Below are 57,671 nucleotides of genomic sequence, written 5' to 3' on the forward strand. Positions count from 1 at the left end.
GGGGGGGGGTGTGGGGGCGGCGGGGGGGCCCCTACCAACCGGGCCCCCCCCCCCCCGGCGGCTTTCTGCAGGCCTCAGGGGTCTCACGGGTACACCGGGAGTACGGCGAATGCCGGAGGGCCCGCAGCAGTCGCGCTGCGGGCCCTCCGGCATTCGCCGTGTCTTGCGGTCTTCCGGCGCCTCTTACGCCTCGTCGCGGCGCAGCGAGGGCTTCAGCTCCTTCAGACGGCCGAGCAGGCCGTTGACGAACGAGGGCGACTCGTCCGTGGAGAACTCCTTCGCCAGCTGCACCATCTCGTCCAGCACCACGGCGTCCGGGATGTCGTCGGCCCAGATCAGCTCGTAGGCGCCGAGACGCAGGATGTTGCGGTCGACGACCGGCATCCGGTCGAGCGTCCAGCCGACCGAGTACTGGGCGATCAGCTCGTCGATGCGCCGCGCGTGTTCCGCGTAGCCCTCGACCAGCTGCATCGTGTACTCGCTCACCGGCGGCTGCCGGGTGTCGGCCCGCGAGAGCCGGATCCAGTCCGCGAGGACCGTCAGGACGTCGGCGCCGCGCTGGTCGCCCTCGAAGAGGATCTGGAAGGCGCGCTTGCGGGCCGTGTTGCGGGCAGCCACGGTTAGCTGTTCACCCGGCCGAGGTAGTCGCTCGTGCGGGTGTCGACCTTGATCTTCTCACCGGTGGTGATGAAGAGCGGGACCTGGATCTGGTGGCCGGTCTCCAGGGTGGCGGGCTTGGTGCCGCCGGTGGAGCGGTCGCCCTGCAGGCCCGGCTCGGTCTCCTGGACGACGAGCTCGACGGCGGCCGGCAGCTCGACGAAGAGCACCTCGCCCTCGTGCTGGGCGACGACGGCCGTGAAGCCCTCGATCAGGAAGTTGGCGGCGTCGCCGACCGTCTTGCGGTCGATCATCAGCTGGTCGTACGTGTCCATGTCCATGAAGACGAAGTACTCGCCATCCATGTACGAGAACTGCATGTCGCGCTTGTCGACAGTGGCCGTCTCGACCTTGACACCGGCGTTGAACGTCTTGTCGACGACCTTGCCGGAAAGCACGTTCTTCAGCTTGGTGCGCACGAAAGCCGGGCCCTTGCCGGGCTTGACGTGCTGGAACTCGACGACGGACCAGAGCTGGCCGCCTTCGAGCTTGAGCACCAGGCCGTTCTTGAGGTCGTTCGTGGAAGCCACGGTTGCGGAATCTCCTGGACTGACGTGGACGACCACGGGGCACGCACTCCTACAGCGCGAGCAGCTCCTTGGTCGTGATGGTGAGTAGCTCGGGTCCGCCGTCCGCCTCGGGGCGTACGACGAGCGTGTCATCGATCCGGACACCGCCCCGGCCCGGGAGGTGGACCCCCGGTTCGACGGTGACCGGCACGCAGGCATCCAGTTTACCCATGGCCGCGGGGGCCAGCTGCGGGTCCTCGTCGATTTCGAGTCCGACACCGTGTCCGGTGAGCGGTGACAGGCCCCCCGTGTACCCCGCGGAGTCCAGTACCTGACGTGCGGCGCGGTCCACGTCGCGGTACGCCGCGCCGGGCGCCAGCGACTCCCGTCCGGCGCGCTGGGCGGCGAAGACGAGGTCGTACAGGTCGATCTGCCAGTCCGCCGGGGACGTACCGATGACGAACGTGCGCCCGATCTCGCAGCGGTAGCCGCGGTACGTGGCGCCGAGGCAGACGGAGAGGAAATCACCCTCCTCGACCCGGCGGTCGGTCGGCGCGTGGGTGCGCCGGCCGGAGTTCGGGCCGGTGGCGACGGAGGTCGGGAAGGCGGGGCCGTCGGCGCCGTGGTCGACGAGGCGCCGCTCCAGTTCGAGGGCGAGGTGGCGCTCGGTACGCCCGACGAGGATGGACTCCAGCAGCTCACCGAGCGCCTGGTCGGCGATCTCGGCGCCGATCCGGAGGCAGGAGATCTCCTCCTCGTCCTTGACCACCCTGAGCTGCTCGACCGCGCCCCCGAGGTCGGCGAGCCGCAGCCGGGGCGCCACCGAGCGGATGGCGCGGTGCCGGGCCACGGTGAGGTGGTGTTCCTCGACGGCGAGGGAGTCGGCGCCCTGGGCCGCGCCGACGCCGGCGGCCGCGACGGCCGGATCACCGCCGGGTCCGGGCAGGACGTGCACGCGCAGCGCCTCGTCGGGCCGGCCCTCCGTCGGCCGTTCGTCCGGTGAGCCGCTGCAGACCAGCAGGTCCTCGCGCTTTCCCAGCAACAGGACAGCGCCCCGCGGGGCCGCGCCCGTGAGGTAGCGCACATTGGCGGAACGGGAGACCAGTGCCGCCGCGCTGCCGCCCGCGTTGCAGCGCTCCCGTAGCCGCGTCCGACGGGCCGCGTACACCTCTGACATGAGCCGAGCCTACGAGCGATGGCCGGATCTCGCCGGTTGGGAGGGCCGAGTGGGCGGGCGCCGTTCGGGGGACTCCCCTCCGGGGTTCCTCGGCCCTGTCCGGCGGATCATGCCGCAGCCGCGGGCTCTGGCACGCACTCACCCTGTCCCGGCCTCGCTCGAGCAGGGGCACCCCACGCCCCCGCTCACCGGCGCCTGTCAGCCACCGGCGCCTGTCAGCCACCGGCGCCTCTCTGCGACCTGCTCGGCCGGACCGGCCCCGAAGCGCTCCCTCTACCACTGCGGCGGACTGGCGATCGACCGCGCCAGGACGTCGTCCAGGACGCGCGCCGTCGCCGGTACGTCGAGCTGGGAGTTGTCGATGATCGGGAGACCCGAGCCGTACCAGCCCGCCATGCGGCCGTGGATGCGGGCGACCTCCTCGTCGGTGAGGCGCCGGTTGCCGGTACGTTCGGCGTTGCGCTCCAGGACGATGTCCAGGCCCGGCAGGAGGACGACCGGAAGCAGCCCGGGCCCCACGTGCCGCTTCCAGCCACCGAGGCCGACGACCGGGCGGTCGGGGAAGACGGCGTCGTCGAGGATGCAGGAAATGCCGTTGGCGAGGAAGTTGCGCGCGGCGAAGCCGCAGGTGCGGCGGGCCAGACGGTACTGCGCCTCGGAGTTGTCGTTCCACCCCGACTGCGGGTCGGCGAAGCCGGAACGGACCCATTCGCGTACGTCGTCGAGGCTGATGTGCGCGGTGGGGACGCGGCGGTGATCGGCCCAGAACTTGGCGACGCTGGTCTTGCCGGCACCCGCGGGGCCGATGAGCAGCACCGCGAGGGTCGTGCCGGCCGGGTCGGGCGCTGTCGTGGCGGGCGGTGCGCTGGGCATGCCGACGGGGCCGCCGGGCGGCAGCGGGACATGGCCGGTGGTGTCCGGGGCCGGCGGCACCGACGGGTGCTGCGGTACGGCGCGGGGCGGCGCGGGCGGGACGGGCGGAACAGGTCCCGGCATCGGAACGCCGGAGAATCCCGGTGCCGGAGGAGGGGGCGGCACCGGCGTGGGTCCCGGCTGCGCACCCGGGTGGTGCGGTCCCTGGTGTTGTGCGGCCGGCGACCAGCCGACGGCCGGACCGTGCCCCGGCTGGTGGGGCGGCGGCAGCGGAGAACCCACTGCGTGCTGCATCCGGTGCCACTCCGTCTCGTGTCTTCTGGCGCTTTCGCCTCCGGGGCGCCTGAGTCGCTTCGGGTCACTCGCGGCAGGCAAGGGGCGATGGCACGGGGTGCAAACCCCGTCGCTACCGAACGGTACCGCCCCCGGCTGTCGTTTGGTGAACGGCCGGGGGCGGTCCGAAGTGCCCTGTGTGCACAGCGAATCGGGCGGATGGGGCGCTGCGGGACCTATTCGCCCACTTCGCCGTACGCGGCGAGCAGCACCGCCGGGTCCGGTCCCTCCAGGACGGTCGGCTTGGCCAGTCCGTCGAGGACGATGAAGCGCAGCAGGTTGCCGCGGGACTTCTTGTCGACCTTCATGGTCTCCAGCAGCTTGGGCCACTGGTCGTAGCGGTAGTGCAGCGGCAGGCCCACCGACTCCAGGACCGTGCGGTGGCGGTCGGCCGTGGCGTCGTCGAGGCGGCCGGCCAGTCGGCCGAGTTCGGCGGCGAAGTGCATGCCCACCGAAACCGCCGCGCCGTGGCGCCACTTGTAGCGCTCGTTCTTCTCGATGGCGTGCGCGAGGGTGTGCCCGTAGTTGAGGATCTCCCGCAGCCCCGACTCCTTCAGGTCGGACGACACGACGTCGGCCTTGACCTTGATGGAGCGCTCGATGAGCTCGGCGGTGTGCGGGCCCGCGGGGGTGCGGGCGGCCTCGGGGTCGGACTCGATGAGGTCCAGGATCACCGGGTCGGCGATGAAGCCGGCCTTGATGATCTCGGCGAGCCCGGAGACGTAGTCGTTGACCGGGAGCGAGTCCAGCGCGGCCAGGTCGCACAGCACGCCGGCCGGCGGGTGGAAGGCGCCGACGAGGTTCTTGCCCTCCGCCGTGTTGATGCCGGTCTTGCCGCCGACGGCCGCGTCCACCATGGCGAGCACGGTGGTCGGGACGGCGATCCAGCGCACCCCGCGCAGCCAGGTCGCCGCCACGAACCCGGCGAGGTCCGTGGTCGCGCCGCCGCCGACACCGACGACGACGTCGGAGCGCGTGAAGTTGGACTGGCCGAGCGCCTTCCAGCAGTACGCGGCGACCTCGGCGGTCTTGGCCTCCTCCGCGTTGGGCACCTGGATGGCGACGGCCTCGAAGCCCTGCTCGGCCAGGTCGGCCCGGAGGGCGTCGCCGGTCTCGGCGAGCGCCTCGGGGTGGATGACGGCGACCCGCCTGGCCTTGTCGCCGACCAGTCCGCCGAGCTCGCCCAGCAACTGACGACCCACCAGGACCTCGTAGGGCGCGGAGCCCGCGCTGCCACCGACCTGGATCCGCGTCACAGACTCGCTCATGCTTCCTTCAACTCCAGTGCGTCCAGGGCGGCCTGGGTGACCTCTTCGGGGGTTCGGCCGTCCGTCGCCACGACGGCCGTGGCGATCTCCTCGTACAGGTGCCGGCGGGCCTCCATCAGCTCTCGCCACTGCTTGCGCGGGTTGACGGCGAGCAGCGGCCGGGCCGCGTTGAGGCCGGTGCGCTTGACGGCTTCCTCGACGTCCATCGAGAGATAGACCACACGCAGTCCGGCCAGCAGGCCGCGCGTGTCGGCGTCGAGCACCGCGCCGCCGCCCAGCGCCAGGACACCGTCGTGCCCGGCCAGCGCGCGCTGCACGGCCTGCTTCTCGGTCGCGCGGAAGGCGTCCTCGCCCTCGTCGACGAAGATCTCGGCGATGCTCCGCCCCTGCTCGGTGACGATGTCGTCGTCGGTGTCCCGGTAGGCGACGCCGAGCCGCTCGGCCAGCAGCTGCCCGACGGTGGACTTGCCCACGCCCATCGGCCCGACCAGGACGACCAGCGGCCCGCTCATCGGATGTGCAGGTTGTCGAGGTACGACCGCACGTTGCGGCGGGTCTCGGGGACGCTGTCGCCACCGAACTTCTCCGCCACCGCGTCGGCCAGCACCAGCGCGACCATCGCCTCGGCGACGATGCCGGCCGCGGGGACCGCGCACACGTCGGAGCGCTGGTGGTGGGCCTGTGCCGCCTCGCCGGTGGCGACGTCCACGGTCTGCAGGGCCCGCGGCACGGTCGCGATGGGCTTCATCGCCGCGCGGACGCGCAGCAGCTCACCGGTGGTCAGGCCGCCCTCGGTGCCGCCGGAGCGGCCGGTGGCCCGCTTGATGCCCTCGTCCGTGGTGAGGATCTCGTCGTGTGCCTTCGAGCCGGGCACCCGCGCCAGGTCGAAGCCGTCGCCGACCTCGACGCCCTTGATCGCCTGGATACCCATGAGGGCGGCGGCCAGGCGCGCGTCCAGGCGTCGGTCCCAGTGCACGTGCGAGCCCAGACCCACCGGCACGCCGTACGCGAGCACCTCGACCACGCCGCCGAGGGTGTCGCCGTCCTTGTGGGCCTGGTCGATCTCCGCGACCATCGCCTTCGACGCATCCGCGTCCAGGCAGCGCACCGGGTCGGCGTCCAGCTTCTCGACGTCGGCGGGGGTCGGGTAGACGCCGTAGGGCGCCTTCGCGGCGGCCAGCTCCACGACGTGCGAGACGATCTCGATGCCGGCCGTCTCCTTCAGGTACGACCGGGCCACCGCGCCGAGTGCGACACGGGCCGCGGTCTCCCGGGCGGAGGCCCGCTCCAGGATCGGCCGGGCCTCGTCGAAGCCGTACTTCTGCATGCCGGCCAGGTCGGCGTGGCCGGGGCGCGGCCGGGTCAGCGGGGCGTTGCGGGCGAGCTCGGCGAGCTCCGCCGGGTCCACGGGGTCGGCCGCCATGACCTTCTCCCACTTGGGCCACTCGGTATTGCCCACCATGATCGCGACCGGGGAGCCCATGGTGAGGCCGTGCCGGACACCACCGAGGAACGTGACCTCGTCACGCTCGAACTTCATCCGCGCACCGCGCCCATAGCCCAGCCGCCGCCTCGCCAGATGGTCGGCCACCAACTCCGTGGTGATCGGCACGCCGGCGGGAAGGCCCTCCAGCGTCGCGACGAGTGCGGGACCGTGGGACTCCCCCGCGGTCAGCCAACGCAGCCTGCTCAACGGTGCTCCTCAGTGCTCGCGCCCTCGTAACTGCCCTGCGTACGCGCGTCCTCGCGTACGGCGACGGCACGACCAGGTGCGCGGCCCCGGCCCGCCACCTCCGATCCTCCCACGTCCGCGGAACGAACCCGGCCGCAGGTCCATCAGGCGGACGCGGGGCAGGACGCTCTAGTGGGCGGCCAGGGCGTGCTCGCCCGCCTCGCGCATGGCCTCCATGGGGGCCGGAGCACGGCCGGTCATCTGCTCGACCTGCAGCACCGCCTGGTGGACCAGCAGGTCGAGCCCGCTGACGACAGCCCCGCCGTACATCGACCAGCGGGCCGCCAAAGTGGTGGGCCAGGGGTCGTAGAGGACGTCGAAGAGGGTGGTGGGCCGCTCGGGTACGGCGCCGGCGAGGGCGTCCGTCGTACCGGCGGGGGTGGTGGCGACGACCAGCGGAAAGCGCAGCGCCTCGGCCGCGTCCGCCCAGTCCGCCGTACGGACGTCCACCTCGAGGCGCTCGCCCCACTGCCGCATCTCGGCGGCCCGGGACTCGCTGCGGACGTAGGCGACGACCTCGCCGGTGCAGATCCGGGACAGCGCGGCCAGCGCGGAGGAGGCGGTGGCACCGGCGCCGAGGACCGCCGCGGTGTCGACCTGTTCGACGCCTCGCTCGCGCAGGGCGGCGACCATGCCCGGGATGTCGGTGTTGTCGCCGACACGACGGCCGTCCTCGGTGAACACGACCGTGTTGACGGCCTCGACCGAGGCCGCCGTCTCGCTGATCTCGTCGAGCAGCGGGATGACGGCCCGCTTGAGCGGCATGGTCAGCGACAGCCCCGCCCACTCCGGTCCGAGGTCCGCGAAGAACCCGGGCAGTCCGGCCTCGTCGACGTCGAACCGGTCGTACGTCCAGTCGGCGAGCCCCAGCTCCGCGTACGCGGCGCGGTGCAGCACCGGGGAGAGGGAGTGGGCGATGGGCGAACCGAGTACGGCGGCCCGGCGGGCGTCAGTTGCCCGTGCTGGCATCGAACTTGTCCTTGAGTTTCTGGAAGTCGTCGTAGGTCTTGGCGAATTCGGTGTTGTTCTGACCGTCGGTCGCCACGAAGTAGATCCAGCCATCGTCGGTCGGATTCAGCGCCGCCTTCAGTGCGTCCTCGCCGGGGTTGCCGATGGGACCGGGCGGCAGGCCCTTGTTGGTGTAGGTGTTGTACGGGTCCTTGTTGCTGTTGATCTCGGACTCGCTGATGTGGATGTTGCTCTCGTTCTTCAGGTAATTGAAGGTCGAGTCGAACTGCAGCAGCCGGTTGGTCTCGGTGTTCGTCGGCTTGAGGCGGTTGTAGATCACCTCCGCCATCTTGCGGAAGTCGTCGTGCGTCTTGCCCTCGGCCTGGACGAGGCTGGCGACCGTGATCACCTGCAGCGGGTTGTCCAGGTCGAACGCCTTGGCCTTGGCCGTGAGGTCGTACTTCCCGTACACCTCGTTGGCCTGCGCGACCATCTGCTTCAGGACCGTCTCGGGCTTCATGCCCTTGGCCGCGGGATAGGTGCCCGGGAAGAGGAAGCCTTCCAGCGGGTCCTTGATGTCAGTGTCGGTGTTCGCCCACTTCGGCAGTCCGAGGCTCTTGTATTCCTTCTCGGCGACCTTCCTGGTGGTGCCCGAGGAAAGGCCGAGTTTGGTGTCGATAGCCTTATAGGCGAGCACATTCCGCTCGCCCGGAGTGACCACGACATTGGCCTGGCTCTTCGGGTCGAGCATCATCTTGACAGCGCTTGCCGCGGACATCTCCTTGTTCAGGATGTACGCGCCCGCCTGGATCGTGTTCCCCTTGGGATTCTGCTGCTGCGCGGACACGAAGGCGTCGACGCTTTTCACGACGCCCGCGTCCTTCAGCTTGCGGCCGATGTCGTAGCCGCCGGCTCCCTTGGGGATCTCGACGCTCACGGTCTCGCTGGTGCCGTCGCCCGCGTAGTCCGGCGCCGCGCCGAAACGATTTTGGTAGAACTGGTAGCCGTAATAACCGACTCCGGCCAGGCCGCTGCCGAACACCAGGACGACCATCAGGCAGGCGCACCCGTTGCGGCGCTTCTTGCCCTTGCCGCCGCCCTTGCCCCGCCGGTCGCCACGGCCGCGCCGGCCGTCCGGGTCGTCGGTGTCGTCGTCATCGTCGTCCCCGCCCGCGAAGAAGGCGTGTTCGCCCTGGTCGGGGCCCGGGTCCCAGTCGACGCGGGGCTCCGGTTCGGCGCGCCGCCGGTTGGGCGGCTCCGGCGGCGGATACGCCTCGGGGGTGCCGTAGAGGTCGGGCTGTTCGGCGCCGTACGCGGCGGCCTGCTGACCGTAGGGGTCGCCCGGGTCGGCGGCATAGGGGACGTGCGCGTGCGTGCCGGTGCCGTCCCAGCCGCCCTGCGGGTACTGCTGCTGGGACTGGTCCGGGTAGTGCTGCTGGCCGTACTGCTGGTACTGGGTGTCGTACTGCTGGTCGTACTGCTGCGCCTGACCGTACGCGGCCTGCTGGCCGCCGTTGCCCCAGTCGCCGTACTCCTGCTGCTGCGGCTGCTGCGGGTAGTGCTGCGGCTGGCCGCCGTAGGCAGACTGATGGCCGACGTCGCCCTGCTGCCCTTCCCATCCGCCGTCCCCGTACAACGGGTCCTCCGGATGCCACGGTTCGGAGCCTGGGCCCCGGCCATACTCAGTCATCGATCCCCTAGAGCCGCGAGGCGGCAGTCACGCGGCTTGCGGGCCGGCTGACGTTCCGCCTCTCTCTGTGCGGCAGCTGTTCGAACACCGCCGCATCGCGCGGAACGTTACCGTATCGCGATCAGACAACCACTTCGACGCCCTCTCCGGGTGGTTTACCTGACACCCGTTCGGATTCCAGCGCCTGCTGAAGGATGATCACAGCGGCTGCCTGGTCGATGACCGATCGGCCCTTCTTGGACTTCACTCCCGAGGCCCGCAGTCCCTGACTCGCCGTCACCGTGGTCATCCGCTCGTCGACGAGACGCACCGGAACGGGGGCGATGCCCTTGGCCAGGTCCTGGACGAAGCCACGGACCTTGACCGCGGCCGGGCCCTCGCCCCCCTTGAGGGAGCGAGGGAGTCCGACGACGACCTCGATCGGTTCGTACTCCTCGACGAGCTGCTTCAACCTGCGGTGAGCTGCCGGGATGTCACGCCCGGGGACGGTCTCCACCGGGGTGGCGAGGATCCCGTCGGGGTCGCACGAGGCGACCCCGATACGGGCGTCCCCGACGTCGATCGCGAGTCGACGTCCTCTTCTCATACGCTCAGCCGTCTCTTACTTGGCGGTCTCGGCGACCAGCCGCTCGACGGCGTCGACGGCCTCGCCGACGGCGGCCGGGTTCTGGCCACCGCCCTGGGCGACGTCCGGCTTCCCGCCACCGCCGCCGCCGAGGGTCTTGGCGGCCGTGCGGACCAGTTCGCCGGCCTTGAGGCCACGCTCGCGGGCGGCCTCGTTGGTGGCGATGACCGTGAGCGGCTTGCCGTTGTTGACCGTGAACAGGGCGACCACGGCGGCCCGGCCGCCCTGGATGCGGCCGCGCACGTCGAGGACCAGCTTGCGCAGGTCGTCGGGCGTGGTGCCGTCCGGCACCTGACCGGTGACGACCGCGACGCCGTGGATGTCCTTGGCGGACTCGACGAGACCGGCGGCAGCCTGGAGCACCTTCTCCGCGCGGAACTTCTCGATCTCCTTCTCGGCGTCCTTCAGCTTGCCGAGCATGGCGGAGACCTTCTCCGGGAGCTCTTCCGAACGCCCCTTGATCAGCTCCTGAAGCTGGGCGACGACCGTGTGCTCACGGGCGAGGAAGTTGTAGGCGTCCACGCCGACGAGGGCCTCGATACGGCGCACACCCGAGCCGATCGACGACTCGCCGAGCAGCTTCACCAGACCCAGCTGGGCGGTGTTGTGCACGTGCGTGCCGCCGCACAGCTCCTTGGAGAAGTCGCCGATGGTCACGACGCGGACGCGCTCGCCGTACTTCTCGCCGAACTCGGCGATGGCGCCCTGCTTCTTGGCCTCGTCGATGCCCATGACATCGGCGCGCACGTCGAGGTCGCGGGCGAGGATCTCGTTGATCTTCTGCTCGACGTCGGTCATCACGGCCGTCGGCACGGCGGACGGCGAACCGAAGTCGAAGCGGAAGCGGCCGGGCTGGTTCTCCGAACCGGCCTGGGCGGCCGTGGGGCCGAGGGCGTCGCGCAGGGCCTGGTGGGTGAGGTGCGTGGCCGAGTGGGCGCGGGCGATGGCCTTGCGGCGACGGGCGTCGATCGAGGCGTGGGCCTTGGCTCCGACGGTCACCTCGCCGACCTGGACGACGCCCTTGTGGACGTACACGCCCGGGACCGGCTTCTGGGTGTCACGGACCTCGATGACGGCACCGGAGTCCACCCTGATGCGGCCGGTGTCGCCGATCTGGCCGCCGCCCTCGGCATAGAACGGGGTGCGGTCGAGAACGATCTCGACCTCGTCGCCCTCGCTGGCGGCCGGGGAGGACGCGCCGTCGACGAGGATGCCGACGATGGTCGACTCGGCGTCCGTGTCGGTGTAGCCGATGAAGTCGGTGGCGCCGGCGGCGTCGGCGATCTCACGGTAGGCACCGAGGCTGGCGTGGCCGGTCTTCTTGGCCTGGGCGTCGGCCTTGGCGCGCTCCCGCTGCTCCTTCATCAGGCGCCGGAAGCCCTCCTCGTCCACGGACAGCCCCTGCTCGGCGGCCATCTCGAGGGTGAGGTCGATCGGGAAGCCCCAGGTGTCGTGGAGCAGGAAGGCCTTGTCGCCGGGCAGGACCGTGGCACCGGTGGCCTTGGTCTCGGTGACGGCGGTGTCGAGGATGTTGGTGCCGGCCTTCAGCGTCTTGAGAAAGGCGTTCTCCTCGGCGAGGGCGACCTTCTCGATGCGCTCGCGGTCGGTGACGAGCTCCGGGTACTGCTGGCCCATCATCGCGATGACCGTGTCGATCAGGTCCTTGACGACCGGACCGGTGGCGCCGAGCAGACGCATGTTGCGGATGGCGCGGCGCATGATGCGGCGCAGCACATAGCCGCGGCCCTCGTTACCGGGGGTGACGCCGTCGCCGATCAGCATCACGGACGTGCGCATGTGGTCGGTGACCACGCGCAGGGAGACGTCGGAGGCGTGCGCGTCGCCGTACTCGACACCGGTCAGCTCGGTGGCCTTCTTGATGACGGCCATGGAGGTGTCGATCTCGTACATGTTCTGCACGCCCTGCAGAATCATGGCGAGACGCTCCAGGCCGAGGCCCGTGTCGATGTTCTTGCTGGGCAGGTCGCCGAGGATCTCGAAGTTGTCCTTGCCGATGCCCTCGCCCCGCTCGAACTGCATGAAGACGAGGTTCCAGATCTCCACGTACCGCTCGTCGTTGACGGCGGGGCCGCCCTCGACGCCGAACTCGGGGCCGCGGTCGTAGTTGATCTCGGAACAGGGGCCGCAGGGGCCGGGGACGCCCATGGACCAGTAGTTGTCCTTCATGCCGAGGCGCTGGATGCGCTCCTTCGGCACACCGACGACCTCGTGCCAGATGCGCTCGGCCTCGTCGTCGTCCTTGTAGACGGTGATCCAGAGCTTCTCCGGCTCAAGGCCGTAACCACCCTTGTCCTGGGGGCTGGTGAGCAGCTCCCAGGCGTACTTGATGGCGCCTTCCTTGAAGTAGTCGCCGAAGGAGAAGTTGCCGCACATCTGGAAGAAGGTGCCGTGGCGCGTGGTCTTGCCGACCTCTTCGATGTCGGGCGTGCGCACGCACTTCTGCACGCTGGTGGCGCGCGGGAAGGGCGGCTTGACCTCACCCAGGAAGTAGGGCTTGAAGGGCACCATGCCGGCCGGGACGAGGAGCAGAGTCGGGTCGTCCGCGATGAGCGACGCCGAAGGGACGACGGTGTGCCCGCGCTCCTCGAAGAAGCTCAGCCAGCGGCGGCGGATCTCAGCCGACTCCATCAGTGGTCCTCATTCCGGTTGTACGAGTACGTCGACCTCTCGACGTACTTCGGGTTGTTGCGGTTCTCGATGGCGGCGAAGCACCGGGGAGCGGGGAGTTCGGGGTCCTCGTGGATCCCCAGCGCCTCCCCCAGCTCGGCCTCCCGCTGGGCCATGTTGTCGCGGACGTCGAGCGCGAAGCCCACCGCGCGGTCCTTGAGCCGGTGACCGGCGTCGAGTGCCTTGTTCGCCGCGGTCGCGGCGAGGCTCTCGGGGGTCAGCTGCTTCAGCTTGCGGTTGACTTTGGTGGTGGCCCACACACCGGCGGCGACGCCCGTGGTGAACCAGAACGTACGGCGGAACATCGCTCGGTCAGTCCTTCTTTCCGCGGGCGTTCCGCTTCTCCCGCCGCGCGGCCGGGACGGTGCGGCCCACGATCACGGTACGCCGGGGGGCCTTGGCGGGCACGTCGTCGTCCCGGCGGCCGCCGAGGGCCCGGCGGACGCCGTAGCCGAAGGCGGCGACCTTGACCAGGGGTCCGCCGAAGGTGGAGGCGACCGTCGTCGACAGCGCCGACGCGTTCGACGTGACCTCCTGGACGTCCGATGCGATCGAGTCGACCCGATCGATCTGGGTCTGCGCCGAGCGCACCGCGGCGGAGGCGTCGGCCAGCAGCGGGACGGCCTGGTCGGTCACGTCCGCCACGAGCTTGGTGGTCGCCCTGAGCGTCTGGGCCAGCCTCGCCAGTGCCACAGCGAGGAAGGAGACCAGGATCGCCCAGAAGACGGCCACCAGGATCCCGGCCACCTCTCCACCGGACACTGCGCACCCGCTCCCTGAAACGTGCCTCTACATCGAAAAAGTCGTGCACCGAGCCTATCGCGCCGGGCATGCCGCTCCGTACCGGATTACCGCCCGCGCCGACTGGAGTTGCGCGAAGCGGCTGTACGGAGTGAACACGAGTCAGTACGTTCCGTGTGCCGTGCGAGATCACCGGCGCGAGGACCGCCCGTCGGACGGCAACCCTCCGCTGGAGACCAACGCGTTCGTGAGGCGGGCGAACCCGCCGGGTCGGCCCGGGCGCTCGACACCGCGCGGCGCGCGACGGGGTGTGGCAGGTGGACCTGGCTCCGCTGCGCGATCCGGAGTTCGTCGAGTACGTGGTCGTGGAGGCCCTGGGGCCGGCCGACCACACCACGCGGCTGTCCCGCGAGACGCTGCTCGCGATTCTCGCCGAGCGTCAACTCCTGCTGGTCCTCGACGGGTTCGAGCACCTCATGGAGGCCTGTGCCGCTCTGGTGAGCGACCTGGCGACGACGAGGACGTACGGGAGCCGTGCCGGCGCCTGGACAGGATCCCGACGGCGATCGAGCCGACGGCGGGGCGGCCGCGGTGCCGGCGTCGGCACCACGACTGGTGCATGGGCCTGGCGATCTGGTGCGAGCTGAACTGGTTCTCTTCCCGGCAGAACGAGGTGGCCGCGCGTATAGGGAACGGGCGCGGCCGCCGACTTGCCGGGCCGACGCGGCCTTCCCCTGCCAGGGCCCGCAAGCTGCTGACGGACTGCCTGGTCGGCCCTCACGCCTTCCACGACCTGCTCGGCTCAGGTGCCCGCCGACATGCGGAAACCCGCCGCCTCGCCCACCCGGAAGGGCGGGGAGACGGCGGGCTGAGGTGCTACACCCGGCTGGTGATCAGCGGGCGTAGTACTCGACGACCAGCTGCTCGTCGCAGATGACCGGAACTTCCTTGCGGTTCGGCTCGCGGTCCAGGCGGAAGGCCAGGGCGCGGAGGTTCACCTGGAGGTAGCGCGGGGTCTCGCCGTCGGGGGCGAAGCCACCCTCACGCGCGACCTGGAACAGGGTCTTCTCGCGGCTGCGCTCGCGGACCATCACGACGTCGTCGGGCTTGACGCGGAAGGACGGCTTGTCGACCTTCTGGCCGTTGACCTCGATGTGGCCGTGGACGACCATCTGGCGGGCCTGGTAGATCGTGCGGGCGATGCCCGAACGCAGGACCAGCGCGTCGAGACGGCGCTCGAGCTCGATGATCAGGGCCTCACCGGTCTTGCCCTGGACCTTGGAGGCACGCTCGTAGGCGCGGACGAGCTGGCGCTCGGACACGTCGTACTGCGCGCGCAGACGCTGCTTCTCGAGCAGACGGACCTTGTAGTCCGAGTTCTGCTTGCGGCCACGGCCGTGCTCACCCGGCGGGTAGGGGCGGGCCTCGAAGTACTTGACGGCCTTCGGGGTCAGCGCGATGCCGAGGGCACGCGACTTCTTGACCTTGGGGCGGGACTGATTCGCCACTGTCTTTTTCTCTTTCCTGGTTTTCGGCTCACCAGAGTTAAGGGAGGTCGCATCCGCAGCCTGGGAAACCCGCCTCGTCCTTGCGGACGGGCCGGGCAGCCGCTCCCTGGTCTGGGCACATACGTGCAGCACGCGAGTGGCCCACCGACCTGTCCCGGGAATCCGGGTGGTGGTGGGCTGCCCGCGACACCTTCGACGGTGCGCGACGCTCCTGGAATCTCCGCCGTGAGGCAGAGACTCCGGCTGGATGTCCCGTTCTGGTGGTGCCGGCTCCCTCTTGCGACGGGCCGGACACGGGACTCAGCACTCCGAGGGATTCTACAGGGTGCTCAGGACCCCTTGCGACCGAGGTGTTTCCTGGTCCACTCGACCGCGTCCGCGTAGCGCGCCTCGCCGCCGTGCCGGGTGGGTGTGTAGTACTCGCGGTCCTTGATGGCGTCCGGCGCGTACTGCTGGGCGGCGATGCCTTCGGACAGGTCGTGCGGGTACACGTACCCCTGCGCGTGCCCCAGTTTGGCCGCGCCCTTGTAGTGCCCGTCGCGCAGATGCGGCGGGACCGGTCCCGCCAGTCCCTTGCGTACGTCGTCCAGGGCGGCGCCGATCGCCGTGGTGGCGGCGTTGGACTTGGGGGCCAGGGCCAGGGCGATGGTGGCGTGGCTGAGGGTGAGGGCGGCCTCCGGGAAGCCGATCATGGCGACGGCCTGGGCGGCGGCGACCGCGATCGGCAGGGCGTTCGCGTCGGCCAGGCCGATGTCCTCGCTGGCGGAGATCATCAGGCGGCGGGCGATGAAGCGGGGGTCCTCGCCGGCCTCGATCATCCGGGCCAGGTAGTGCAGGGCGGCGTCGACGTCGGAGCCGCGGATGGACTTGATGAGGGCGCTCGCCACGTCGTAGTGCTGGTCGCCGTCGCGGTCGTATTTCACGGCGGCCCGGTCGACCGTCTCCTCGAGCGTGGTGAGCGCGATCTCCGTCTCGCCCTTGTCGAGGGCGGCCCCGGCGGCGGCCTCCAGGGCGGTCAGGGCGCGGCGGGCGTCGCCGCCGGCGATCCGCAGGAGGTGTTCCTCGGTGTCCTCGGGGAGGGCGACGGCGTCCTTGAGCCCGCGTTCGTCGCTCAGGGCGCGGCGGAGCAGGCCGCGCAGGTCGTCGTCGGTGAGGGGTTCGAGGGTGAGGAGGAGGGAGCGGGACAGCAGGGGCGAGATGACGGAGAAGTACGGGTTCTCGGTCGTCGCGGCGATCAGGGTCACCCAGCGGTTCTCGACGGCCGGGAGCAGGGAGTCCTGCTGGGCCTTGCTGAAGCGGTGGATCTCGTCGAGGAAGAGGACGGTCTCCTTGCCGTACCCGCCGGTGGCGCGGCGGGCGCCGTCGATGACCGCGCGGACCTCCTTGACGCCCGCGGTGATCGCCGAGAGTTCCACGAACCGCTTGTTGGTGGCCTTCGAGACGACGTACGCCAGGGTCGTCTTGCCGGTGCCGGGCGGGCCCCAGAGGATCACCGAGGACGGTCCGGCCGGGCCGCCCGTGCCCTCGCCGACGAGTCGGCGCAAGGGCGAGCCCGGCTTCAGCAGGTGCTGCTGGCCGACGACCTCGTCGAGGATGCGAGGGCGCATCCGGACCGCCAGGGGGCTCCCGGCGGGGTCCTTCTCCTGGCGGTCTTCTGCGGCGGCGGTGAACAGATCGGGCTCCACCCTGGAAACCCTAAATCACCGCACTGACAATCCCGCCGGGCCTGTCAGCTGGTCCAGAAATCCCACCAGCGGGTCAGGATCAGCATGCCGATGATGCCGATGTGCAGCACGGGCACGACCCAGGTGAACTCGCCGAAGAAGCTCTTCAGCCAGCGCGGGGCGGGCAGGAAGTCGTTGCGGACGTTGAACGACGTCACGTACCAGAACATGATGATCGTGGCGACCCAGGCCAGGGAGCACCACAGGCACAGCGCGTTGATCCGGTACAGGGACTGGAACTGCAGCCAGGTGCAGAAGGCCACGCCGAAGAGGGTGCCGAAGTTGAAGGTGAGCCAGTACCAGCGCGGGAAGCGGGCACCGGCGAGCAGGCTCATGCCGACGCAGATCACGATGCCGTAGCAGACGAGGCCGAGCATCGGGTTGGGGAAGCCGAAGGCGGCGGCCTGCTTGCTCTCCATCACGCTGCCGCAGGAGACGACGGGGTTCAGACTGCAGCCGGGCGTGAACGTCGTGCCGGCGACCTTGGCCTCGAGCAGCTTGAACTTGTCGATCGTGATGACCCACGCGGCGAGCAGTCCGGCCGCGCCGGTGATCAGCAGCAGGACGGCGAAGGCACGGCTGCCGCCCACCGTGCGCGGCGTGGGGGCCGCACGCTCCGGCTCGCGCTCGGTGGAGACGTTTTTGACTGTCGTCTTGCTCATCACGCCGATTCCGTCACTTGAGAGCTGGACATTCTCCGGGCAGTGGCCATTGTGCCGCACGCGTGCGCGTGCTCACCGTTCGCTTCGTATAAGGGAGTACGCGCAAACGTCCCCGAACGTTCGGTTCCGGACAGCGGCCGCCCAGGGAAAGGGCGCCGGTTGCCGCTGAGGCCCCCGGCGCCCTTCCATCCGTACGGATGACTAGCCGAGCCGCGATTCCAGCTCCGCCACGATCTCGTTCACGCCGATCGCCGTCTGCTCGCCGGACTCCATGTCCTTGAGCTGGACGAGGCCCTCGGCGAGATCGCGCTCGCCGGCGACGAGCGTGTAACGGGCGCCGCTGCGGTTGGCGTTCTTCATGGCGCCCTTGAGGCCCTTGTGGCCGTAGGAGAAGTCGGCGGCGATGCCGACCTTGCGCAGTTCGGTGACCTTGGCGAAGAGGATCCGGCGGGCCTCCTCGCCCAGCGGGACCGCGAACACGCTGGTGGACGCGGGGAGTTCGAGTTCGACGCCCTCCGCCTCCAGGGCCAGGACCGTGCGGTCGACGCCGAGGGCCCAGCCGACGGACGGCAGCGCGGGACCGCCGATCATCTCGGACAGGCCGTCGTAGCGGCCGCCGCCGCCCACCGCGGACTGGGAGCCCAGACCGTCGTGGACGAACTCGAAGGTCGTCCGCGTGTAGTAGTCCAGGCCGCGGACCAGCTTCGGGTCGTCCTCGAAGGCGACGCCCGCCGCCGTGATCAGCTCGCGGACCTCCTCGTGGTACGCCTTGCAGGCGTCGCAGAGATAGTCGCGCAGCAGCGGGACGTCGGTCAGCTGCTTCTGGACGTCCGGGCGCTTGTCGTCCAGGACGCGCAGGGGGTTGATGTCCGCGCGGCGCAGGGTGTCTTCGTCCAGGTCCAGGCCCCGGAGGAAGTTCTGGAGCGCTTCCCGGTACACCGGGCGGCACTCCTTGTCGCCCAGGCTGTTCAGCAGGATGCGGAAGTCGCGCAGGCCCAGCGAGCGGTACGCCTGGTCCGCCAGGATGATCAGCTCGGCGTCCAGGGCCGGGTCCTCGGCGCCGATCGCCTCGGCGCCGACCTGGGAGAAGTGCCGGTAACGGCCCTTCTGGGGGCGCTCGTAGCGGTAGTACGAGCCGGAGTACCACAGCTTGACCGGGAGGTTGCCCGCCTTGTGGAGGTTGGCCTCCAGGGCGGCCCGGAGCACGGACGCGGTGCCCTCGGGGCGCAGCGCGAGCCTGTCGCCGCCCTTGGTCTCGAAGGCGTACATCTCCTTGGTCACGATGTCGGTGGACTCACCGACACCGCGCGCGAACAGCTCGACGTTCTCGAAGCCGGGCGTCTCGATGTAGCCGTAGCCGGAGTTGCGCAGGGGTGCGGCGATCGCCTCGCGCACGGCGAGGTACGTGGCGCTGTCCGGCGGGATCAGGTCGTACGTGCCCTTGGGGGCCTTGAAGGTGCTCACGGAAGTCTCTCGTCACATTCCTCGTCGGGGAGCCGTATTCACGTTCGCTCCCTGGCCGGAGGCCACCTGCCGCAGATACGGGTTGGTGGCGCGCTCCTGGCCGATGGTCGTCTGGGAGCCGTGGCCGGACAGCACCACGGTCGAGTCGTCGAGCGGCAGGCACACGCGGGCCAGCGAGTCGAGCATCTCGGCCATGTCACCGCCGGGCAGGTCGGTGCGTCCGATGGAGCCGGCGAACAGCAGATCCCCGGAGAAGAAGACCGACGGGATGTCGGCGGTCTCGGGCATCCGGAAGGTCACCGACCCCTTGGTATGGCCGGGCGCATGCGCGACGGACAGCTCCAGGCCCGCCAGCTCCAGCTTCGCGCCGTCGGTCAGCTCCTTGACGTCGTCCGGCTCCCCCACGGTGAGCTCGCCCATCAGCGGCATCCCGATGGAACGGCCGAGCGCCTTCTCGGGGTCGCTCATCATGTAGCGGTCCTCGGGGTGGATCCACGCCGGTACGTCGTGCGCGCCGCACACCGGGACGACCGAGGCCACGTGATCGATGTGGCCGTGGGTGAGGACGACGGCGACAGGCTTGAGCCGATGCTTCTTCAGCGCTTCCTCGACTCCTTGGGCGGCCTGGTGGCCCGGGTCGATGATCACGCACTCCTCACCGGCGGCGGGGGCGACGAGATAACAGTTCGTCCCCCAGGCCCCGGCGGGGAACCCGGCAATGAGCACGATCGTCCTTCGTTGTGTCGATACGGGCGGCTGCAGCTGTGGTCAGAAGCCTACCGGCGCTGCCGATTACTCAGCGAACCCATATACGGTACGGGGCACACGCAGGCGGTCGGCACACCAGACGCACGCGTCCCAGTCGACGTACGAGACGCATGAGGAGAAAACCCCGTGGTCACCCAGGAACAGCGGCGGCGGCAGCTCGCCCGGGAGAAGTTCTTGCGGCAGCAGCAGCGTCGTACCGCTGCCAGGCGCAAGTCGCGCGTTCGCAACTCGGTGATCGCGTCGGTGCTCGGCGTGATCCTGGTCGGCAGCCTGGCGCTGTACACGACCGGCGTCCTCAAGGGGGACGACGACAAGGCCAACGCGAGCGCGACCGCGTCCGCGTCCGCCAGTCCGAGCGCGGTGAAGGACCCCTGTGAGAAGGCCGCCGACGGCAAGGTCAAGTCGCTGAGCTGGAAGAAGGAGCCGGCGATCACGATCGACAAGTCGGCGAAGTACACGATGAAGCTCGCGACGACGTGCGGCGACATAGACCTCGCGCTGAAGACGTCGGCGGCCCCGCACACGGTGAATTCGTTCAACTTCCTTGCCGGCAAGGGCTTCTTCGACCACAGCAAGTGCCACCGGCTGACCACCACCGGCATCTACGTGCTGCAGTGCGGCGACCCGACGGGCAGCGGCAGCGGCGGTCCCGGCTACACGATTCCGGACGAGAACCTGAAGGACAAGAGCCTGAAGGACAACGTCTACCCGGCGGGCACGGTCGCGATGGCGAACCAGTACGACTCCAGCTCGGGGCAGGGTCGTAACACCGGAGGCAGCCAGTTCTTCCTCGTCTACCAGGACAGCCAGCTGCCGCCCGACTACACACCGTTCGGTACCGTTTCCGAATCGGGCATGAAGGTCCTGAAGAAAATCGCCGCCGCGGGCGAGAACACGGGGGCCGGTGACGGGGCTCCCAACGCGACCGTTGTGATCAACAAGGCGACCGTCACGAAATCCTGATGACCAGCACGGCCAGCTCCGAAATTTCGGTCGCGCTGGATGCGGACAGGTAACCCGCTGGTCGCCTATGTTGGCCGTGACGAAACTGTGGACGATGCCGGGGGAGCTGAGGCCCCCCGCAGGCATCATGTGGAGGAGGCGCTGTGAGCAGCGACCCGTGGGGCCGCGTCGACGAGACGGGGACCGTGTACGTGCGTACGGCCGACGGCGAGCAGGTCGTCGGTTCCTGGCAGGCCGGCTCTCCTGAGGAGGCGCTGGCCTACTTCGAGCGCAAGTACGAAGGCCTGGTTGTCGAGATCGGCCTCCTCGAGAAGCGAGTCCGGACCACCGACCTGTCCGCCAAGGACGCCCAGACGGCCATCGACCATCTTCGCGAGCAGGTCGACGCCCACCACGCGGTGGGCGACCTGGAGGCGCTGCGGGGCCGGCTGGACAAGCTGGTGGCGACGGTCGAGTCGCGGCGCGAGGAGCGTAAGCAGCAGCGGGCCAAGCAGTCCGACGAGGCACGGCACGCCAAGGAGGCGCTGGTCACCGAGGCGGAGGAGCTGGCGCAGTCCGACCAGTGGCGGTCGGCCGGTGAGCGGCTGCGGTCCCTGGTGGACACCTGGAAGGGTCTGCCGCGGCTCGACCGCAAGTCGGACGACGAGCTGTGGCACCGCTTCTCGCACGCGCGGTCGGCGTTCTCCAAGCGCCGCAAGGCGCACTTCGCGCAGCTGGACGCCCAGCGCGAGGAGGCCCGCAGGACCAAGGAGCGGCTGGTCGCCGAAGCCGAGGCGCTGTCGGGCTCGACCGACTGGGGGCCGACGGCCGCGCGCTACCGCGATCTGATGGCGGAGTGGAAGGCCGCGGGCCGCGCCCAGCGCGAGCATGAGGACGACCTGTGGAACCGCTTCCGCGGCGCCCAGGACGTCTTCTTCGCCGCCCGCAGCTCGGTATTCGCCGAGCGGGACGCCGAGCAGTCGGAGAACCTGAAGCTGAAGGAGGAGCTGGCCGAGGAGGCCGAGAAGCTCCTGCCGGTGACGGATCTGAAGGCGGCACGGGCCGGCTTCCGCTCGATCAACGAGCGCTGGGAGGCCATCGGCCACGTCCCGCGCGACGCGCGGCCGAAGGTCGAGGGCCGGATGCACGCCGTCGAGCGGGCCATCCAGGAGGCCGAGGAGACCGAGTGGCGCCGGACCAACCCGGAGGCACGCGCGCGTGCCGAGGGGCTGACCGGTCAGCTCCAGGCGGCCGTCGACAAGCTGCGGGGGCAGATCGACCAGGCGCGCGCCCAGGGCAACACCGCCAGGGCGGAGAAGCTCGAGCGGGAGCTGGAGGGCCGCCAGGCGCTCCTGGACCAGGCGCTGAAGGGTCTGCACGAGTTCGGCGGCTGACCCCGTCCTCTCCGTCGTAGCGCAGAGGCCCCCGTACGTGGCGTACGGGGGCCTCTCGCATGCGTGGGGCTCGCTCTACGGCCTGCGTGCCGACGTCACCCGGTACACGTCGTAGACGCCCTCCACGCCCCTGACCGCCTTCAGGACGTGCCCGAGGTGCTTGGGGTCGCCCATCTCGAAGGTGAAGCGGGAGGTGGCGACACGGTCGCGGGAGGTCTGGACGGCCGCGGAGAGGATGTTGACGTGCTGGTCGGACAGCACGCGCGTGACGTCCGAGAGGAGCCGGGAGCGGTCCAGGGCCTCGACCTGGATGGCGACCAGGAAGACCGAGGACTGCGTGGGCGCCCACTCGACCTCGAGGATGCGCTCCGGTTCGCGGGACAGTGACTCCACGTTGACGCAGTCGCTGCGGTGAACCGATACTCCGCTACCGCGCGTGACAAAGCCGATGATCGGGTCGCCGGGGACGGGCGTACAGCACCGGGCCAGCTTGACCCACACGTCGTCGACGCCCTTGACCACGACACCCGGGTCGGCGTTGGAGCGGCGCTTGCGGCCGCGGCCACGCGCGGGCGGCACGCTCTCGTCGATCTCCTCGGTGGCGGCCTCCTCCCCGCCGAGGGCCTGGACGAGCTTCTGCACGACGTTCTGCGCGGCGACATGGCCCTCACCGATAGCGGCGTAGAGCGAGGAGATGTCCGGGTAGCGCATCTCGTGCGCGAGCGTGACGAGCGAGTCGCCCGTCAGGATCCGCTGGATCGGCAGGTTCTGCTTGCGCATCGCGCGCGCGATGGCGTCCTTGCCCTGCTCGATCGCCTCGTCGCGGCGCTCCTTGGAGAACCACGCCCGGATTTTGTTGCGGGCGCGCGGCGACTTGACGAAGCCGAGCCAGTCGCGGGAGGGGCCGGCGCCGGACGCCTTGGAGGTGAAGACCTCCACCAGGTCGCCGTTGTCCAGGGTGGACTCGAGCGGTACGAGGCGGCCGTTGACCCGTGCCCCTATGGTCCGGTGGCCGACCTCGGTGTGCACCGCGTACGCGAAGTCCACCGGGGTGGCTCCCGCCGGCAGCGCTATGACGTCACCCTTCGGCGTGAAGACGAAGACCTCGTTGCGGGAGAGGTCGAAGCGCAGCGACTCCAGGAACTCGCCCGGGTCCTCGGTCTCCTTCTGCCAGTCGAGCAGCTGGCGCAGCCACGCCATGTCGTTGAGGTGGTCGTCCTTGCCCTTGCCGGACGACTTGGGGGCGTCGCTGCGGACCTTGGAGGCGCCGGCGACGGCCTCCTGCTTGTACTTCCAGTGCGCGGCGATGCCGTACTCGGCGCGGCGGTGCATGTCGAACGTACGGATCTGGAGTTCGACCGGCTTGCCGTTGGGGCCGATGACCGTCGTGTGCAACGACTGGTACATGTTGAACTTGGGCATCGCGATGTAGTCCTTGAACCGGCCGGGGACCGGGTTCCATCGCGCGTGCACCGTGCCGAGGGCCGCGTAGCAGTCGCGGACGGTGTCCACGAGAACGCGGATGCCCACCAGGTCGTAGATCTCCGCGAAGTCACGGCCGCGGACGATCATCTTCTGGTAGACGCTGTAGTAGTGCTTCGGGCGGCCGGTGACGGTCGCCTTGATGCGGGCGGCGCGCAGGTCGGACTGGACCTCGTCGGTCACTATGGCCAGATACTCGTCACGCTTCGGTGCCCTCTCGGCCACCAGCCGTACGATCTCGTCGTACATCTTGGGGTAGAGAATCGCGAAGGCGAGGTCCTCCAGCTCCCACTTGATGGTGTTCATGCCCAGGCGATGGGCGAGCGGCGCGTAGATCTCGAGGGTCTCGCGCGCCTTCTTCTCCTGCTTCTCGCGCTTGAGGTAGCGCATGGTGCGCATGTTGTGCAGGCGGTCGGCGAGCTTGATGACCAGGACGCGCGGGTCCTTGGCCATCGCGACGACCATCTTGCGCACGGTCTCGGCCTGCGCGGCCTCACCGAACTTGACCTTGTCCAGCTTGGTGACGCCGTCGACGAGGAGGGCGACGGTGTCGCCGAAGTCGCGGCGGAGCTGGTCGAGGCCGTACTCGGTGTCCTCGACGGTGTCGTGCAGCAGGCCCGCCATCAGCGTGGCCGGATCCATGCCCAGCTCGGCGAGGATGGTGGTCACGGCGAGCGGGTGCGTGATGTACGGGTCGCCGCTCTTGCGCTTCTGGCCGCGGTGCCAGCGCTCTGCCACCTGGTAGGCGCGCTCGATCTGGCGGAGGGTCGCGGTCTCGATCTTGGGGTCGTTGCTGCGCACTATCCGCAGCAGCGGCTCCAGGACCGGGTTGTAGGGGTTGGCGCGCTGGACACCGAGGCGGGCGAGGCGGGCACGGACGCGGTTCGAGGAGCCGGAACGGGCGGGCTGGCCGGACGTCGGGCGCACCGCGGGCGGGTTCGCGGCGCGCTCGCGCGGCGCCGGCTTGGGGCGCGGCTCTTCGGCCGGCCTGTCGACGGACGCGGAGCGGTCGTGCTCGACCGGCCCACGGGCGTCGTTCTTCGCGTGCGACGCGGGCGTCGCCGCGGGGCCCGGGGTGGGCTCGGGCTTGGCGGCGGTCAGGTGCTGGGCCTCGTCTGCCAAGAGGACTCCTCGTGCGCGATCCGGGTCCCCCGGTCAGGCTCCGGAGCACCCATCGTAGCGATCCTCGGCTCCAGGATCGCCTTCAGGCCGATGTGAGGGCTGTCTACCGGAGAAACGCAAGAGGCGGGCGCCGGATTCCTCCGGGCCCGCCTCGATGCCTTACGACGCCTGTCAGACGGTGAGCAGTGCCTCCAGCGGGGCTCCGTTCAGGGCCGCCTCCAGGCGGGGGCGGCCGGCGAGGAAGCTGAGCTCCATCAGGACGGCGGCGCCCGCGACCTCGGCGCCCGCGCGGTGGATGAGCTGGACCGAGGCCTCGGCGGTGCCGCCGGTGGCAAGCACGTCGTCGACGATCAGAATGCGGTCCTGCGCGCTCAGATCCTCCGCGTGCACCTCGATCTCGGCGGAGCCGTACTCCAGGTCGTACGCCTGGCTGAGGGTGGCTCCGGGGAGCTTGCCCGCCTTGCGTACGGGGATGAAGCCGAGGCCCGCGCGGACGGCGACGGGGGCGCCGAGGATGAAGCCCCGGGCCTCCAGGCCGACGATCTTCGTGGCACCGGTGCGCACGGCGATCTCCGCGAAGGCGTCGGTGAGCGCGGTGAACGCCGCCGGGTCCGCCAGGAGTGGGGTGATGTCCTTGAACATCACGCCCGGCTCCGGGTAGTCCTGCACGTCACGGATCTTGCTGAGCAGGAGTTCCTTGATGTCGGTCATCGGCGCTTCCCCGACGGTCGGCCACGGCCCCGGGTGCGGGACGTGGGCTGGTTGCGTGGGCCGACGACCGCGGGAGCGGCGTCCTCCGGCTCGTCGGCGTCCAGGACGTCGACGGACCGCGACTCGGCGAGCTCCTCTTCGGCGGCGGCCTGGGCGCGCTTGGCCAGGACCCGCTTCCTGAGGGCCTTCATCTGCGGCTCGCGCTCCTTGAGGTCGGCGACGAGCGGCGTGGCGATGAAGATCGAGGAGTAAGCACCGGCCGCGAGGCCGACGAACAGCGACAGCGAGATGTCGTTGAGCGTGCCCGCGCCGAGCACACCGCCACCGATGAACAGCAGGCCCGCCACCGGCAGCAGCGCGACCACGGTCGTGTTGATGGAGCGGACCAGGGTGCTGTTGATCGACCGGTTGGCGATGTCGCTGTAGGTCCAGCGGGTCTGCTTGGTGATGTCCTTCGTCTGCTCCTTGAGGCTGTCGAAGACGACGACCGTGTCGTAGAGCGAGTAGCCGAGGATCGTCAGCAGACCGATGACCGTACCGGGCGTCACCTCGAAGCCGACCAGGGCGTAGATGCCGACCGTGATGGTGATGTCATGGATCAGCGCGACCAGCGCCGCGAGCGCCATGCGCCACTCGAAGGCGATCGCCAGGTAGATCACGACCAGGATCATGAAGATCGCCAGGCCCTCCCAGGCCTTGTTGGCGATCTGGTCGCCCCAGCTGGGGCCGACCAGGTCCGCGGCGATGTCCTCCGAGTCGATCTTCAGGTCCTTGGACAGGGCCTTCTTGATCGCGTCGGACTTGTCGGTGTCCACACCGGAGATCTGGATGCGCAGGCCGTCGGAACCGCCCGAGCCGAGCTCCTGCACGACCGCCTGGTGGCCGGACGCCTCTTCCGCGTACCGCTCCGCCGTCGCGACCGAGACGCTGGTCTTCGGGGTGTTGAAGACGGCGCCGCCCTCGAACTCGATGCCCATGTTCAGGCCGCGCACCGTCAGGCCGAGGATGGCCGTGATAGTGATCAGGATCGAGATGCCGTACCAGATCTTGCGGTTGCCGACGAAGTCGTAACCGATCTCGCCACGGTGCAGTCGGGCGCCGAGGTTGCCGAGCTTCGACATCTCACGCCTCCTTCGTCTCGGCGGGGGCGGAGGGACGGCGGGTGCGGCGCAGCGGCGGCTTGGCACCCAGTCGCTTCGGGTCGAGGCCGGACCAGCTGTGGCCGTCCGCGAAGAACTTCCTGCGGGCCATGATCGTCATCAGCGGCTTGGTGAAGAGGAAGACGACGACCACGTCCAGCAGGGTGGTCAGGCCCAGCGTGAACGCGAAGCCCTGGACCTTGCCCACGGTGACGATGAAGAGCACCGCGGCGGCGAGGAACGACACGAAGTCGGAGACCAGGATGGTGCGCCGGGCGCGCGGCCAGGCCCGCTCGACGGCGGGGCGCAGCGTGCGGCCCTCGCGGATCTCGTCCCTTATGCGTTCGAAGAACACGATGAACGAGTCCGCTGTGATACCGATCGCGACGATCGCACCACAGACCGCCGGCAGGTTCAGCGCGAAGTGGATGGTCGGGCCGAGCAGCGACATGATCACGTACGTGAGGGCCGCGGAGACCAGCAGCGAGGCGATCGCGATGAGCGACAGGCCCCGGTAGTAGAGCACCAGGTAGATGATGACCAGCGCGAGGCCGATGGCGCCGGCGATCAGACCGGCGTGCAGCTGGTCGCCACCGAGGGCGGCGGTCACCGTGGTGACGCTCTGCTCCTTGAAGGTCAGCGGCAGGGCACCGTACGACAGCATGTTGGCGAGGCTCTGGGCCTCCTCCTGGCCGAAGTTGCCGGAGATCTCCGCGCTGCCGCCGGTCAACGCCTCGCTGACGGACGGGTCGGAGACGACCTCACCGTCCAGGACGATGGCGAACTGGTTCTGCGGGGACGTCTGCTGGGCCAGCTGACCGGTGATGTCGCCGAACTTCTTGGCGCCCTTGGACGTGAACTCCATGGTGACGGTCCAGCCCGCGGCGGTCGTGGTGTTGTAGATGGCCTGGGCCTTCTTCACGTCCGTGCCGTCGACCTGGGCGGGGCCGAGGATGTACTTCTGCCACTGGTTCGCCGAGTTCTTGCCGCAGGCGACGGTCGCGTCCTCGGGCTTGGCACCCTGGCCGGCCGCGGCGCGGGCCTTCTCGTCCGCGCAGTTGAGCGCGGTGTACTGCGCCTCGAGCTTGGCGGTCGCGGCATCGGTGGAGCTGCTGGCGGACGGGGAGGCGGAGGCCGTCGCGCTGCTGGACGCCGAGCTGCTCGCCGACGGCGTGGAGTCGGCCTTCAGGGCGTCGGTGACCGCACGTCCCTGCGAGGTGGCACTCGACGACGGGGTCGCGGAGCTGGAGGGGGACGAGGACGAGGTCGCCTTGTCGGTCGCCTTGCTCGAAGAGCTGCTGGAGGCGCTCGGCGACGGGCTGGCCGTCGCGGCGCCGGCGGAGATCTCGGTCGCGAGGACCGGACGGAAGTAGAGCTTGGCGGTGGTACCGACCTGTGCCCGGGCCTCCTCGGAGTTCGTGCCCTTGGGGATGTTGACGATGATGTTCCGCGTGCCCTGCGTCTGGACCTCGGTCTCCGAGACGCCAAGACCATTGACACGGCGGTTCATGATGTCGACCGCGGTGTCCATGTTGGTCTTGTTGATCGCGGACTCCTGGCCCGGCTCCGGGACCGCCTCGAGCGTGATGCTCGTACCGCCGGCCAGGTCGATGCCGAGACGCGGAGTCGTGTGCCCGGAGGCGAACATCCCTCCGGTGAGCGCCACGATGGCGATCAGGATCAGGGCCAGCGAGCGCCCCGGCTTGCTCTGGGCGCTCGCGCTCCGGCCCTTCTTAGGTGCTGCCACCTTCTCGTACTCCCTCTCGGGCCGCTCCGCGCCGGGTCAGCGCGGCAGCAGCCATGACATGGTGTCGGGACCCCCTGCGAGATGCACGCCCGGGACACGCGGACCAGTCCCGCGTGTCCCGGGTCAGGCCTACTTCGCGTCGGAGTCGCCGTCGGTCTTCTTCGGCTCTTCGTCCGTCTTCGCCTCGGCGGCCTCTGTGGCCTCGGCGTCGTCGGACGGCTCCTCGGCCGCGTCCTTCTTGCCGAGGTCGACGGACTTGTCGCCGGAGGCGGCGGCAGCTTCGTCGGCGGGCTCGTCGGCCTCGGTGAGGGAGGAGGCGTCGTCAGGGACGACCTCGGACTTCAGGTCGTGCTCGACGCCGTGGACGATGCGGTTGTACTCGTCGTCCGTCAGGACGGCGCCGATCGCGTTCTTCGCGAACAGGAGCTCCACACCCGGGCCGGCGTCGACGAGGACCGTGTCCTCGTTGACCTCCTTGACCGTCGCGTACATCCCCCCGATGGTGCGGACGCCGCTGCCGGGCTGCATCTCATTGCGCATGTGCGCAGCCTGCTGCTGCTTCTTCTTGGCTGACCGAGTCATCAGGAACATGGCCCCGATGAGCACGATGAACGGGAGGAGGGTCACGAGACTCACGGGTCGGAACTTCCTTCACACGACCGCGGTGGTGAGCGGCCTGATGGTTGGGGGTATGTGTACCGCCGACAGAGGCGGCATCGGCGGAGTCTAAGCGAGTCCGCGTGCATGGAACAACGCTCAGCATGGCACCAGGGTTCCTGACCCTGCCAATGCCCGCGCCGTCACGCCCCGAACAGGTCCCCTTGTCCGTTTCCCCCGGCTGCGGAGCGAGGCGGGGTGAGACCGAGGTGCGCCCAGGCCGCAGGGGTGGCGACCCGTCCGCGGGGGGTGCGGGCGAGCAGTCCCTCCCTGACGAGGAACGGTTCGGCGACCTCCTCCACGGTCTCACGTTCCTCCCCCACCGCGACCGCCAGCGTCGACAGGCCGACCGGGCCGCCGCCGAACAGCTTCAGCAGTGCCTCCAGGACGGCCCGGTCGAGGCGGTCCAGGCCGCGGGCGTCGACCTCGTAGACCGCCAGGGCCGCCTCGGCGATCTCCGTCGTGATGAAGCCGTCGGCCTTGACCTGCGCGTAGTCGCGCACGCGGCGCAGCAGTCGGTTGGCGATGCGGGGCGTACCGCGGGAGCGGCCGGCGATCTCGGCGGCGCCGTCGGTGTCGATCTCGACGTCGAGCAGGTTCGCCGAGCGGTGGATGACGCGCTCCAGCTCGGCCGGCTCGTAGAACTCCATGTGCGCCGTGAAGCCGAAGCGGTCGCGCAGCGGGGGCGGCAGCAGGCCCGCGCGCGTGGTGGCGCCGACCAGGGTGAAGGGGGGCAGTTCGAGGGGGATGGCGGTGGCGCCGGGGCCCTTGCCGACGATGACGTCGACGCGGAAGTCCTCCATCGCCATGTAGAGCATCTCCTCGGCGGGCCGCGACATGCGATGGATCTCGTCGAGGAAGAGGACCTCGCCCTCCTGGAGGGAGGACAGGATCGCGGCCAGGTCGCCCGCGTGCTGGATGGCGGGGCCGCTGGTGATGCGGATGGGGGCGCCCATCTCGGCCGCGATGATCATCGAGAGGGTGGTCTTGCCGAGGCCCGGGGCGCCGGAGAGCAGCACGTGGTCGGCGGTGGCGCCACGCGCGCGTGCGGCGCGCAGGACCAGGTCGAGCTGCTCGCGGACCTTCTCCTGGCCGATGAACTCGCCCAGGTCCTTGGGGCGCAGGGCGGCCTCGACGGCCTGGTCCTCACGGTCGGCGACAGGGCCCACCAGCCGCTCCGCGGCGCCGCCGAGCAGCTCGGCGGCGGAGGTGTCGGTCGTGTCGTCCCAGTTCATGGAGTGTGCCTCGGGGTCTCAGGAGGGGGCGCGGTGGCTCAGTGGGGGCAGGGTCTGCGGATCAGCGGGTCCGGAGTCGGCCTGCTGGAAGCGTGCACCCCAGGCCGATCGGGGCGGCATGCGCTTGGTCGCGGTTCATGGAATGTGCCTCGGGTTTCATCGGGGCGCGGTCGCTCGGCGGGTACGGTCGCCGCGGATCAGCGGGCTCGGTTCAGGGACTGCAAGGCCGCCTTCAGGAGCTGGCCCACCTGCGGCGTGCCGCCGGCGGCCTCGGCCTGGGGGGCCACGGCGGATACGGCCTCCTCCGCCTCGCGGGTGGCATATCCGAGGCCGATGAGGGCGGCGTGCAGTTGGTCGCGCCAGCCGTTGGTGATCGCCGTGCCCACGGCGGGAGCGCCGGTCGGCGCGCCCAGGCGGTCCTTCAGCTCCAGCAGGAGCTTCTGGGCGCCCTTCTTGCCGATGCCGGGGACGGCGGTGAGGGCTTTCTCGTCGCCTGTGGCCACGGCCCGGCGCAGGGCGTCCGGGGTGTGCACGGCGAGCATCGCCTGGGCGAGACGCGGGCCGACACCGCTCGCCGTCTGCAGCAGCACGAAGACCTGCCGCTCGTCGTCGTCCGCGAAGCCGTACAGCGTCAGCGAGTCCTCCCGTACGACGAGGGAGGTGGCGAGCTTGGCAGGCTGTCCGAGCCGCAGCGTGGACAGCGTGTTCGGCGTGCACTGGACGGCCATGCCGACTCCGCCCACCTCGATCACGGCGGCGTCGGGAGCGAGTGCGGCGACCGTGCCGCTCACAAAGGCGATCATGCCGTACGGCCTTTCGATGCGTGCAGGGCGACGGCCTGCTGGAGTCGGTTCTGCGCGGGGGCGCGCCAGATGTGGCAGATGGCGAGGGCGAGGGCGTCGGCCGCGTCGGCCGGCTTGGGCGGTGCGTCGAGCCGCAGCAGGCGGGTCACCATGGCCCCGACCTGTGCCTTGTCGGCACGACCGCTGCCGGTGACGGCGGCCTTGACCTCGCTGGGGGTGTGCAGGGCGACGGGGATGCCGCGCCGGGCCGCGCAGAGCGTGGCGACCGCGCTGGCCTGGGCCGTGCCCATCACCGTCCGTACGTTGTGCTGGCTGAACACCCGCTCGACGGCGACGAATTCGGGCCGGTACTCGTCCAGCCACTGCTCGATGCCCCGCTCGATGGCCACGAGACGGTGGCCCAGGTCCGCGTCCGCGGGCGTACGGACGACACCGACGCCGCACATCGTCAACGGCCGTCCCGCGACCCCCTCGACGACCCCGACACCGCATCGGGTCAGCCCTGGATCCACACCGAGTACGCGCACCTCGCTCCTTCCCCTCCTCGCCCCTGTCCGTCCTGCTGCGTCAGGCTATCCGGCGGCACCGACAACGCGCCGCGGCCCGGACCGGACCGGGAGCGCCCCACAGGAGGCCCAGGCCCCACTCACTGTTCAAAGCAAAGGCAAAGGATCATCTGCAGATGATCCGCGATATCCGACAAGTCACGAGAAAGCGGGTCGGCGGTAGCCCTTTGCCATCGCCTCGCACATTGCCTCGCACTCTTGATCACTTATAGCTTCCGGAGCGACGCGAACAGCTGACCACTGCGCGCGTTTCAGCGAACTGACGTTCGCATCGACCACATCACACAAGAAATCGGGGAATCAATGCGCTCCATAGCGAAGGTTGCCGTGACCGCGTCCGTCCTGCTGGCCGGCATGGCTGTCGCGACTCCCGCACAGGCGGCGGCGGACTCCAAGCACACCGGCCGCAGCGGTTGCTTCAACTGGTCGTGGGCCGACGGCATTTCGACCACGACCGTCTACTTCCACAACATCTGCGACCACAAGGCGACCATCAACATCTGGTGGAAGGACGGCCAGGTGGAATACATGAAGGCCGCCAACGTCGCCGCCGACGGCAAAGGCAGCCTCAAGCACACCGGCGACGTGAAGAGCATCGACGGCTGATCTGACACCGAACGACGAAGGGCCCGCCGAAGAGGACTTCGGCGGGCCCTTCGCTTGTCCGGCGCGCTCAGGCGTCGACCTTCTCCATGACCTCGTCGCTGACGTCGAAGTTGGCGAAGACGTTCTGCACGTCGTCGCTGTCCTCGAGCGCGTCGATCAGCTTGAAGATCTTCTTGGCGCCCTCCTCGTCCAGTTCGACCTGCATGGTCGGGACGAAGTTGGCCTCGGCGGAGTCGTAGTCGATACCGGCGTCCTGAAGGGCCGTGCGGACCGCGACCATGTCGGTGGCCTCGCTGAGGACCTCGAATGACTCACCGAGGTCGTTGACCTCCTCGGCACCGGCGTCCAGGACGGCGCCGAGGACGTCGTCCTCGGTCAGCTCGCCCTTGGGGACGATCACGACGCCCTTGCGGTTGAAGAGGTACGACACCGAGCCCGGGTCGGCCATGTTGCCGCCGTTGCGGGTCATGGCGACGCGGACGTCCGAGGCGGCGCGGTTGCGGTTGTCGGTGAGGCACTCGATGAGCACCGCGACGCCGTTCGGGCCGTAGCCCTCGTACATGATCGTCTCGTAGTCGGCGCCACCGGCCTCGAGACCGCCACCGCGCTTGACCGCGGAGTCGATGTTCTTGTTCGGGACCGACTGCTTCTTCGCCTTCTGGATGGCGTCGTAGAGAGTCGGGTTGCCCTCGATGTCGACGCCGCCCATCCGGGCCGCGACCTCGATGTTCTTGATCAGCTTCGCGAAGAGCTTGCCGCGTTTGGCGTCGATCACGGCCTTCTTGTGCTTCGTCGTAGCCCATTTAGAGTGGCCGGACATCTGCCTGTCTCCTTCGCGTTACCCATCCAGATACGAACGCCAGAGATCCTACAAGGACTCTGCCACCCGGTTCGCGCGGACCATGTCGACGAACAGGGAGTGCACGCGGTGGTCGCCGGTCAGTTCCGGGTGGAACGACGTGGCCAGCGCGTTGCCCTGGCGAACCGCGACGACATGGCCGCCGTGCTCGGCGAGCACCTCGGTCTCGGCGCCGACGGACTCCACCCAGGGGGCGCGGATGAAGACGCCCTCTACAGGATCGCCCTCGACTCCCCTGACGTCGACCGACGCCTCGAAGGACTCGTTCTGCCGTCCGAAGGCGTTGCGGCGCACGATCATGTCGATGCCGCCGATCGTCTCCTGGCCCGAGCGCGGGTCGAGGATCTTGTCGGCGAGCATGATCATGCCCGCGCAGGTGCCGTAGACGGGCATACCGGCCCGCACGCGCGCGCGGAGGGGTTCCATCACTCCGAAGAGGATGGCCAGCTTGGAGATGGTCGTGGACTCGCCGCCGGGGATGACGAGGCCGTCGATCTCGGCGAGCTCTTCAGGGCGCCGCACCGGCCTGGCCACGGCATCAGCCGCGGCCAGGGCGATGAGATGCTCCCGTACGTCGCCCTGGAGGGCCAGGACGCCGATCACAGGTGCTTCGTTCATCGGTGGTTACCAGCCGCGGTTGGCGTAGCGCTCGGCCTCGGGGAGGGTGTCGCAGTTGATGCCGACCATGGCCTCGCCCAGGTTGCGGGACGCGTCCGCGATGATCTTCGGGTCGTCGTAGAAGGTGGTCGCCTTCACGATGGCGGCGGCGCGCTTGGCCGGGTCGCCGGACTTGAAGATGCCGGAGCCGACGAAGACGCCCTCGGCGCCGAGCTGGCGCATGAGTGCGGCGTCCGCGGGCGTGGCCACCCCACCGGCGGAGAACAGCACCACGGGGAGCTTGCCGAGCTCGGCGACCTCCTTGACGATCTCGTACGGGGCGCGCAGCTCCTTGGCGGCGGCGTACAGCTCGTTGTTGTCGTAGCCGCGCAGCTTGGCGATCTCGTTCTTGATCTGGCGCAGGTGGCGGACGGCCTCGACGACGTTGCCGGTGCCGGCCTCGCCCTTGGAGCGGATCATGGCGGCGCCCTCGGCGATGCGGCGCAGGGCCTCGCCGAGGTTGGTGGCGCCACAGACGAAGGGGGTCGTGAACGCCCACTTGTCGGAGTGGTTGACCTCGTCGGCCGGGGTGAGGACCTCGGACTCGTCGATGTAGTCGACGCCGAGGGACTGCAGGACCTGGGCCTCGACGAAGTGGCCGATGCGGGACTTGGCCATGACCGGGATGGAGACGGCCTCGATGATCTCTTCGATCATGTTCGGGTCCGACATCCGGGCCACGCCGCCGTCCTTGCGGATGTCGGCCGGGACCCGCTCCAGGGCCATGACGGCCACGGCGCCCGCGTCCTCGGCGATCTTCGCCTGCTCGGCGTTGACAACGTCCATGATCACACCGCCCTTGAGCTGCTCGGCCATGCCGCGCTTCACGCGGGCCGTGCCGGTCTCGGGGGTCTGGGCGGGGGTGGGGATCGTGCTGGACACGGGTTGACCTCACTCGGTGAAGAGGATTTCTGCAGCACTGAGGAAACGGGATTGGACCAGGCCACAGCAAGGGCCAATGGAAAGGCGGTGGATCCTTTTGAGCGGCCGCACCCTAAACCGAGCGGTCGGCCAGGGCGGCCGGCGGCTCGTCGTCCATCTCGAAGGCCATGGGGAAGGGGGCGTGCCCGGCCAGCCGGAACCAGCGCACCTTACGGTGCTCCCGGAGTCGGCGTGCCGCTCCCACGGCGTCGTTGTGGAAGCGCCGGGCCATCGGGACCCTGCGTACGGCCTCCGTGAGTTCGCGGGCCGCCGCCTCTCCCCCGGGGGCCTCGCGTACGGCCTCGACCTGCTGCGGATCCGCGAACACGGCGCGCAGCGCCTGGCTCAGCTCGCTCTCGGCTACCTCGCGCTGCTCCTCCTCCGCCTGCCGAGCGGCATGCGCGGCCTCGTACAGCACGATCGAGGCGGCCGGGTCTAGCACCCCGGAGGTCGCCAGTTCCTGGGCCACGGAGGCCCGGCGCAGCAACTGGGCGTCGAGCGCGGCACGGGCCGCGTCGATCCGCGCGTGCAACCGGTCGAGCCGGCCCGCGGTCCAGCTGAGGTAGAGGCCGATCGCCACGAGGACGACGAGGATCCAGATGAGGGTTGCGGTCACGGGCGGCAAGGCTACCGGGGCGGGGGCGGCCGGCGGCCGTCAGGCGGACGCCCTCACCCGGCCCCTGCCGGACAGGCTCCCCCACCCGGCTCCGTCAGGCAGTCGCCGCTCCCGCCCGTTCAGTCCCGAGCCAACCCCAACCGCGCCCGCAGCCCCGGGCTCCGGTCGTCCGTCGCCACCGCGGCGGCCCCCGCCGTGACCGTCTCGTACACGGACAGGATGTCCGCGCCGACCGTCGACCAGTCGAAGCGCCGTACGTGGGCGCTGCCGCGCGCCCGCAGCTCGGCGCGGCGGGCCGGGTCGGCCAGCAGGCGTACCGCCGCCTCGGCCAGCGCGTCGGCGTCCTCGTTGACGAAGAGCTCTCCCGCCGCCCCCCGGTCGAGGACCTGGGCGAAGGCGTCGAGGTCGGAGGCGAGCACCGGGGCGCCCGCCGACATCGCCTCGACGAGGATGATGCCGAAGCTCTCGCCGCCGGTGTTGGGGGCGACGTACAGGTCGATGCTGCGCAGGAAACGTGCCTTGTCCTCGTCGCTGACCATCCCGAGGAACTCCACTCGGGAGCGCAGCTCCTTGGGAAGGCTTTCCACCGCTTCCTCCTCGTCACCGCGTCCTGCGACCAGGAGCCTGGTCTGCGGGCGGGCCGCGAGGATCTTCGGGAGGGCCCTCATCAGCACCGGCAGGCCCTTGCGGGGCTCGTCGATGCGCCCTATGAAGCCGATCGTGTCGCCCTGCCACTCGGGATTGGGCTCGGCCCCGGCGAAGAAATCGACGTCGACTCCGTTGGGGATCACGACCGCGTCCCCACCGAGGTGTTCCACGAGGGTGCGGCGGGCGTACTCGCTCACGGCGATCCGCGCGCTGATCTTCTCCAGGGCTGCCTGGAGGATCGAGTACGCGGCGATCATGGCCCGGGAGCGCGGGTTGGACGTGTGGAAGGTGGCCACGATCGGCCCCTGCGCCGCCCAGCAGGCCAGCAGGCCCAGCGACGGCGACGTCGGCTCATGGATGTGGATCACGTCGAACTCGCCGTCGTGCAGCCAGCGGCGCACGCGCGCGGCGCTCAGGAAGCCGAAGTTCAGACGGGCCACCGACCCGTTGTACGGCACCGGGACCGCGCGGCCGGCCGAGACGACGTACGGCGGCAGGGGGGTGTCGTCGTCGGCGGGCGCGAGGACCGACACCTCGTGGCCGAGGCGGATGAAGTACGCGGCGAGGTCGCGGATGTGGAACTGGACGCCGCCCGGCACGTCCCAGGAGTACGGGCAGACGATCCCGATCCTCACTCGGTCCCCCTGGTAGGAGAAGAGGCGGGGTCGAGATCGGCGAGCCACAAACGCTGGAGCATGTGCCAGTCCTCCGGATGGTCGGCGATGCCGGTGGCGAAGGCATCGGCCAGCGCCTGTGTCATGACAGACGTCTTCTCGGCCCGGGTACCTGTCTCGGGTACCTCGACCGGGGGATGAACCCGGCCCCGCATGACGGGCGACTCGTCGTACCAGAGTGTGACGGGGAGCAGTAGCGCGCCCGTCTGCTGGGCGAGCAGGGCGGGGCCGGCCGGCATCCGGGCCGTGTCCCCGAAGAACTTGACCTCGACGCCGGAGGCGGACAGGTCCCGGTCGGCGACCAGGCAGACCAGGCCGCCGTCGCGCAGCCGCCGGGCCAGCGTGCCGAAGGCGGAGCCGCCGCTGTGCGGCAGGACCTCCATGCCCAGGCCCTCGCGGTAGGCGACGAAGCGGTCGTACAGGGTCTCCGGCTTCAGACGCTCGGCAACCGTGGTGAAGGGCGTCTGAAGCTCGGTGGTGACCCAGGCGCCGGCGAGGTCCCAGTTGGCCAGGTGCGGCAGCGCGAGGATCACGCCTCGGCCGGAGGCCAGACCGTCGGTCAGGTGGTGCAGGTCCTTGGGGGCGAAGCCGTTCCTTACGCGCTCGGCGCTCCAGGCGGGCAGCCGGAAGGACTCCATCCAGTAGCGCAGGTACGAGCGCATACCCGCGCGCGAGAGCTCGGCGAGGCGCTCGGGGCTCGCGTCGGGCACCACGCGCGCGTAGTTGCTCTCCAGGCGCTGCACGCCCTTGCCGCGCTGCTTCCAGGCGAGGTCGGCGACGGTCCGGCCCAGCCGCACGGCGACCGGCTCGGGGAGCTTCTTGACGGTGCTCCAGCCGAGGCCGTACAGCGCGTCCGTCAGCCGCTCCTGTGCGCTCACTTCGAGGCCCCGCTCCCTCGCGACGCGTTCTCCGGCCCGGCCGCGGCCGCCTCCGCCTCCGCGGACTCCCGGCGGACCGTGACGACGCGCTGGATCAGCGTGACAAGGCTGCCGACGGCGACGATCCACAGCGCGATGGGCAGCAGGTACTGGATCCCGGGCACGCCGAACTTGTGCAGGCCCGCGAGCCCGGCCGCGACCAGCGAGACCACCAGGCGCTCGGCGCGCTCCACGAGCCCGTTGACGGCGACCGGAAGGCCGATCGACTCGCCGCGCGCCTTGGTGTACGACACCACCTGGCCGCTGGCCAGACAGAAGATGGAGACGGCACACAGCACGTTGTCGTCGCCGTTGCCCGCGTACCAGAGCGCGAAGCCACCGAAGATCGCGCCGTCGGCCACCCGGTCGAGCGTGGAGTCCAGGAAGGCGCCCCAGCGGCTGGTACGGCCGAGCTGGCGGGCCATGTTGCCGTCGACGAGGTCGGAGAACACGAACAGCGTGATGACGATCGTGCCCCAGAAGAACTCGCCCCGGGGGTAGAAGACCAGCGCGCCCGCCATCACCCCGGCGGTACCGATCAGCGTGACCGTGTCGGGGCTGACGCCGCGACGGATGAGAAACGCGGCGAACGGTGTGAGGACACGCGTGAAGAATGCACGCGCGTACTTGTTCAGCATGGCCTTCCCGAGGTTCGGTGTGGCCGAGCGGCCCCTGCTGGCCACCGGCTGGCCCATCGTAGTCACGGGTGTGCGTGGGCGACGAAACCTCCCGCGCTCGGCCGCGAACTCCACGATCGTAGCCACGCGCGCGTGGGCGACGGGCGGGCACCCGCAGCCCGTGTCACGGCCTGACGGCATCCGGGTCACGGCGCGGTCCCGGCTCCCGTGGCCCCGGCTGGGTGGCACGATCGCGTCCGCCGTATGGACGCACCGTGACAGGAGTGGAAAGCTCGAAGGACCGCGGGCGTCATCGGAGCCGCCACCGCACGCGGATCCGGGATGTCCCGCGCCCACAGTGACCTCACCGTGCACGGGAGGCAAGGCCATGGGCGACAAGTCGAATGCACACCCCGGAGCCGCCGGCAGGGCTACGGCGGCCGACCACCCCGCGTCCGTACGGAATGTGGTGCTGGTCGGCCACTCCGGTTCGGGCAAGACGACTTTGGTGGAGGCTCTCGCGCTGACCGCGGGAGCGGTGAACCGGGCGGGCCGCGTGGAGGACGGCGGCACCGTCTCCGACTACGACGACATCGAGCACCGGCAGCAACGCTCGGTACAGCTGTCCCTGGTGCCCGTCGAATGGGACGGCATCAAGGTCAACCTCCTCGACACTCCCGGATACGCCGACTTCGTCGGAGAGCTCAGGGCCGGTCTGCGCGCGGCGGACGCGGCCCTCTTCGTCGTCTCGGCGTCGGACGGGGTGGACGGCTCGACCCGCATGGTGTGGGAGGAGTGCGCGGCCGTCGGCATGCCGCGCGCGATCGTCGTCACGCACCTCGAGGCGGCCCGGGCCGACTTCGAGGAGATGACCCGGATCTGCGCGGAGACGTTCGGCGGGGACGACCCCGACGCCGTACTGCCGCTGTACCTGCCGCTGCACGGCCCGCAGACGCCCGACGGGCACGCGCCCGTGACGGGGCTGACCGGGCTGCTGTCGCAGGAGCTGTTCGACTACTCCTCCGGGGACCGCAAGGAGTCCGAGCCGGGGCCGGACCAGCTGGCGGGGATCGAGGAGGCCCGCAACCGGCTGATCGAGGGGATCATCGCCGAGAGCGAGGACGAGACCCTCATGGACCGCTACCTCGGCGGCGAGCAGATCGACTTGACGACGCTGGTGGACGACCTGGAGCGGGCCGTCGCGCGCGGGACGTTCTTCCCCGTCCTGGCCGCCGCACCCGCGGCCGAGGGCGCCCGGCAGGGAATCGGCACGGTCGAGCTGCTCGAACTGATCACCAGGGGTTTCCCGACGCCGCTGGAGCGCGAGGCGCCGAGGGTCACCACCATCGACGGCAAGACGCGCGAGCTGAAGGCGTGCGACCCCGCCGGTCCGCTCGTCGCCGAGGTGGTGAAGACGGCGTCCGACCCGTACGTCGGCCGGGTCTCCCTCGTGCGCGTCTTCTCCGGCACCCTGCGTCCCGACGAGACGGTCCACGTCTCCGGGCACGGCCTGGAGGATCGCGGCCACGAGGACCACGACGTCGACGAGCGCATCGGCGCCCTGTCGGCGCCGTTCGGCAAGCAGCAACGGGGGCTCTCCCAGTGCATCGCGGGTGACCTGGCGTGCGTGGCGAAGCTGAGCCGCGCGGAGACCGGGGACACTCTCTCGGCCAAGGACGACCCGCTCCTCATGGAGCCCTGGCAGATGCCCGACCCGCTGCTGCCGCTCGCCATCCAGGCGCACAGCAAGGCCGACGAGGACAAGCTCTCGCAGGGGCTGGGCCGGCTGGTCGCCGAGGACCCGACGATGCGCCTGGAGCAGAACCAGGACACCCACCAGGTGGTCCTGTGGTGCCTGGGCGAGGCCCATGCGGACGTCGCCCTGGAACGGCTGCGCTCCCGCTACGGCGTCCAGGTCGACGTCGTCCCGCACAAGGTGTCCCTACGGGAGACGTTCGCGGCGAAGTCCGCCGGGCGCGGGCGGCACGTGAAGCAGTCCGGCGGGCACGGGCAGTTCGCCATCTGCGAGATCGAGGTCGAGCCGCTGCCGGGCGGCTCCGGCATCGAGTTCGTCGACAAGGTGGTCGGCGGCGCCGTGCCACGACAGTTCATCCCGTCGGTGGAGAAAGGCGTCCGGGCCCAGGCCGCCAGGGGCATCGCGGCGGGACACGCACTCGTCGACATCCGGGTCACGCTGCTGGACGGCAAGGCGCACTCGGTGGACTCCTCCGACGCCGCTTTCCAGACGGCGGGCGCGCTCGCGCTGCGGGAGGCCGCGGCCGACGCGAAGATCCACCTGCTGGAGCCGGTGGCCGAGGTGACCGTCCTGGTCGGCGACGACTATGTGGGCGCGGTGATGAGCGACCTGTCCGGACGGCGCGGACGGGTGCTCGGCACCGAACAGGTGAGCACCGGGCGCACCCTCGTCAGGGCCGAGGTGCCCGAGATCGAGATCGGCCGGTACGCCGTCGACCTGCGCTCTCTGTCGCACGGCACCGCGCGCTTCAACCGTACGTACGCGCGGCACGAGCCGATGCCGCCACAGGTCGCCGAAAGGGTCCGCGAACAGGCGCAGGACGACTCGTAGTCGGCGCACGACCGCGCGCAACCGGCTTGCGTGGTACGGCCGTACACCACCGCACCACCGGCCGCACTGGAATGCCCCCCTCCGCGTCGGCGGACCGCTTCGGCGGTCCGCCGACGAATGCCGGTGCCTGCGGATACGCTGATGACCTGATCAACAGGTGTGCGGGGCAGGGAAGTCGGGAAGGCCGCAGAAGCGGGCATGGGCGGCGATCGGGGGCGGGAATGACCGTTGACAGCGGTTACGGCGACATCTTCGGACCACAGGTGCCGCGTACGGGCGACGAGGGCCAGACGGCCACCTTCGCGCTGGCCTCGGCGGCCTACCGGGACAACCCGGTCGAGGAGATAACCAAGGCCGACAACGAGTGGCACCAGTCGACCGTCAAGGCCGGGAAGATCTCGCTGTTCCGGCCCAACCTCGGCGAGGCCTTCTCCCGAGCCGTGGTGGACCGCATGCTGGGCAGCGGCCGCAAGCCGCTCATCCAGTCCTTCGGCGCCGAGCCGCAGGTCGTCGTGGACCACTGTCTGGCCGCCAACAACATCCGCCGGGACCGCGACAACCGGCTGACCGCGGTCATGGTGCTGTGCGGTCTGATCTTCCTGCCGGGGCTGCTGGTCTGGCTGCTGGTCTTCACGATCCGGACCAACATCGACAGGCGCGACGACAAGCGGGCCTCCGCCCTGGCCACCACCCTGCTCGTCGCCGTCGGCGCGCTCGCCGTGATCTTCCTGATCCGGATGCCCTTCACGGGTTTCTGGGCGTGGTACGCCCGCGCGGCGGTCGTCATGCCCGTGGTCGGTTGGTTGTCGGCCCGGCGGATCTGCGAGCGCACGGCCAAGGACCTGCGGGAGCGCTGGGACAGCCTCCTGTCGGGCAGCAGCGTCGGCGCCAAGGTCCCCGAGGCGGTTCCCAGCAGCCCCCGCGAGACCGCGGCCGAGCAGCTGCGCCAGTCGCTGGCCAAGCTGAGCGCCGAGCAGCAGTCGAACTCCGTCTTCTACGCCGGGCCCAAGGGCATCCTCGGCATGGGCACCCGCTGGGGTTCCTGGCAGCTCGCCGAGGACCTGGCGCCGGCCGATCCCACCCGGGAGATCCACCCCTTCCGCAGCTGGGACGTCATCCGCTCCATCCACGACCAGCTGCGCATGCTGGAGCGCGACCTGCTGAACACCGGCGGCTTCCCGAAGGCGTCGATACGGCACTGGATCGTCACGCCGATCGGGGAGAAGGCGAAGGAGGTCTCCCGGCCCCAGGGCACGGACGTGGACGCCTACCAGGTCAAGCAGCACGCGATCCAGGACATCTGCAACAAGCAGCAGTTCGGGGCCGGGGACCGGCACTACCTCGGCGTGCAGTGGACGCTGTGGGACGGGCAGCTGGTCATCACCATGCTGGTCACGGTGACCGTGCTGCACTCCACCCTGCGCATCGAGGTCACCGGCCATGCGCTCGGTCCGGTGAACCCGTTGTTCACGACCAAGCCGGAGGCGCCGACCAAGGAGGTCGCGAAGTCCTTCAAGCCGTGGGAGATGCGCACGGTGAAGCTTCCGCTGGTCACCACCAACGAGGTGGTCCGGCTCGCCGTCCGCGCCCCGCTCACCTGGTATCCGCCTTTGCTGAACTGGCTCGGCGGGACGATAGCCCTGCCCGAGCCGTTCGGTCTGCGGCACGCCTGGGCGGATCAGCCGTGGCGGCACCGCTTCATGGCCGACGACGCGCTGCGCGCGGCCACGCCGGTGCTACGGGTGGTGCACTCGGCCGCGATCCGGGTCCTGGAGGAGAACGGCGTGGACATCGAGAAGTTCGGGACGCGATCGGCGTTCCTCAGCACGGCGGTGCAGGACCCCTCACCCAAGAAGGCCGACCTTTACGACGCGTAGGCCTGCGGCGGGCGGGCAGGTCTCGGCACAGGCGGGTGCCTGGCCCTGGGGGCTGCGCGCCCCCAGGGTGTCGGCCTCGCCGGCGCATCAGGCCGTCGGCCAGGCCTCCGCGAGCATCTTCCGGGTGTCCGCCAGCAGCTGCGGCAGCACCCTCGTGTGGCCGACGACCGGCATGAAGTTCGTGTCGCCGCCCCAGCGGGGGACGATGTGCTGGTGGAGGTGGGCGGCGATGCCCGCGCCGGCCACCGTGCCCTGGTTCATGCCGATGTTGAAGCCGTGCGCGCCGGAGGCGGTACGCAGGGCCTTCATCGCCTGCTTGGTCAGCTCGGCGAGCTCGACGGTCTCCGCCTCGGTCAGGTCCGTGTAGTCGGCGACATGACGGTAGGGCACGGTCATCAGGTGGCCGCCGTTGTAAGGGTAGAGGTTGAGCACCGCGTACACGTGCTCACCCCGCCTGACGATCAGCCCGTCCTCATCGGACTTGGCCGGGATCGCGCAGAAGGGGCAGCCGTCGTCGGCCCCCGGACCGGTCGGCTTGTTCTCACCCTGGATGTAGGCCATCCGGTGGGGCGTCCACAGGCGCTGGAACGCGTCCTGCGTCCCCACTCCGATCTGCTGCTCCGGCTCACTCGTCATGCAAGGCAGCATATTGCTTCGCCCGTTCGCGGCGTGTCGGCGGGTGCCGTACCAAAGGGCTTGCGGCCAAGCTGGGGCGATGTATGACGACAGCCCCCAGGCCCGCTGGGAGCAGCGCAGCGAAATCCCGCTCGGCCTGGGGTCACTGCTGTTTCTCTTCTTCTACTCGGTCCTGGTTCTGGCCCACGACCTGCCCAGGGCGTGGCGGAACGCCTGCCTGGTGGCGCTGTTCGCCACCTGGGCGCTGTTCGCCGTCGACTACGCCGTGCGCTGGCGGCTGAGCGGGCAGCGCCTGCGTTTCGTACGGACACACTGGCTGGACTCGCTGGTGCTCGCGCTGCCCCTGCTGCGCCCGCTGCGGATCGTCAAGGTGTACGAAGCGGTGCAGCGCCGGCACGGACAGCCCCGGTTCAGCCTGCACGCGCGCGTGATCTCGTACGCCACCCTGTCGGTGATGCTCCTCGGCTTTGCCGGTGCTCTCGCCGTCTACCAGCAGGAACACAACGCCCCGGATGCCACGATCCTCACCTTCGGGGACTCTCTGTGGTGGGTCTGCTCCACGCTGTCGACGGTGGGCTACGGCGATGTCACTCCGGTGACGCCGTGGGGGCGGGTGATCGCCACGGGTCTCATGGCCTGCGGGCTGGCCCTGCTCGGCGCGGTGACCGGCTCGTTCTCGTCCTGGCTGCTCCAGGTGTTCTCGCGAGAGGACGACGTGAGGCCCCCGGGGAGCTGAGCTCCCCGGGGGCCTCACAGCGCAGGCGTCAGACCTGCGCCCGCTCCTCGACGACCTTCACGATCTTCGCGATGGCCTCGTCGAACGGAATGCCGTTCTCCTGCGAGCCGTCGCGGTAGCGGAAGGACACCGACCCGCCGGCCATGTCCTCGTCGCCCGCGATGACCATGAAGGGCACCTTCTGCTTCTGGGCGTTGCGGATCTTCTTCTGCATACGGTCGGAGGAGGAGTCCACCTCGACGCGCAGGCCCTTCTTCTTGGCCTCCGCCGCGAACTTCTCCAGGTACTCGACGTGCGCGTCGCCGATCGGGATGCCGACCGCCTGGACGGGGGCGAGCCACGCCGGGAAGGCACCCGCGTAGTGCTCGAGGAGCACCGCGAAGAACCGCTCGATCGAACCGAAGAGGGCCCGGTGGATCATGACCGGACGCTGCTTGGACCCGTCGGGGCCGGTGTACTCCAGGTCGAAGCGCTCCGGCAGGTTGAAGTCCAGCTGGACCGTCGACATCTGCCAGGTCCGGCCGATCGCGTCCTTGGCCTGGACGGAGATCTTCGGGCCGTAGAACGCGGCGCCGCCCGGGTCGGGAACGAGCGGGAGGCCCTGCTTCTCGGCGACCTGCCGCAGCGTCTCGGTGGCCTCCTCCCAGACCTCGTCCGAGCCGACGAACTTCACCGGGTCCTTGGTGGACAGCTCCAGGTAGAAGTCCGTGAGGCCGTAGTCACGCAGGAGGTTCAGGACGAAGGTGAGCGTCTTGTCGAGCTCGTCGGCCATCTGCTCGCGGGTGCAGTAGATGTGCGCGTCGTCCTGGGTGAAGCCGCGGGCGCGGGTCAGGCCGTGTACGACGCCCGACTTCTCGTACCGGTACACGGTGCCGAACTCGAACAGGCGCAGCGGCAGCTCACGGTAGGAGCGGCCGCGCGCGTCGAAGATCAGGTTGTGCATCGGGCAGTTCATGGGCTTGAGGTAGTAGTCCACGCCCTCGTCGAGCTGCATGGGCGGGTACATGCCCTCGGCGTACCAGTCCAGGTGGCCCGAGGTCTCGAAGAGCTTCCCCTTCGTCGCGTGCGGGGTGTAGACGAACTCGTAGCCCTCTTCCTCGTGGCGGCGCCGCGAGTAGTCCTCCATCGTGCGGCGGACGATGCCGCCCTTGGGGTGAAAGACGGCGAGGCCGGAGCCGATCTGCTCCGGGATGGAGAACAGGTCCAGCTCGTTGCCCAGCTTGCGGTGGTCGCGCTTCTCGGCCTCGGCGAGGAAGTCGAGGTGTGCCTTCAGCTCGTCCTTCGACGGCCAGGCGGTGCCGTAGATGCGCTGGAGCATGGGGTTCTTCTCGCTGCCGCGCCAGTACGCGGCGGCGTTGCGCATGAGCTTGAACGCCGGGATGTTCCGAGTGGTGGGCAGGTGGGGACCGCGGCAGAGGTCCTTCCAGCACAGGTCACCGGTCTTGGCGTCCAGGTTGTCGTAGATCGTCAGCTCGCCGGCGCCGACCTCGACGTCCGCGCCGTCGTCCGAGGACGCCGAGCCCTTGATGCCGATGAGCTCCAGCTTGTACGGCTCCGACGCCAGTTCCTCACGGGCCGCCTCGTCGGTGACCACACGGCGGGCGAAGCGCTGGCCGCGCTTCTGGATCTCCTGCATCTTCTTCTCGATGGCCTTGAGATCCTCGGGCGTGAACGGCTTCTCGACGTCGAAGTCGTAGTAGAAGCCGTCCTTGACCGGCGGGCCGATGCCGAGCTTGGCCTCGGGGAAGAGCTCCTGAACGGCCTGGGCCATCACGTGCGCGGTGGAGTGGCGCAGGATGTTGAGACCGTCCTCGGAGGAGATCTCGACGCCCTCGACGGTCTCGCCGTCCTTGACCGCGTATGCGAGGTCCTTGAGCTCGCCGCCCACGCGTGCGGCGATGATCGAGCGCTCACCGGCGAAGAGGTCGGACGCCGTAGTGCCCGTCGTCACCACGCGTTCTTCCCGCTCGGAATCGCGCTGGATGATCACACGGACGTCTGACACCGGTCTCTCCTGACTGAAGGTGGGTGCGGCGCCATACCAGGAGCGCGCGCATGAGTGGGATCGTACCGACCCCGACCGGCCGACCGCGAAACGGTCACCCTCAGTCCTCGCCCGTGCACGCCTCCTCGAAGAAATCCAGGTTCTCCTGGAGCGACTTCATCAGCCGGTCCCGCTCCGCCTCGTCGACCTGCACCGGTACGACCCCGCCGGCCCCGGTCAGCCTGCGGAAGCCGCCCCGGCTCTCCAGCCGGCCGTGCAGTCGCACCGGCAGCCCGACCAGGTGCGCCTGTCCGGCGATGCGGTAGTTCTCCTCGTCCAGCATCAGCCGGACGTGCGGAACCTCGGCCCCGGCGATCACCCGCAGCCGTACGGCTCCCTCGCCACGCGGCCCCGACCTGCGCAGCCGCTCCACCGTGCCGGTGATCCGCACCGGTACGGACGGCTCCTCGCGCAGATAGCGTGCCCCGGCCTCGCGCAGCACCGGCAGGTCGCCGGGCGAGAACTCGACGGGCTCGACTCCGGCCGCGCAGTCCTCGGGGACTCCGGCGGCGGGCGCCCACTCGACGGCGATGCGGGCGCCTTCGGTGCCGCGTACGAGGGCGATCAGGGCCTCGGTGAGCTCGCGGCTGACGCCCGCCTCGACAGCTCCGTCGAAGGCGTCCATGCCGCCGGTGGCCCGCTGGTAGTCGATGGCCTCGCGGGCGGCGTACAGGGCCTGGTGGAGGCGGACGGCGAGCGGGCGGGCCTTGCCGACGGGCACGAAGGCGGTCAGGCTTCGGCCTCCGGACGCCGAGCCTACGAGGACGCTCTCCAGCAGCGCGGTGGCCGGTCGCCGGTGCCGGGCGCCGTAATAGCCCGCACGCGCGCGGGTGGCGAGTGCGCCGGCGAGCAGCGTCTGGCGGACGGCGGCACGCAGTTGCTCCTCGACGGTCCAGGGCGCGGCGCCGGCCGGCCCGGTGGGCACGTCGCGCCACCAGCGGATCTCGTCGCTGGGCACGGCGAGCCCGAGCAGCACCTCGCGCGCGGACGGCGTCCCGCTGCGGGACAGGGCGACGAGCGCCTCGCCGAGCAGGTCGTCGCTGTCGGGAAAAGCGCGGCTCTCGGGCACCAGCAGGCTCGTCCCGCCACCGCCCGGTCCTGGCGGGGTCCAGCGGCCGTAGCGTCCGGCGGCGCCGCCGCGCCGCTGCCAGCCGTGCCGGCGCAGCAGGGCGCTGAGGACGGCCGGGTCGACCTCGTCGGGCGTGGGCGGGCGGTCCCAGTGGGCCTCGGGGTGCGGCCTCACCTGCCGCAGGGGTTCATCGAGCGGGCGGTGCGTCATGGTCTGCCTCCCGTCCCGACCCGCGTCATGATCTCGCACAGCGCCCGGTCGTCGAAGATGCGTGAGGTCGGTATCCGCACGGTGGTCCGGTGCCGGCCGGTGATCGGCTGTCCGGCCAGGTTGACCCAGTAGCAGCAGTGCCGCAGGTCGAGGCGGTCGTGACTGGCGCGCAGCCAGTCGTCCTGGGATCTCGGGACGAGCATCACGACCAGGATCTTGTGCACCGAGACGGGCGTGCGGGCGAGCTTGGCCAGGTGGTCGTTGTCGAGCGTGAAGGAGAAGAACCGGCCCGGCGGATTCGGCCGGATCTGGTATGTGCACTTCAACTGCACCTTGATGGTGACCTCGTCGTCGACCGTGTGCCCGGGCGCGCTGTGACTGACGTGCCAGTCGATGCCGTTGTCCGGAAACGGCTGCGACAGCGAGCAGCCCGCGGCCGCGGCGACCGCGTGCAGATAGCCCACCTGCAGTGTCTCCATGCAGGCGGTGGTGGCGAGTGTGCCGCGATGGGGTGCCGTCCGTTCGGGCAGCAGCCCGCCCCGCTCGGGCTGCGCTATCGCCATGGCCAACAGCCTTCCAAGCCGAGTGTTTCCCCGCTGCGGGCTGCTGAACTGCAAAGACCCGCACTCCTGTTGTGTCCTTCCGGCGTACGGCGCAAACAGCCCGGGTATCACCAAACAGGCAGAAGACGGCGCGTCAGCTGCCGTGGGTGAACGAGGAGTTGTGTTCGTATGACGTACTGGTACGAGGGGCCCCTGGCCGCGTTCGACACCGAGACCACGGGCGTGGACGTCGAGACCGACCGGATCGTGTCGGCAGCCCTCGTCGTCCAGGACGCCCCGGGCACCCGGCCGCGGGTGAGGCGCTGGCTGGTGAACCCGGGCGTGCGGGTGCCCGAAGGGGCGACGGCGGTGCACGGGCTGACGGAGGAGCATCTCCAGCGCAACGGCCGGTGGCCCGCGCCGGTGATGTACGAGATAGCCGAGGACCTGGCCGAACAGGCCGCCGCGGGCCGCCCTCTGGTGGTCATGAACGCGCCGTTCGACCTGACCCTCCTGGACCGCGAGCTGCGCCGGCACCGCGCTTCGTCGCTCGACCGCTGGTTCGATTCGGCGCCGTTGCAGGTGCTCGACCCGCGGGTGCTGGACAAGCACCTGGACCGCTACCGCAAGGGCCGCCGCACTCTCACCGACCTGTGCGCGCACTACGACGTCACGCTCGACGGCGCGCATGACGCGGCCGAGGACGCGCTGGCAGCGCTGGAGGTCGTCCGGGCGCTCGGCCGCCGCTTCGCGACCCGGCTGGAGCGCCTCTCCCCCACCGAGCTGCACAACCTGCAGGCGGTGTGGCACGCAGCCCAGGCACGCGGGCTTCAGGCCTGGTTCGCGCGCAGCGGAACCGAGGAAGAGGTGGACCAGGCGTGGCCGCTGCGCCCGGTCCTGCCTGCCGCGGCGTGAAGACGGCACACGGCACAAAAAAGCCGGTCCGTACGAATACGGACCGGCTTTTCCCGGTGGGCGATACTGGGTTCGAACCAGTGACCTCTTCGGTGTGAACGAAGCGCTCTCCCACTGAGCTAATCGCCCGGGAACGCACTGAACAATACAGGTCCCTGCGGGCTTCCTTCAAACCGCTTGCACATACGCGGCGAGACCGCGCCCTCCGGCGCGCATCATCAGCCGGTGGTTGGCGCGGAAGACGGGCCGCCCCGGCACGGCGAACCGCCTGAGCAGCGGCTTGTTCACGTCGACGACCTGGTCGTAGCGCGCGAGGGTGCCGTCGCCGTCCGCGGTCACCGTCCAGCGCGCCCAGCCGTCGAGGTCGCCGGACATCGCGATCTCCAGGACCCCGGCCGCCGGATCACGCCGCACCTCGCGCGCCGTGAAGGTCATGTCGTACGGGAGGAACGAGCGGATCCGAATGATGCCCGTGCTGTCGTTGAGCCGGGTCACCTCGCGTACCTGGGGCCACCACCGGGGATAGTCCTCGACCCGCTCCAGCGCCTCGTACACGGTCGCGGGCGCCACGGACAGGACCCACCGGCTGCGGAAGCGGTAATGGGTCCAGTCCATGGACAGAGTCTGCCCGTACCCAGCGGTTTCTCCCGGAATCTGAGTATGTTCTGAGTACCTACGCTCATGGCGTAACGCGTGACGTGGACCACACTCCGGGACATGACGCATGTTCCGCCCCCGGCCGAGGAGTTGCGGCTTCTCGACGCCGAGCTGTGGCAACTGGACTCCCGCCGGGCTCAGTTGCTGGCCCGCCGCGCCTGGCTCGTCGCCGCCCTGCGGCCGGCCCCGCAGACACCGGTCGCGCAGACACCGACGCCGGTCGCGCCGCCCCGACCGGAGGCCACCGCACCGCGCGTGCAGAACGTGCTGCTCCTGCTCGGCGGTGTGCTGCTCACCATCGCGGCGATGGTCTTCACCCTCGTCAGCTGGGGGCGCCTGGGGATCGTCGGGCGGAGTCTGGTGCTCGGCGTGGTCACACTGGCGGTGCTCGCGGCGCCGGTGCCGCTGCTGCGGCGCGCTCTGCGGTCGACGGCCGAGTCGGTGGCGGGCCTCGGGCTGGCCCTGACGGTGCTCGACGCGTACGCGTTGCACGAGACCGGCTTCCCGGGAGCGGACGGCACGGCGTACGCGGCGGTCGCGGCGGCGGTACTGGCCGGGTTCTGGACGGCGTACGGCCGCGGACTGGACGCGCTGCGCCTGCCCGTGCCCGCCGCGCTGGCCGCGGCCCAACTCCCGCTCATACTCTGGGCGGTCGCGGCATCGGCCGGGCCGTACGGCATCACGGCCGCGCTCCTCGTGACGGCCGGGCTGGACACGGTTGTGGCGCTCCGGGCGACCGCCCCGGCCGTACGGTACGTCGCCACCGTCGGCGCGTACGGCCTGGGCGTCTCGGGCGTGTCGGCGGCCGGTTGGCTGTCGTGGACGGCCACCGGTCCGAGCGCCGCCGCCCGTGCGGCGGCGCTCCTCATCCTCGCCGCGGCGATCGCGCTGGGGGCCGCGTGGCAGGCGCGGCAGCCGGCGGTCGCCACCGTCACCGCGCCTGTCGGCGGCCTGCTCCTGGTCTCGGCGGGCGGCGGCCTGCTGCGGGCGGCGCTGCCCGGCGGCTGGACGGTGCCCGCGTATCTGGTGTGCGGTGTCGCGCTGTTGGCGGCGCTGCGCGGCCGGCTCCCCGAGCCCGTCCGGAGCGGCTTGGTGCGGGCCTCCGGCGCCGTGCAACTGGCCGCGTCGGCCTGTGCGCTGCCGCTCGTCGCCGTGGCGCTGCTGGGTCCGGTCGGCTGGGCGGCGCGGCCCTGGTCCGGTGGCCCGTCGGACGCCCGCGCCGGGGTGACCGTGGACGTGCCGTGGCCCGCGCACTCGGCACAGCTCCTGATCGCTCCGGCGGTCGTCGCCGGCGTGCTGACCCTGCTGGTCCGCGCCGAGGCCTGGCGGCAACGGGCCTTGTCCGGCGCGCTGGTCCTGGCGTGGGCCACGGCCCTCGCCCTGCCCGCCGTACTCGAACTCCCGTACTCCGCCAGCCTGTTGGTGCAAGGGGTCACGACTGCGGCCGCCCTCGCGGCAGCGGCGTCCGGCCGCCCCTCCCCGCCACTGCGCCTGACCGCCACTGTCCTGGCCCTGGTCGGCTCGCTCGGCCTCGCCTTCCTCGCGCTCGCCGACGAGATCGCGACCCTGACCGTACTGTCCGCTCTGACCCTGCTGTTCGCGGCGGCCTCATGGCGCCCGGCGGCCGCCCCCGTCTCCGCTCCGGCGGCGCTCGCCCACGCCGCCGCGCTCGCCTGTGCGACCGGCGCCACGGCCGGCTGGCCGCCGCAGCACACGGCTCTGCTGGTCCTGGCCGTCCCGGTGGCCGCGGCCCTGCTCGCCGCCCGGCTCGGCGCCTGGCTCGGCGAGAACGGGGCGACCGTGCCGATCGAGGTGACGGGCATCGCCGCCGGACTCCTCGCGATGGGCCTCGCCGTCACCGATCCGCCGATGCTCGCCCTGGTGCTCGCCCTGAACGGGGTGATCGCCACGGCCACGGCGGTCCGCCCCGACCGCAGGCCCGTCGGCTACGCGGCAGCGGTCCTGTTCGTGCTGGCCACCTGGGTGCGGCTGGCGTCCTGGGACGTCGGCGCCCCGGAGGCGTACACGCTGCCGGTCACCGTCCCGGCGTTGTGCGTCGGCGCCTGGCGCAGGCACCGTGATCCGCTGACGTCGTCCTGGACGGCGTACGGGCCCGGACTCGCGGCCACGCTCCTGCCGAGCCTGGCCGCGGCCTGGGACGACCAGCACTGGCCGCGCCCGCTGCTGCTGGGCACGGCCGCGCTGCTGGTCACTCTGTCGGGCGCGCGGCACCGGCTCAAGGCGCCGCTCGTGCTGGGTGGTACGGCGCTCGTCCTGGACGCGCTGCACGAACTCGCCCCGTACCTCGTCCAGGTGGCCGACGCCCTCCCCCGCTGGGTGCCTCCCGCGCTCGCCGGACTGCTGCTGCTCGCGCTCGGCGCGACGTACGAGCAGCGGATCCGAGACGTCCGGCGAGTGCGGGAGGTGCTGGGGAGGATGAACTAGCCCGCCACGGCAGCGGCCGCTACGGCATCTTGTCGCCCAGCAGCGCCAGGTTCTCGATGGCGGCGAGGCCGTACAGGGCGGTGTCGTTGCTGGACACCCAGGCTGCCTCGCTGCCCGCGACCAGGGTGGCCGGGCCGCTGAGCGGCTCCGTCTTCCACGGCGAGGACTCCATGTAGCCGTCGGAGCTGTAGAACTTCGTCCACGCGCGCTTGGCGAGCGTCTCGTCGCCGGTCTGGACGGCGGCGTACGCGTCCAGGCGGGAGTGGCCCTGGAAGAGCAGCAGGGAGCCGAAGTTGGTGCCGTAGCGTGCCGCCTGTTCCGCCTTGGTGGCGTTGAAGTAGCGGCAGTAGTCGAAGTAGGCCTCGTTGAACTTCGGCATGTCGGTCAGGTGGATCAGCTCGGCGCACAGCTCATTGAGGCCGAAGACCGCGGACAGGTGCGAGACGCCGACCACCGGGGTCGTGGCGACGGCGAACTCGCCCGTGTCGAGGTCGTACAGGCCGCTGCCCTGCACGAAGCCGTTGGGCTGGGCGGCGATGCCCTCCATCGTCGACAGCACGCGCGCCTTGGCCTTCTCCCACTTCGGGCCCTTGCGCTCCCACTCCGTCAGCCACGCCGACACCAGACCGCTCCAGTCGGTGCCGAAGCCGATCGACAGGGCGTGCCGGTCGGGCGTGTACGTATCGGTGCGGACCTTGCGCAGCGGGTCGAGGACGAGGAACGTCTCGTCGGAGTCGACGTTGGCGTGCATGAGGTCGCCGACGCGTTCGTCGGCGGTGAGGAAGTAGTAGAAGCGTCGGTAGGTGGTGTTGGAGATGCGCTGCTGCTTCGCGCTGTCCGCGTAGTGCTGGACGCCGTGCCGGGTACCGAGGCCGGCCCACTGGCCGATGTGGTAGACGTCGACCTCGCCGGTGTGCCGGGTCAGCGCCTCGGCGAACCGGAAGATGTCGGAGCGGCCGCTTCTGAGGTACGCGTACCAGAGCCAGAGGTCGGGCGAGAGCTCGGAGTTGTCCCAGGCGTAGCCGCCGACGTCGTACCGCCACTGGTGGCGCACGGTGTCGTACGTGTGCATGAAGTCGCCGTAGTCCCAGAAGCCGTACCAGCGGCGTTGCTCCACCTGGTCCTTGTAGTAGGTGAAGAGGAAGTCGAGGTGGTCCTCGATCTTGGCCTTGGCGGTGGTGGAGCGGTCGGGCTCGGAGTAGAGGCCCGGGCCGAAGACCTTGGCCTTGATGAGCTGCTTGGGCGGGGCGGCCAGCTGCGGCAGCACCCGGACGGCGTCGACCTGGTCGGCGAGCGTCTCGGGGGCCGGCGTCGATTCGTTGGCCCAGAAGAGGAGTTCGGAGGTGCGGGCGATGCCGTACGGGGTGCCGAACTCCGGCTCGTAGTCCTCGTAGGTGATGTTGAGGCCTTCGAGCTGTTCGGCGAAGGTGTCCTGGCCCATGCCGTCGTGGTAGAAGCGCAGGTCCATGGGCTGGGCCTCGGGCGACCAGAGCCAGAGGGTGACCTCGGCCTCGTCGGTGTGGGCGTCGCGGATGTCGAGCTGAGCGGGGAACTTCTGCCAGAAGTCCCTGAGGCCGAAGGAGAATCCGCCGCTCGCCCCGCCGACGTAACCGAACCCGGAGGCCCGCTTGCCGCCGCCGGCCGCGATCCAGCCGTAGCCCTTCTTGGTGCGCTTGCGCACGGTGAAGCCGTCGGCGGAGAGCTGGGAGAGGCTGTAGTCGCCCCAGTGCGGGATGTACTGGAGGCGGGTCGTCACCCGCTGGTCCCAGGTGGACGGATCGGGCAGCTTCTCGCCCGCGTACTGGGCCGCCTGCACGGCTGCGCCCGGGTCGCGGCGCAGGCCGGTGATGCCCTGGACGGCCTCGCGCAGCAGGCCCGTGCCCTCGCCGCCGATGCGGATGTGCCGGTCGTACGCCTCGTCGCGCATCGGCACGGTGAAGCGGACGCCGAGGCCGCGGATGAAGTCGCCGCTGGCCTTCCCGGGCTCCTGCGTCCCGTCGTAGGTGATCGTGTGCACCATGCGGAAGGAGTCGGCGCCGGCGTAGAAGTAGAGGCGGATCGAGAACGGCAGCCAGCTGCGGTCGCCCTTGCGGTGCTTGCCGTCGATGCGGACCACGGCCCGGACCGGGCCGTCCTGCTCGACGGTGACCTCGGAGATGGCGCCGTCGAAGCGCTCGGTCTTCACCGAGCCCTGGTCCTCGTCCTCGATCTCGGGCTGGCGGATCAGGACGAGCCGGCCGTTCTTGGCGATCTCCGTCGAACCCCGGGTGACGGACTTGATGAGCGTCGAGCCGTTCTTGCCGATCTTCGCGGTGATGACACCCGTCGACACGTCGATGGTGCCGCCGCTCTTGTCGACGGTGACCTTCTTCTCGGCCTCCGCGGGCGTACCGGCGGTGAGGGTGAGCTTGCCGGAGCCTGAGGCGACCGCGTGCGCGGTCCACTTCAGGGAGCCGTCCGGCCAGTAGCCGATCGGCCACGACTGCACGGGTACGGCCTTGCCGTCCGCGTCCGTCAGCGCGAAGGTCTGGTCCTCCTGGTAGGTGCCCATGGGCCAGGGCACGCCGACCGTGGAGCCGGGGGCGGCGCCGAGGCCACCGTCCTCGATCCAGTCCAGGGTCACCGGGTCGTTGTCGGCGGCCGCGGCGCTGGGTGCGGCCTGCGCGTCCTTCGCCCCCAGCGCCCAGCTGAACTGGGCGGCGGCTCCGGCGACGGCGGCAGCCTTGAGAAGGGACCTGCGGGGGATGGGAGACATGAGATGCAACCTTTCCATTCCATGCGGGCAGTAGGTCAGGGGCATGACAGGGAGAGGTACGACGCCCGGAGGCGCCTACCTTGTAGGTATGAGGGGGCACCGCCCGTCAGCGGTGCCGGTACCGCTCCTCCGCGGCGACGGCCGCCGCCGCGACGGCTCCGAGGACGGGGACCGCCAGCGGCGCGATGAACAAGGCGGACAGGGTGACGACGGCCAGCCCGCAGACGATCAGGAAGGACCCGGCGGGATCGAGCACGGTCCGCCTGACGGACTCCGCGAGCAGCGCCCGCCAGGCGGAGCCCGGTGTCCAGACGGCCGCCGCCCGCAGCAGGGCCACGGCAAGCCCGATCAGCACGAAGATCCCGACGGCCCCGACGAACGGCCCGCCGGGAATCCCGGCCCGCGCGGCCAGGACGTCCACCCAGACCGCGGCGGCCGCCGCCCACCCGGCGAGCCCGACGGCCCACCCGCGGCGCACGGCCGCCCGAAAGTCCTGGGCGAACTCCCGCCAGCCACCGCCCTCATGAGCCGTACGACGCCGCAGGTGCCGGGCGCCGGCGGCGAAGGCCGCGGGGTAGGTGACTACCCCGAGACAGGCCACGGCGATCCACACTCCGGTGAGCAGACACTCGGCGAAGACCGCGAAGCGCTCGCCGAACACGGACTCCTTGCGCCGGGCGCGGGCCTTCACGCGTGCTTGGGCCATGGTGACCGCCTCAGCCCTTCAGTCCGGAGGTCGCCATACCGTCGATGAGGTAGCGCTGGAAGGCCATGAAGAAAGCGATGACCGGCACCAGCGCCACCAGCGACATCGCGATCATGCTGCCGTAGTTGGAGATGCCCTCCTGGTCGCGGAACATCATCAGGCCGAGCGAAACGGTGTACTTGGACGGGGTGTTGAGGTAGATCAAGGGCCCCATGAAGTCGTTCCACGCATTGATGAAGGTGAAGATGGCACTGGTGATGAGGGCGGGGCGGCACAGCGGCAGCACGATGGACCAGTAGGTCCTCAGGTGCCCGCAGCCGTCGAGCTTGGCGGCCTCGTCCAGCTCGCGCGGCAGCCCGCGCATGAACTGCACCATCAGGAAGACGAAGAACGCCTCCGTGGCCAGGAACTTGCCCGCGACGAGCGGCACCAGCGTGTCGATGAGTTCAAGCTTGCGGAACATCACGTACTGCGGGATGAGCAGTACGTGGTACGGCAGCAACAGCGTGCCGATCATCAGCGTGAACAGCAGATTCCGCCCGGCGAACCGGATCTTGGCGAAGGCGTACGCGGTCAGCGAACTGGACAGCACGACACCGACCACGGCAAGGACCGCGTACATCAGCGAGTTCACGAAGAAGCTGCTGATGGAGATGCCGGAGATACCGTCGGCAAGGCCGGAGAAGTTCGCCCAGACCGGCTTGGTGGGCAGCAGATCGACGCTGGCGATGATGTCCTTGCTCGGCTTGAACGAGGCGCCGAGCACCCAGATCACCGGGTAGAGGACGACCGCGAGCACGAGGAGGGCGCCCACGTGCCAGGCAAGGGATCCGATGCGCCGCCGCTCGTTCGCGGTGCGCAGGACAGGGCTGGTGGCACTGGTCACTTGGCGGCCTCCTCGTAGTGCACCCACTTCTTCTGCGACCAGAACAGGACCGCCGTGACGAGCGCCACCGCGACCACCAGCGTCCAGGCCATCGCGGAGGCGAAGCCCATCTGGGCCTCCTTGAAGCCCTTCTGGTAGAGGTAACAGGTGTAGACGAGCGTGGCGTCGGCGGGCCCGCACCGGGTGTCGGAGACGACGTAGGCGGAGCCGAACACCTGGAACGCGTGGATGGACTCCAGCAGCACGTTGAAGAACAGCACCGGGGAGATCATCGGCAGCGTGATGTTCCAGAACCTGCGGAAGGGACCGGCCCCGTCCATCTCGGCGGCCTCGTACAGCTCCGGCGGGACCTGCTTGAGGCCGGCCAGGAAGATGACCATCGGTGCGCCGAACTGCCAGATACTCAGGGCCACCAGGGCGTAGATGACGTAGTCCGGGTTGCCGATCCAGCCGCCGACGTCAAGCCCGAAGATCTTCTGGGTACGGTCCACGACGGCGTCGTCGGAGAAGAGCGCCCGCCATACGAAGCCCACGGAGACGCTGGCGCCGATGAGCGAGGGCATATAGAACGCGGCCCGGTACAGGGCCTGTCCGCGCCGCTTCTGCGCGAGCAACAGCGCGACGCCGAGCGCGAGCAGCAGCTTCAGCGGTGTGGCCACGACGACGTACTTCAGCGTGACCTGCACCGACTTCTGCCAGCGCGGGTCCTGGAACATCGTCGTGAAGTTGTCGAGCCCCACCCACTGGGGCGGCGTGAACAGGTTGTAGCTGGTGAACGCGTAATACAGCGACGCGATCATCGGCCCCGCCGTGAGCAGCAGGAACCCCGCGAGCCACGGCGACATGAAGAGATAGCCGGCGAGGTTCTCGCGGCGCCGCCCGCGCCGCCCGGCGGCGGGAGCGGCGGACCGCTTCCCGGCCGGGCGCGTGGGCGCTTCCTTGACGAGCGTCATGGTGGTACGTCCCCTCAGCCCGCGAACGCGGCCTTGGCCTCGCTGAACAGCGTCTTCGCACCGTCGGCCGGCTTGGTCTTGCCCTGGGCGATCTCGCCGCCGATGCGCAGGAACGCCGCCTCGATGATGTCGGCGCCGGACGGGTGCGGGGTGATCTTCCCGAGGACGCCCGCCTTGGCGACCTCGTCCTCGTACGCCGCGACGCCCTTGTTGTTGTCGTCGGTGGGCGTGAACGCCTCGTACTGCTCGGTCGTGGCGAGGATGCCGCGGTCGTAGCCCATGATCTTGCCGACCTCGGGGTCGTGGACCATGAAGTCGATGAACTGGGCGGCTTCCTTGGGGTGCTTGGTCCCGGAGAAGGCGCTGAGCATCAGCGAACCGAGGTACTGGCCGGTGTCCTTGCCGTCCGCGGTGGGGATCGGCGCAAGCCCGTAGTCCGACTCGCCCTCGCCCTCGTAGCGGATGGAGAAGTTGTCCCAGGTGAACTCGGACGCTGCGAGGCCCGCCGACAGTCCGGACTTGGGCGAGACCTGCTCGATCTTCTTCGGGTCGGCGACGAGTCCGGACTTCACGCGCTTGTAGCCGTCCGCCCACCACTGCGTCACATCGTCCTCGGTGAAGCCGAGATCGGAGTCGGTGAAGAAGGCCTTGCCGTTCTGACGGAGGTACAGGTCGTAGAGGTACATGATGCTGAAGTAGCCGGTGTCACCGGCGATCTTCAGCTTGTCCTGGATCGTCTGGAGGGCGGCGAAGTACTCGTCCCAGGTCCAGCCGAACTTCGCCTCCACGCCCGCCTTCTTGAAGGCCTTGAGGTCGATGACGAGCGACATGGTGTTGGCGCCGACGGGGATGCCGAGCTGCTTGCCGTCGACCTGACCGTTCGCCAGAACGCCGTTGCGGAAGTTGTCGAGGCTCAGATTCCCCGAGTCGGCCTGCGACTTGAGATCCAGCAGAACACCGCGCTTGTCGTACT

The 57,671-nt window shown here is 70.1% G+C and carries 52 protein-coding genes and 1 tRNA gene (1 of these 53 running past the window's edge); 9 read left to right on the forward strand and 44 right to left on the reverse strand.

What is annotated here, in order from left to right; all coding sequences use genetic code 11:
• Positions 1-183: 183 nt before the first annotated feature.
• From nusB to ABT114_RS18555, 13 genes are all read right to left on the reverse strand, one after another.
• Complete coding sequence (gene nusB, locus ABT114_RS18495; protein WP_351143763.1) at positions 184-618, reverse strand: transcription antitermination factor NusB; 435 nt, start codon at positions 616-618, stop codon at positions 184-186.
• Between the two features lie 2 nt (positions 619-620).
• On the reverse strand, positions 621-1,187 hold the full coding sequence (gene efp, locus ABT114_RS18500) for an elongation factor P (RefSeq protein WP_351143765.1): 567 nt from the start codon (positions 1,185-1,187) through the stop codon (positions 621-623).
• 49 nt (positions 1,188-1,236) lie between these two features.
• On the reverse strand, positions 1,237-2,343 hold the full coding sequence (locus ABT114_RS18505; protein WP_351143767.1) for an aminopeptidase P family protein: 1,107 nt from the start codon (positions 2,341-2,343) through the stop codon (positions 1,237-1,239).
• Between the two features lie 273 nt (positions 2,344-2,616).
• Positions 2,617-3,510 carry a Pro-rich N-terminal domain-containing protein gene (locus tag ABT114_RS18510; RefSeq protein WP_351143769.1) on the reverse strand — a complete coding sequence of 298 codons (894 nt, stop codon included), beginning with the start codon at positions 3,508-3,510 and terminating at the stop codon, positions 2,617-2,619.
• Between the two features lie 215 nt (positions 3,511-3,725).
• Entirely contained in the window at positions 3,726-4,817 is a 1,092-nt protein-coding gene (gene aroB / locus ABT114_RS18515) for a 3-dehydroquinate synthase (protein ID WP_351143771.1), read from the reverse strand.
• Positions 4,814-5,329, reverse strand: a complete 516-nt coding sequence (locus ABT114_RS18520; protein WP_351143773.1) for a shikimate kinase — start codon at positions 5,327-5,329, stop codon at positions 4,814-4,816. The genes aroB and ABT114_RS18520 overlap by 4 nt, the downstream gene beginning before the upstream one ends.
• Entirely contained in the window at positions 5,326-6,510 is a 1,185-nt protein-coding gene (aroC, locus tag ABT114_RS18525; RefSeq protein WP_351143775.1) for a chorismate synthase, read from the reverse strand. The genes ABT114_RS18520 and aroC overlap by 4 nt, the downstream gene beginning before the upstream one ends.
• A 168-nt stretch (positions 6,511-6,678) precedes the next feature.
• A complete protein-coding gene (locus ABT114_RS18530) occupies positions 6,679-7,518 on the reverse strand; it encodes a shikimate dehydrogenase (RefSeq protein WP_351143777.1) in 840 nt (279 codons plus the stop codon).
• The gene (gene mltG / locus ABT114_RS18535) at positions 7,499-9,187 is read right to left on the reverse strand and encodes an endolytic transglycosylase MltG (protein WP_351143779.1); all 1,689 of its coding nucleotides are present in this window, start codon (positions 9,185-9,187) and stop codon (positions 7,499-7,501) included. The genes ABT114_RS18530 and mltG overlap by 20 nt, the downstream gene beginning before the upstream one ends.
• Positions 9,188-9,308: 121 nt before the next feature.
• The gene (ruvX, locus tag ABT114_RS18540) at positions 9,309-9,773 is read right to left on the reverse strand and encodes a Holliday junction resolvase RuvX (RefSeq protein WP_351143781.1); all 465 of its coding nucleotides are present in this window, start codon (positions 9,771-9,773) and stop codon (positions 9,309-9,311) included.
• A gap of 15 nt (positions 9,774-9,788) precedes the next feature.
• Entirely contained in the window at positions 9,789-12,461 is a 2,673-nt protein-coding gene (gene alaS, locus ABT114_RS18545; RefSeq protein ID WP_351143783.1) for an alanine--tRNA ligase, read from the reverse strand.
• Complete coding sequence (locus ABT114_RS18550) at positions 12,461-12,805, reverse strand: hypothetical protein (protein ID WP_351143785.1); 345 nt, start codon at positions 12,803-12,805, stop codon at positions 12,461-12,463. The genes alaS and ABT114_RS18550 overlap by 1 nt, the downstream gene beginning before the upstream one ends.
• A gap of 7 nt (positions 12,806-12,812) precedes the next feature.
• Positions 12,813-13,262 (reverse strand): DUF948 domain-containing protein, encoded by a 450-nt coding sequence (locus ABT114_RS18555; protein ID WP_351143787.1) that lies wholly within the window; start codon positions 13,260-13,262, stop codon positions 12,813-12,815.
• Between the two features lie 296 nt (positions 13,263-13,558).
• Here ABT114_RS18555 and ABT114_RS18560 point away from each other — a divergent pair, with 296 nt between their 5' ends.
• Entirely contained in the window at positions 13,559-13,888 is a 330-nt protein-coding gene (locus tag ABT114_RS18560) for a hypothetical protein (RefSeq protein ID WP_502988341.1), read from the forward strand.
• 246 nt (positions 13,889-14,134) lie between these two features.
• On the opposite strand, the gene rpsD is transcribed toward ABT114_RS18560, so the two are convergent.
• The 5 genes from rpsD to ABT114_RS18585 all read right to left on the reverse strand — a co-directional run bounded on the left by rpsD (position 14,135) and on the right by ABT114_RS18585 (position 19,325).
• Positions 14,135-14,749, reverse strand: a complete 615-nt coding sequence (rpsD, locus tag ABT114_RS18565; protein ID WP_351143789.1) for a 30S ribosomal protein S4 — start codon at positions 14,747-14,749, stop codon at positions 14,135-14,137.
• Between the two features lie 329 nt (positions 14,750-15,078).
• Positions 15,079-16,434: a replication-associated recombination protein A gene (locus ABT114_RS18570; RefSeq protein ID WP_351143791.1), complete on the reverse strand. Its 1,356-nt coding sequence runs from the start codon at positions 16,432-16,434 to the stop codon at positions 15,079-15,081.
• Positions 16,435-16,478: 44 nt separating this feature from the next.
• Positions 16,479-17,135: a vitamin K epoxide reductase family protein gene (locus ABT114_RS18575; RefSeq protein ID WP_351143793.1), complete on the reverse strand. Its 657-nt coding sequence runs from the start codon at positions 17,133-17,135 to the stop codon at positions 16,479-16,481.
• A gap of 201 nt (positions 17,136-17,336) precedes the next feature.
• The gene (hisS, locus tag ABT114_RS18580; RefSeq protein WP_351143795.1) at positions 17,337-18,599 is read right to left on the reverse strand and encodes a histidine--tRNA ligase; all 1,263 of its coding nucleotides are present in this window, start codon (positions 18,597-18,599) and stop codon (positions 17,337-17,339) included.
• A 12-nt stretch (positions 18,600-18,611) separates the two neighbouring features.
• A complete protein-coding gene (locus ABT114_RS18585) occupies positions 18,612-19,325 on the reverse strand; it encodes an MBL fold metallo-hydrolase (protein ID WP_351143797.1) in 714 nt (237 codons plus the stop codon).
• A gap of 168 nt (positions 19,326-19,493) precedes the next feature.
• On the opposite strand from ABT114_RS18585, the gene ABT114_RS18590 reads away from it, so the two are divergent.
• On the forward strand, positions 19,494-20,330 hold the full coding sequence (locus ABT114_RS18590) for a peptidylprolyl isomerase (protein ID WP_351143799.1): 837 nt from the start codon (positions 19,494-19,496) through the stop codon (positions 20,328-20,330).
• 143 nt (positions 20,331-20,473) lie between these two features.
• Positions 20,474-21,703, forward strand: coding sequence for a DUF349 domain-containing protein (locus ABT114_RS18595; RefSeq protein ID WP_351143801.1), 1,230 nt, complete (start codon positions 20,474-20,476; stop codon positions 21,701-21,703).
• Positions 21,704-21,778: 75 nt separating this feature from the next.
• Here ABT114_RS18595 and ABT114_RS18600 read toward each other — a convergent pair whose 3' ends face one another.
• The 8 genes from ABT114_RS18600 to ruvC form a co-directional block, all read right to left on the reverse strand.
• A complete protein-coding gene (locus ABT114_RS18600; RefSeq protein WP_351143803.1) occupies positions 21,779-24,307 on the reverse strand; it encodes a RelA/SpoT family protein in 2,529 nt (842 codons plus the stop codon).
• Positions 24,308-24,478: 171 nt separating this feature from the next.
• Positions 24,479-25,018, reverse strand: coding sequence for an adenine phosphoribosyltransferase (locus ABT114_RS18605; RefSeq protein WP_351143805.1), 540 nt, complete (start codon positions 25,016-25,018; stop codon positions 24,479-24,481).
• Complete coding sequence (gene secF / locus ABT114_RS18610) at positions 25,015-26,139, reverse strand: protein translocase subunit SecF (protein WP_351143807.1); 1,125 nt, start codon at positions 26,137-26,139, stop codon at positions 25,015-25,017. The genes ABT114_RS18605 and secF overlap by 4 nt, the downstream gene beginning before the upstream one ends.
• Position 26,140: 1 nt before the next feature.
• On the reverse strand, positions 26,141-27,904 hold the full coding sequence (gene secD / locus ABT114_RS18615) for a protein translocase subunit SecD (RefSeq protein WP_351143809.1): 1,764 nt from the start codon (positions 27,902-27,904) through the stop codon (positions 26,141-26,143).
• Positions 27,905-28,033: 129 nt separating this feature from the next.
• Positions 28,034-28,540: a preprotein translocase subunit YajC gene (gene yajC / locus ABT114_RS18620; RefSeq protein ID WP_351143811.1), complete on the reverse strand. Its 507-nt coding sequence runs from the start codon at positions 28,538-28,540 to the stop codon at positions 28,034-28,036.
• A gap of 164 nt (positions 28,541-28,704) precedes the next feature.
• Complete coding sequence (gene ruvB, locus ABT114_RS18625) at positions 28,705-29,796, reverse strand: Holliday junction branch migration DNA helicase RuvB (RefSeq protein WP_351143813.1); 1,092 nt, start codon at positions 29,794-29,796, stop codon at positions 28,705-28,707.
• Positions 29,797-29,993: 197 nt separating this feature from the next.
• Positions 29,994-30,599, reverse strand: coding sequence for a Holliday junction branch migration protein RuvA (ruvA, locus tag ABT114_RS18630; RefSeq protein ID WP_351143815.1), 606 nt, complete (start codon positions 30,597-30,599; stop codon positions 29,994-29,996).
• Positions 30,596-31,126, reverse strand: a complete 531-nt coding sequence (gene ruvC, locus ABT114_RS18635; RefSeq protein WP_351143817.1) for a crossover junction endodeoxyribonuclease RuvC — start codon at positions 31,124-31,126, stop codon at positions 30,596-30,598. The genes ruvA and ruvC overlap by 4 nt, the downstream gene beginning before the upstream one ends.
• Before the next feature lie 366 nt (positions 31,127-31,492).
• Here ruvC and ABT114_RS18640 point away from each other — a divergent pair, with 366 nt between their 5' ends.
• The gene (locus ABT114_RS18640) at positions 31,493-31,771 is read left to right on the forward strand and encodes a hypothetical protein (RefSeq protein ID WP_351143819.1); all 279 of its coding nucleotides are present in this window, start codon (positions 31,493-31,495) and stop codon (positions 31,769-31,771) included.
• A 67-nt stretch (positions 31,772-31,838) separates the two neighbouring features.
• On the opposite strand, the gene ABT114_RS18645 is transcribed toward ABT114_RS18640, so the two are convergent.
• From ABT114_RS18645 to pgsA, 7 genes are all read right to left on the reverse strand, one after another.
• Positions 31,839-32,591, reverse strand: a complete 753-nt coding sequence (locus ABT114_RS18645) for a YebC/PmpR family DNA-binding transcriptional regulator (RefSeq protein ID WP_232651528.1) — start codon at positions 32,589-32,591, stop codon at positions 31,839-31,841.
• A gap of 48 nt (positions 32,592-32,639) precedes the next feature.
• A complete protein-coding gene (gene pdxT, locus ABT114_RS18650) occupies positions 32,640-33,248 on the reverse strand; it encodes a pyridoxal 5'-phosphate synthase glutaminase subunit PdxT (RefSeq protein WP_351143821.1) in 609 nt (202 codons plus the stop codon).
• A 6-nt stretch (positions 33,249-33,254) separates the two neighbouring features.
• Entirely contained in the window at positions 33,255-34,169 is a 915-nt protein-coding gene (gene pdxS, locus ABT114_RS18655; protein WP_351143824.1) for a pyridoxal 5'-phosphate synthase lyase subunit PdxS, read from the reverse strand.
• Between the two features lie 112 nt (positions 34,170-34,281).
• Positions 34,282-34,824, reverse strand: a complete 543-nt coding sequence (locus tag ABT114_RS18660; RefSeq protein WP_351143826.1) for a LemA family protein — start codon at positions 34,822-34,824, stop codon at positions 34,282-34,284.
• Between the two features lie 119 nt (positions 34,825-34,943).
• Positions 34,944-36,107 (reverse strand): glycosyltransferase family 4 protein, encoded by a 1,164-nt coding sequence (locus tag ABT114_RS18665; RefSeq protein ID WP_351143828.1) that lies wholly within the window; start codon positions 36,105-36,107, stop codon positions 34,944-34,946.
• Positions 36,104-37,024, reverse strand: coding sequence for a phosphatidylinositol mannoside acyltransferase (locus ABT114_RS18670; RefSeq protein WP_351143830.1), 921 nt, complete (start codon positions 37,022-37,024; stop codon positions 36,104-36,106). Before ABT114_RS18670 ends, ABT114_RS18665 begins: the two co-directional genes overlap by 4 nt.
• The gene (gene pgsA, locus ABT114_RS18675; protein WP_351143832.1) at positions 37,021-37,758 is read right to left on the reverse strand and encodes a phosphatidylinositol phosphate synthase; all 738 of its coding nucleotides are present in this window, start codon (positions 37,756-37,758) and stop codon (positions 37,021-37,023) included. Before pgsA ends, ABT114_RS18670 begins: the two co-directional genes overlap by 4 nt.
• A gap of 310 nt (positions 37,759-38,068) precedes the next feature.
• Here pgsA and ABT114_RS18680 point away from each other — a divergent pair, with 310 nt between their 5' ends.
• Complete coding sequence (locus ABT114_RS18680; RefSeq protein ID WP_351143834.1) at positions 38,069-40,267, forward strand: elongation factor G-like protein EF-G2; 2,199 nt, start codon at positions 38,069-38,071, stop codon at positions 40,265-40,267.
• Positions 40,268-40,488: 221 nt separating this feature from the next.
• On the forward strand, positions 40,489-42,144 hold the full coding sequence (locus ABT114_RS18685) for an AbeC-like domain-containing protein (protein ID WP_351143836.1): 1,656 nt from the start codon (positions 40,489-40,491) through the stop codon (positions 42,142-42,144).
• Positions 42,145-42,231: 87 nt separating this feature from the next.
• Here ABT114_RS18685 and ABT114_RS18690 read toward each other — a convergent pair whose 3' ends face one another.
• The gene (locus tag ABT114_RS18690) at positions 42,232-42,792 is read right to left on the reverse strand and encodes an HIT family protein (RefSeq protein WP_351143838.1); all 561 of its coding nucleotides are present in this window, start codon (positions 42,790-42,792) and stop codon (positions 42,232-42,234) included.
• A gap of 67 nt (positions 42,793-42,859) precedes the next feature.
• Between ABT114_RS18690 and ABT114_RS18695 the strand changes: the two genes are divergently transcribed.
• Positions 42,860-43,516, forward strand: coding sequence for a potassium channel family protein (locus ABT114_RS18695; protein WP_351143840.1), 657 nt, complete (start codon positions 42,860-42,862; stop codon positions 43,514-43,516).
• Between the two features lie 28 nt (positions 43,517-43,544).
• On the opposite strand, the gene thrS is transcribed toward ABT114_RS18695, so the two are convergent.
• From thrS to ABT114_RS18710, 3 genes are all read right to left on the reverse strand, one after another.
• Positions 43,545-45,521, reverse strand: coding sequence for a threonine--tRNA ligase (gene thrS, locus ABT114_RS18700; RefSeq protein ID WP_351143843.1), 1,977 nt, complete (start codon positions 45,519-45,521; stop codon positions 43,545-43,547).
• Between the two features lie 100 nt (positions 45,522-45,621).
• Positions 45,622-46,839 (reverse strand): hypothetical protein, encoded by a 1,218-nt coding sequence (locus ABT114_RS18705; protein ID WP_351143845.1) that lies wholly within the window; start codon positions 46,837-46,839, stop codon positions 45,622-45,624.
• Positions 46,836-47,402, reverse strand: a complete 567-nt coding sequence (locus ABT114_RS18710; protein WP_351143847.1) for a DUF4365 domain-containing protein — start codon at positions 47,400-47,402, stop codon at positions 46,836-46,838. Before ABT114_RS18710 ends, ABT114_RS18705 begins: the two co-directional genes overlap by 4 nt.
• Before the next feature lie 168 nt (positions 47,403-47,570).
• Here ABT114_RS18710 and ABT114_RS18715 point away from each other — a divergent pair, with 168 nt between their 5' ends.
• Positions 47,571-48,296 carry a 3'-5' exonuclease gene (locus tag ABT114_RS18715; protein ID WP_351143849.1) on the forward strand — a complete coding sequence of 242 codons (726 nt, stop codon included), beginning with the start codon at positions 47,571-47,573 and terminating at the stop codon, positions 48,294-48,296.
• Positions 48,297-48,353: 57 nt separating this feature from the next.
• Here ABT114_RS18715 and ABT114_RS18720 read toward each other — a convergent pair.
• Positions 48,354-48,425: transfer RNA gene (locus ABT114_RS18720), tRNA-Val, on the reverse strand.
• A gap of 39 nt (positions 48,426-48,464) precedes the next feature.
• A complete protein-coding gene (locus tag ABT114_RS18725; RefSeq protein WP_351143852.1) occupies positions 48,465-48,911 on the reverse strand; it encodes an SRPBCC family protein in 447 nt (148 codons plus the stop codon).
• Between the two features lie 102 nt (positions 48,912-49,013).
• Here ABT114_RS18725 and ABT114_RS18730 point away from each other — a divergent pair, with 102 nt between their 5' ends.
• Positions 49,014-51,398, forward strand: coding sequence for an SCO7613 C-terminal domain-containing membrane protein (locus tag ABT114_RS18730; protein WP_351143854.1), 2,385 nt, complete (start codon positions 49,014-49,016; stop codon positions 51,396-51,398).
• A 19-nt stretch (positions 51,399-51,417) separates the two neighbouring features.
• On the opposite strand, the gene ABT114_RS18735 is transcribed toward ABT114_RS18730, so the two are convergent.
• The 5 genes from ABT114_RS18735 to ABT114_RS18755 form a co-directional block, all read right to left on the reverse strand.
• Positions 51,418-54,153 carry an exo-rhamnogalacturonan lyase family protein gene (locus ABT114_RS18735; protein ID WP_351143856.1) on the reverse strand — a complete coding sequence of 912 codons (2,736 nt, stop codon included), beginning with the start codon at positions 54,151-54,153 and terminating at the stop codon, positions 51,418-51,420.
• A 106-nt stretch (positions 54,154-54,259) separates the two neighbouring features.
• Entirely contained in the window at positions 54,260-54,859 is a 600-nt protein-coding gene (locus ABT114_RS18740) for a hypothetical protein (RefSeq protein ID WP_351143858.1), read from the reverse strand.
• 10 nt (positions 54,860-54,869) lie between these two features.
• A complete protein-coding gene (locus ABT114_RS18745) occupies positions 54,870-55,745 on the reverse strand; it encodes a carbohydrate ABC transporter permease (RefSeq protein WP_351143860.1) in 876 nt (291 codons plus the stop codon).
• The gene (locus ABT114_RS18750; RefSeq protein WP_351143862.1) at positions 55,742-56,698 is read right to left on the reverse strand and encodes a carbohydrate ABC transporter permease; all 957 of its coding nucleotides are present in this window, start codon (positions 56,696-56,698) and stop codon (positions 55,742-55,744) included. The genes ABT114_RS18745 and ABT114_RS18750 overlap by 4 nt, the downstream gene beginning before the upstream one ends.
• Before the next feature lie 14 nt (positions 56,699-56,712).
• Positions 56,713-57,671, reverse strand: the 3' portion of a protein-coding gene (locus tag ABT114_RS18755) for an ABC transporter substrate-binding protein (RefSeq protein ID WP_351143864.1). 328 nt of this gene lie beyond the right edge of the window; only the last 959 of its 1,287 coding nucleotides appear in the window; its start codon lies beyond the right edge, outside the window — the gene reads right to left on this strand; the stop codon is at positions 56,713-56,715.

Origin of the sequence: Streptomyces sp. NPDC002088, from assembly GCF_040296605.1 — a bacterium.
Classification (GTDB): domain Bacteria; phylum Actinomycetota; class Actinomycetes; order Streptomycetales; family Streptomycetaceae; genus Streptomyces.

Bases quoted from the DNA above. Each gene is read 5' to 3' on its own strand.
- ABT114_RS18505 (WP_351143767.1), bottom strand. From the start codon at position 2,343: ATGTCAGAGGTGTACGCGGCCCGTCGGACGCGGCTACGGGAGCGCTGC.
- ABT114_RS18510 (WP_351143769.1), bottom strand. From the start codon at position 3,510: ATGCAGCACGCAGTGGGTTCTCCGCTGCCGCCGCCCCACCAGCCGGGG.
- aroB (WP_351143771.1), bottom strand. From the start codon at position 4,817: ATGAGCGAGTCTGTGACGCGGATCCAGGTCGGTGGCAGCGCGGGCTCC.
- ABT114_RS18520 (WP_351143773.1), bottom strand. From the start codon at position 5,329: ATGAGCGGGCCGCTGGTCGTCCTGGTCGGGCCGATGGGCGTGGGCAAG.
- ABT114_RS18530 (WP_351143777.1), bottom strand. From the start codon at position 7,518: ATGCCAGCACGGGCAACTGACGCCCGCCGGGCCGCCGTACTCGGTTCG.
- mltG (WP_351143779.1), bottom strand. From the start codon at position 9,187: ATGACTGAGTATGGCCGGGGCCCAGGCTCCGAACCGTGGCATCCGGAG.
- ruvX (WP_351143781.1), bottom strand. From the start codon at position 9,773: ATGAGAAGAGGACGTCGACTCGCGATCGACGTCGGGGACGCCCGTATC.
- alaS (WP_351143783.1), bottom strand. From the start codon at position 12,461: ATGGAGTCGGCTGAGATCCGCCGCCGCTGGCTGAGCTTCTTCGAGGAG.
- ABT114_RS18550 (WP_351143785.1), bottom strand. From the start codon at position 12,805: ATGTTCCGCCGTACGTTCTGGTTCACCACGGGCGTCGCCGCCGGTGTG.
- ABT114_RS18575 (WP_351143793.1), bottom strand. From the start codon at position 17,135: ATGAGCAAGACGACAGTCAAAAACGTCTCCACCGAGCGCGAGCCGGAG.
- ABT114_RS18605 (WP_351143805.1), bottom strand. From the start codon at position 25,018: ATGACCGACATCAAGGAACTCCTGCTCAGCAAGATCCGTGACGTGCAG.
- secF (WP_351143807.1), bottom strand. From the start codon at position 26,139: ATGTCGAAGCTCGGCAACCTCGGCGCCCGACTGCACCGTGGCGAGATC.
- ruvB (WP_351143813.1), bottom strand. From the start codon at position 29,796: ATGAACTGGGACGACACGACCGACACCTCCGCCGCCGAGCTGCTCGGC.
- ruvA (WP_351143815.1), bottom strand. From the start codon at position 30,599: ATGATCGCCTTTGTGAGCGGCACGGTCGCCGCACTCGCTCCCGACGCC.
- ABT114_RS18645 (WP_232651528.1), bottom strand. From the start codon at position 32,591: ATGTCCGGCCACTCTAAATGGGCTACGACGAAGCACAAGAAGGCCGTG.
- pdxT (WP_351143821.1), bottom strand. From the start codon at position 33,248: ATGAACGAAGCACCTGTGATCGGCGTCCTGGCCCTCCAGGGCGACGTA.
- pgsA (WP_351143832.1), bottom strand. From the start codon at position 37,758: ATGGGCCAGCCGGTGGCCAGCAGGGGCCGCTCGGCCACACCGAACCTC.
- ABT114_RS18680 (WP_351143834.1), top strand. From the start codon at position 38,069: ATGGGCGACAAGTCGAATGCACACCCCGGAGCCGCCGGCAGGGCTACG.
- ABT114_RS18685 (WP_351143836.1), top strand. From the start codon at position 40,489: ATGACCGTTGACAGCGGTTACGGCGACATCTTCGGACCACAGGTGCCG.
- ABT114_RS18690 (WP_351143838.1), bottom strand. From the start codon at position 42,792: ATGCTGCCTTGCATGACGAGTGAGCCGGAGCAGCAGATCGGAGTGGGG.
- ABT114_RS18695 (WP_351143840.1), top strand. From the start codon at position 42,860: ATGTATGACGACAGCCCCCAGGCCCGCTGGGAGCAGCGCAGCGAAATC.
- ABT114_RS18705 (WP_351143845.1), bottom strand. From the start codon at position 46,839: ATGACGCACCGCCCGCTCGATGAACCCCTGCGGCAGGTGAGGCCGCAC.
- ABT114_RS18710 (WP_351143847.1), bottom strand. From the start codon at position 47,402: ATGGCGATAGCGCAGCCCGAGCGGGGCGGGCTGCTGCCCGAACGGACG.
- ABT114_RS18715 (WP_351143849.1), top strand. From the start codon at position 47,571: ATGACGTACTGGTACGAGGGGCCCCTGGCCGCGTTCGACACCGAGACC.
- ABT114_RS18725 (WP_351143852.1), bottom strand. From the start codon at position 48,911: ATGGACTGGACCCATTACCGCTTCCGCAGCCGGTGGGTCCTGTCCGTG.
- ABT114_RS18730 (WP_351143854.1), top strand. From the start codon at position 49,014: ATGACGCATGTTCCGCCCCCGGCCGAGGAGTTGCGGCTTCTCGACGCC.
- ABT114_RS18735 (WP_351143856.1), bottom strand. From the start codon at position 54,153: ATGTCTCCCATCCCCCGCAGGTCCCTTCTCAAGGCTGCCGCCGTCGCC.
- ABT114_RS18740 (WP_351143858.1), bottom strand. From the start codon at position 54,859: ATGGCCCAAGCACGCGTGAAGGCCCGCGCCCGGCGCAAGGAGTCCGTG.
- ABT114_RS18750 (WP_351143862.1), bottom strand. From the start codon at position 56,698: ATGACGCTCGTCAAGGAAGCGCCCACGCGCCCGGCCGGGAAGCGGTCC.